This is a genomic window from Nonomuraea sp. NPDC050310, assembly GCF_040655795.1.
In the GTDB taxonomy this organism is placed as follows: Bacteria; Actinomycetota; Actinomycetes; order Streptosporangiales; family Streptosporangiaceae; genus Nonomuraea.
In genome coordinates, this window is the sequence record NZ_JBFAKP010000032.1 from 1 (window position 1) to 56405 (window position 56405).

50 protein-coding genes, 1 tRNA gene and 1 pseudogene (1 of these 52 running past the window's edge) are annotated in these 56405 nt (G+C 72.0%); 20 read left to right on the top strand and 32 right to left on the bottom strand.

Annotated elements, in window-relative coordinates; translation table 11 throughout:
- Positions 1-83: 83 nt before the first annotated feature.
- Genes AB0I67_RS39790 through AB0I67_RS39815 form a run of 6 tightly spaced genes read left to right on the top strand, consistent with a single transcriptional unit; the run spans position 84 to position 6102 of the window.
- The gene (locus AB0I67_RS39790; RefSeq protein WP_357935340.1) at positions 84-737 is read left to right on the top strand and encodes a hypothetical protein; all 654 of its coding nucleotides are present in this window, start codon (positions 84-86) and stop codon (positions 735-737) included.
- The gene (locus tag AB0I67_RS39795) at positions 734-1474 is read left to right on the top strand and encodes an SDR family oxidoreductase (protein ID WP_357935343.1); all 741 of its coding nucleotides are present in this window, start codon (positions 734-736) and stop codon (positions 1472-1474) included. Before AB0I67_RS39790 ends, AB0I67_RS39795 begins: the two co-directional genes overlap by 4 nt.
- Positions 1475-1488: 14 nt before the next feature.
- Positions 1489-2763 (top strand): sugar ABC transporter substrate-binding protein, encoded by a 1275-nt coding sequence (locus AB0I67_RS39800; RefSeq protein ID WP_357935346.1) that lies wholly within the window; start codon positions 1489-1491, stop codon positions 2761-2763.
- 3 nt (positions 2764-2766) lie between these two features.
- Positions 2767-3699, top strand: a complete 933-nt coding sequence (locus AB0I67_RS39805) for a sugar ABC transporter permease (RefSeq protein WP_357935349.1) — start codon at positions 2767-2769, stop codon at positions 3697-3699.
- A complete protein-coding gene (locus tag AB0I67_RS39810; RefSeq protein ID WP_357935352.1) occupies positions 3689-4552 on the top strand; it encodes a carbohydrate ABC transporter permease in 864 nt (287 codons plus the stop codon). The genes AB0I67_RS39805 and AB0I67_RS39810 overlap by 11 nt, the downstream gene beginning before the upstream one ends.
- On the top strand, positions 4552-6102 hold the full coding sequence (locus AB0I67_RS39815) for a trehalase family glycosidase (protein WP_357935355.1): 1551 nt from the start codon (positions 4552-4554) through the stop codon (positions 6100-6102). The genes AB0I67_RS39810 and AB0I67_RS39815 overlap by 1 nt, the downstream gene beginning before the upstream one ends.
- Here the strand turns inward: AB0I67_RS39815 and AB0I67_RS39820 are convergent.
- Both AB0I67_RS39820 and AB0I67_RS39825 read right to left on the bottom strand, forming a co-directional pair.
- Positions 6099-6683 (bottom strand): annotated as a pseudogene (locus AB0I67_RS39820) (dienelactone hydrolase family protein); the annotation flags it as partial. The gene AB0I67_RS39815 and the pseudogene AB0I67_RS39820 sit on opposite strands and share 4 nt — an antisense overlap.
- A gap of 75 nt (positions 6684-6758) precedes the next feature.
- Complete coding sequence (locus tag AB0I67_RS39825; RefSeq protein ID WP_357935358.1) at positions 6759-7604, bottom strand: fused MFS/spermidine synthase; 846 nt, start codon at positions 7602-7604, stop codon at positions 6759-6761.
- 12 nt (positions 7605-7616) lie between these two features.
- On the opposite strand from AB0I67_RS39825, the gene AB0I67_RS39830 reads away from it, so the two are divergent.
- The 4 genes from AB0I67_RS39830 (at position 7617) to lat (ending at position 11407) form a co-directional block, all read left to right on the top strand.
- Positions 7617-9137, top strand: a complete 1521-nt coding sequence (locus AB0I67_RS39830; protein WP_357935361.1) for a penicillin-binding transpeptidase domain-containing protein — start codon at positions 7617-7619, stop codon at positions 9135-9137.
- Positions 9138-9139: 2 nt separating this feature from the next.
- The gene (locus AB0I67_RS39835; protein WP_357935364.1) at positions 9140-9508 is read left to right on the top strand and encodes a PPOX class F420-dependent oxidoreductase; all 369 of its coding nucleotides are present in this window, start codon (positions 9140-9142) and stop codon (positions 9506-9508) included.
- 62 nt (positions 9509-9570) lie between these two features.
- Positions 9571-10071, top strand: coding sequence for an HdeD family acid-resistance protein (locus AB0I67_RS39840; RefSeq protein ID WP_357935367.1), 501 nt, complete (start codon positions 9571-9573; stop codon positions 10069-10071).
- A gap of 58 nt (positions 10072-10129) precedes the next feature.
- Positions 10130-11407, top strand: coding sequence for an L-lysine 6-transaminase (gene lat / locus AB0I67_RS39845; protein WP_357935369.1), 1278 nt, complete (start codon positions 10130-10132; stop codon positions 11405-11407).
- A 68-nt stretch (positions 11408-11475) separates the two neighbouring features.
- Here the strand turns inward: lat and AB0I67_RS39850 are convergent, their stop codons facing one another.
- The 8 genes from AB0I67_RS39850 to AB0I67_RS39885 form a co-directional block, all read right to left on the bottom strand.
- Positions 11476-11715 (bottom strand): response regulator transcription factor, encoded by a 240-nt coding sequence (locus tag AB0I67_RS39850; protein WP_357935372.1) that lies wholly within the window; start codon positions 11713-11715, stop codon positions 11476-11478.
- Between the two features lie 149 nt (positions 11716-11864).
- Positions 11865-11940: transfer RNA gene (locus AB0I67_RS39855), tRNA-His, on the bottom strand.
- Positions 11941-12006: 66 nt separating this feature from the next.
- Positions 12007-12600, bottom strand: coding sequence for an oligoribonuclease (gene orn / locus AB0I67_RS39860; RefSeq protein WP_357935375.1), 594 nt, complete (start codon positions 12598-12600; stop codon positions 12007-12009).
- Between the two features lie 61 nt (positions 12601-12661).
- A complete protein-coding gene (locus AB0I67_RS39865) occupies positions 12662-13915 on the bottom strand; it encodes an APA family fibronectin-binding glycoprotein (RefSeq protein WP_357935378.1) in 1254 nt (417 codons plus the stop codon).
- Between the two features lie 39 nt (positions 13916-13954).
- Positions 13955-15316 (bottom strand): hypothetical protein, encoded by a 1362-nt coding sequence (locus AB0I67_RS39870; protein WP_357935381.1) that lies wholly within the window; start codon positions 15314-15316, stop codon positions 13955-13957.
- Positions 15317-15423: 107 nt separating this feature from the next.
- Positions 15424-16947, bottom strand: a complete 1524-nt coding sequence (locus AB0I67_RS39875; RefSeq protein WP_357935383.1) for a serine/threonine-protein kinase — start codon at positions 16945-16947, stop codon at positions 15424-15426.
- Between the two features lie 97 nt (positions 16948-17044).
- Positions 17045-19381: a protein kinase gene (locus tag AB0I67_RS39880; protein WP_357935385.1), complete on the bottom strand. Its 2337-nt coding sequence runs from the start codon at positions 19379-19381 to the stop codon at positions 17045-17047.
- Between the two features lie 59 nt (positions 19382-19440).
- Complete coding sequence (locus AB0I67_RS39885) at positions 19441-20079, bottom strand: pyridoxamine 5'-phosphate oxidase family protein (protein WP_357935388.1); 639 nt, start codon at positions 20077-20079, stop codon at positions 19441-19443.
- 71 nt (positions 20080-20150) lie between these two features.
- Between AB0I67_RS39885 and AB0I67_RS39890 the strand changes: the two genes are divergently transcribed.
- On the top strand, positions 20151-21536 hold the full coding sequence (locus AB0I67_RS39890) for a PLP-dependent aminotransferase family protein (protein WP_357935391.1): 1386 nt from the start codon (positions 20151-20153) through the stop codon (positions 21534-21536).
- A gap of 21 nt (positions 21537-21557) precedes the next feature.
- On the opposite strand, the gene AB0I67_RS39895 is transcribed toward AB0I67_RS39890, so the two are convergent.
- A complete protein-coding gene (locus AB0I67_RS39895; RefSeq protein ID WP_357935394.1) occupies positions 21558-22715 on the bottom strand; it encodes a DegT/DnrJ/EryC1/StrS family aminotransferase in 1158 nt (385 codons plus the stop codon).
- Positions 22712-23794 carry a GNAT family N-acetyltransferase gene (locus AB0I67_RS39900; RefSeq protein ID WP_357935397.1) on the bottom strand — a complete coding sequence of 361 codons (1083 nt, stop codon included), beginning with the start codon at positions 23792-23794 and terminating at the stop codon, positions 22712-22714. The genes AB0I67_RS39895 and AB0I67_RS39900 overlap by 4 nt, the downstream gene beginning before the upstream one ends.
- A gap of 108 nt (positions 23795-23902) precedes the next feature.
- On the opposite strand from AB0I67_RS39900, the gene AB0I67_RS39905 reads away from it, so the two are divergent.
- The 4 genes from AB0I67_RS39905 (at position 23903) to AB0I67_RS39920 (ending at position 27919) form a co-directional block, all read left to right on the top strand.
- Positions 23903-24937, top strand: a complete 1035-nt coding sequence (locus AB0I67_RS39905; RefSeq protein ID WP_357935398.1) for a phosphotransferase family protein — start codon at positions 23903-23905, stop codon at positions 24935-24937.
- Positions 24934-25704 carry an SDR family oxidoreductase gene (locus AB0I67_RS39910; RefSeq protein WP_357935401.1) on the top strand — a complete coding sequence of 257 codons (771 nt, stop codon included), beginning with the start codon at positions 24934-24936 and terminating at the stop codon, positions 25702-25704. Before AB0I67_RS39905 ends, AB0I67_RS39910 begins: the two co-directional genes overlap by 4 nt.
- 77 nt (positions 25705-25781) lie before the next feature.
- On the top strand, positions 25782-27152 hold the full coding sequence (locus AB0I67_RS39915) for a xylan 1,4-beta-xylosidase (RefSeq protein WP_357935403.1): 1371 nt from the start codon (positions 25782-25784) through the stop codon (positions 27150-27152).
- A 53-nt stretch (positions 27153-27205) separates the two neighbouring features.
- Positions 27206-27919 (top strand): pentapeptide repeat-containing protein, encoded by a 714-nt coding sequence (locus AB0I67_RS39920; protein ID WP_357935406.1) that lies wholly within the window; start codon positions 27206-27208, stop codon positions 27917-27919.
- Here AB0I67_RS39920 and AB0I67_RS39925 read toward each other — a convergent pair.
- From AB0I67_RS39925 to AB0I67_RS39975, 11 genes are all read right to left on the bottom strand, one after another.
- The gene (locus tag AB0I67_RS39925; RefSeq protein ID WP_357935409.1) at positions 27894-29093 is read right to left on the bottom strand and encodes a DUF418 domain-containing protein; all 1200 of its coding nucleotides are present in this window, start codon (positions 29091-29093) and stop codon (positions 27894-27896) included. The genes AB0I67_RS39920 and AB0I67_RS39925 overlap by 26 nt on opposite strands.
- Before the next feature lie 35 nt (positions 29094-29128).
- Entirely contained in the window at positions 29129-32257 is a 3129-nt protein-coding gene (locus AB0I67_RS39930) for a hypothetical protein (protein ID WP_357935412.1), read from the bottom strand.
- A 33-nt stretch (positions 32258-32290) separates the two neighbouring features.
- Complete coding sequence (locus tag AB0I67_RS39935) at positions 32291-33607, bottom strand: hypothetical protein (RefSeq protein ID WP_357935415.1); 1317 nt, start codon at positions 33605-33607, stop codon at positions 32291-32293.
- Positions 33600-34394 carry a polysaccharide deacetylase family protein gene (locus AB0I67_RS39940; protein WP_357935417.1) on the bottom strand — a complete coding sequence of 265 codons (795 nt, stop codon included), beginning with the start codon at positions 34392-34394 and terminating at the stop codon, positions 33600-33602. Before AB0I67_RS39940 ends, AB0I67_RS39935 begins: the two co-directional genes overlap by 8 nt.
- Positions 34391-35323 (bottom strand): glycosyltransferase family 2 protein, encoded by a 933-nt coding sequence (locus tag AB0I67_RS39945; protein WP_357935420.1) that lies wholly within the window; start codon positions 35321-35323, stop codon positions 34391-34393. The genes AB0I67_RS39940 and AB0I67_RS39945 overlap by 4 nt, the downstream gene beginning before the upstream one ends.
- A 33-nt stretch (positions 35324-35356) precedes the next feature.
- Entirely contained in the window at positions 35357-36244 is an 888-nt protein-coding gene (locus AB0I67_RS39950; RefSeq protein ID WP_357935423.1) for a glycosyltransferase family 2 protein, read from the bottom strand.
- Positions 36245-36310: 66 nt separating this feature from the next.
- Entirely contained in the window at positions 36311-37429 is a 1119-nt protein-coding gene (locus AB0I67_RS39955; protein ID WP_357935426.1) for a GNAT family N-acetyltransferase, read from the bottom strand.
- Entirely contained in the window at positions 37429-37773 is a 345-nt protein-coding gene (locus tag AB0I67_RS39960) for a hypothetical protein (RefSeq protein WP_357935429.1), read from the bottom strand. The genes AB0I67_RS39955 and AB0I67_RS39960 overlap by 1 nt, the downstream gene beginning before the upstream one ends.
- A 538-nt stretch (positions 37774-38311) precedes the next feature.
- Complete coding sequence (locus AB0I67_RS39965; RefSeq protein ID WP_357935431.1) at positions 38312-39886, bottom strand: RNA polymerase sigma factor; 1575 nt, start codon at positions 39884-39886, stop codon at positions 38312-38314.
- A 217-nt stretch (positions 39887-40103) separates the two neighbouring features.
- Positions 40104-41789: a substrate-binding domain-containing protein gene (locus AB0I67_RS39970; protein WP_357935433.1), complete on the bottom strand. Its 1686-nt coding sequence runs from the start codon at positions 41787-41789 to the stop codon at positions 40104-40106.
- A 262-nt stretch (positions 41790-42051) separates the two neighbouring features.
- Positions 42052-42672 (bottom strand): cation transporter, encoded by a 621-nt coding sequence (locus AB0I67_RS39975; RefSeq protein ID WP_357935435.1) that lies wholly within the window; start codon positions 42670-42672, stop codon positions 42052-42054.
- 69 nt (positions 42673-42741) lie between these two features.
- On the opposite strand from AB0I67_RS39975, the gene AB0I67_RS39980 reads away from it, so the two are divergent.
- On the top strand, positions 42742-43512 hold the full coding sequence (locus tag AB0I67_RS39980; RefSeq protein ID WP_357935436.1) for a DUF4184 family protein: 771 nt from the start codon (positions 42742-42744) through the stop codon (positions 43510-43512).
- Positions 43460-44299 (top strand): RNA methyltransferase, encoded by an 840-nt coding sequence (locus AB0I67_RS39985; protein ID WP_357935439.1) that lies wholly within the window; start codon positions 43460-43462, stop codon positions 44297-44299. The genes AB0I67_RS39980 and AB0I67_RS39985 overlap by 53 nt, the downstream gene beginning before the upstream one ends.
- A 59-nt stretch (positions 44300-44358) precedes the next feature.
- On the opposite strand, the gene AB0I67_RS39990 is transcribed toward AB0I67_RS39985, so the two are convergent.
- Complete coding sequence (locus AB0I67_RS39990; RefSeq protein ID WP_357935442.1) at positions 44359-44655, bottom strand: hypothetical protein; 297 nt, start codon at positions 44653-44655, stop codon at positions 44359-44361.
- Positions 44656-44758: 103 nt separating this feature from the next.
- Complete coding sequence (locus tag AB0I67_RS39995; protein ID WP_357935504.1) at positions 44759-45610, bottom strand: serine hydrolase; 852 nt, start codon at positions 45608-45610, stop codon at positions 44759-44761.
- Positions 45611-45716: 106 nt separating this feature from the next.
- On the opposite strand from AB0I67_RS39995, the gene AB0I67_RS40000 reads away from it, so the two are divergent.
- Positions 45717-45920, top strand: a complete 204-nt coding sequence (locus AB0I67_RS40000; RefSeq protein ID WP_357935445.1) for a DUF1508 domain-containing protein — start codon at positions 45717-45719, stop codon at positions 45918-45920.
- A gap of 6 nt (positions 45921-45926) precedes the next feature.
- Here the strand turns inward: AB0I67_RS40000 and AB0I67_RS40005 are convergent, their stop codons facing one another.
- Positions 45927-46451: a VTT domain-containing protein gene (locus AB0I67_RS40005; RefSeq protein ID WP_357935448.1), complete on the bottom strand. Its 525-nt coding sequence runs from the start codon at positions 46449-46451 to the stop codon at positions 45927-45929.
- 149 nt (positions 46452-46600) lie between these two features.
- Here AB0I67_RS40005 and AB0I67_RS40010 point away from each other — a divergent pair, with 149 nt between their 5' ends.
- Complete coding sequence (locus tag AB0I67_RS40010) at positions 46601-47095, top strand: hypothetical protein (RefSeq protein ID WP_357935451.1); 495 nt, start codon at positions 46601-46603, stop codon at positions 47093-47095.
- A gap of 10 nt (positions 47096-47105) precedes the next feature.
- Here the strand turns inward: AB0I67_RS40010 and AB0I67_RS40015 are convergent, their stop codons facing one another.
- The 4 genes from AB0I67_RS40015 to AB0I67_RS40030 form a co-directional block, all read right to left on the bottom strand.
- Positions 47106-50459, bottom strand: a complete 3354-nt coding sequence (locus tag AB0I67_RS40015) for a BTAD domain-containing putative transcriptional regulator (RefSeq protein ID WP_357935454.1) — start codon at positions 50457-50459, stop codon at positions 47106-47108.
- A gap of 66 nt (positions 50460-50525) precedes the next feature.
- Positions 50526-51572 carry a lysylphosphatidylglycerol synthase domain-containing protein gene (locus AB0I67_RS40020; RefSeq protein ID WP_357935457.1) on the bottom strand — a complete coding sequence of 349 codons (1047 nt, stop codon included), beginning with the start codon at positions 51570-51572 and terminating at the stop codon, positions 50526-50528.
- A 73-nt stretch (positions 51573-51645) separates the two neighbouring features.
- Positions 51646-52371 (bottom strand): TetR/AcrR family transcriptional regulator C-terminal domain-containing protein, encoded by a 726-nt coding sequence (locus AB0I67_RS40025; RefSeq protein ID WP_357935459.1) that lies wholly within the window; start codon positions 52369-52371, stop codon positions 51646-51648.
- Between the two features lie 39 nt (positions 52372-52410).
- On the bottom strand, positions 52411-53223 hold the full coding sequence (locus AB0I67_RS40030) for a PIG-L family deacetylase (RefSeq protein WP_357935462.1): 813 nt from the start codon (positions 53221-53223) through the stop codon (positions 52411-52413).
- Positions 53224-53247: 24 nt separating this feature from the next.
- On the opposite strand from AB0I67_RS40030, the gene AB0I67_RS40035 reads away from it, so the two are divergent.
- Entirely contained in the window at positions 53248-54339 is a 1092-nt protein-coding gene (locus AB0I67_RS40035; protein WP_357935464.1) for a glycosyltransferase family 4 protein, read from the top strand.
- A gap of 78 nt (positions 54340-54417) precedes the next feature.
- Here the strand turns inward: AB0I67_RS40035 and AB0I67_RS40040 are convergent, their stop codons facing one another.
- Complete coding sequence (locus AB0I67_RS40040; RefSeq protein ID WP_357935466.1) at positions 54418-55872, bottom strand: DUF2079 domain-containing protein; 1455 nt, start codon at positions 55870-55872, stop codon at positions 54418-54420.
- 238 nt (positions 55873-56110) lie between these two features.
- Positions 56111-56405, bottom strand: the 3' portion of a protein-coding gene (locus AB0I67_RS40045; protein WP_357935469.1) for a hypothetical protein. The gene runs 89 nt beyond the window's last position; 295 of the gene's 384 nt are visible here — the last part of the coding sequence; its start codon lies off the right edge, out of view; the stop codon is at positions 56111-56113.

The window sequence follows — 56405 nt, forward strand, 5'->3', positions numbered from 1 at the left end:
GCGATGGGCGCGCTGGCCATGTTCGGCGAGAAGTACGGCGAGGAAGTCCGCGTCGTCGAGATCGGCGACTACTCCCGCGAACTGTGCGGCGGCACGCCGCCGCCGGCCTGCTGGCCGCCGAGTGGACCGGGGACACCACCGAGGCCGAGGTGGTCGACCTCGACGAGGAGCAGTACCGCAGGGGCGCCGTCACCCCCAAGCTGTACGGCACGCTCCGCGTCCCCGCGGCCGGGCGCAAGCTGTCCGGCCGCAAGGCGGGCTCCTCGGGCACCGCGCCGGGCTCGGCCGAGTCGATCGCCCGCGAGGTGGTCGCCCGGATGGCGCCCGGCGTGACCTACATCCTCGGGCCGGGCGCGACCACCGCCGCGGTGGGCCGCCGGCTCGGCCTGGCCACCACGCTCCTCGGCGTGGACGTGGTCCGCGACGGCGAACTCGTCGCCGCCGACGTAGCGGAGGAAGGGCTCCTGCCCCTGGCGGAGGGCGCCGTGGTGGTGCTGTCGGCGATCGGCGGCCAGGGCTTCGTGCTCGGCCGCGGCAACCAGCAGATCTCGCCCCGGGTGCTCCGCCGTACCCAAGACCTCCTGGTCCTGGCCACCCAGCAGAAACTCGCCGCCCTGCACGGCCGGCCGCTGCTGCTGGACACCGGCGACCAGGACACGGACCAGCGACTCAGCGGACACGTCCGGGTGATCACCGGATACCGCGAAAGCACGATCTATCGGATGGAAAACGCATGAACACACTCGCAGGCAAGGTCGCCGTCGTCACCGGCGGAGCCTCCGGCATCGGGCGCGCCACCGCCCGCCTCTTCGCCGCGGAAGGCGCGAAGGTGGTCGTGGCCGACCTCGACGGCGAGGGCGCCGAGCGCGTCGCCGCCGAGATCGGCGGCCTGGCCGTGGCGGCCGACGTCTCCCAGCCGGGGGACTGCGAGCGCGTCGTCCGCGCCGCCGTGGACACCTACGGCGGGCTGCACGTGCTGTTCAACAACGCCGGCATCATCCGCCGCTTCACCGCGGTGGACCTGGAGATCGAGGAATGGGACCGCGTCATGGCGGTCAACGTGCGCTCGGTCTTCCTGATGTGCAAGTACGCGATCCCGCTCATGACCCAGGGCGGCGCGATCGTGAACACCGGCTCGGGCTGGGGTCTCAAGGGCGGCGGGAACGCGATCTCGTACTGCGCCTCCAAGGCCGCGGTGGTCAACATGACGCGGGCGCTCGCGATCGACCACGCCAAGGACGGGATCCGGGTGAACTCCGTCAATCCCGGCGACACCGACACCCCGATGCTGCGGGAGGAAGCCCGCCAGCTCAACGAGGACTGGGCGGCCTTCGAGAAGGACGCCGCCGACCGGCCCATGGGCCGCTCCGGCACGCCTGACGAGATCGCTCAGGCCGTGCTCTTCCTGGCGAGCGACGCCGCCAGCTACATCACCGGATCCGCCCTCGTCGTCGACGGCGGCGGACTCGCTTAGGAAGGTAACCCCCCATGAAGAAGATCGCAGCCCTGGCCGCGCTGGCCCTCGCGGTCACCGCGTGCAGCGGGAGCAACAGCGCGTCCGGCGTCAAGCAGGCCGACGGCAAGGTCACCATCCGCTGGGCCACCTGGGGCTCGGCCGAGGACGTCGCCTTCTACAAGGAGTTCAACGACTCCTTCATGAAGAAGCACCCGAACATCGTGCTGAAGATGGAGTCGGTGCCGAAGTACGAGGACTACCACCCCAAGCTGCTCACCCAGCTCACCAGCAAGACCGCGCCCGACGTCTTCTTCGTGGGTGACGACAACATCGGCAAGTTCGTCTCGGCCGGCGTGCTCGCCCCGCTGAACGAGCGGCTGGCCGGCCCCGACTCCAAGAGCAAGCCCGAGGACTTCTTCGAGGGCGTGTACGGCGGGGCCAAGAAGGACGGCCAGATCTACGGCATGCCCAACGACGTCAACCCGGAAGTGCTCTGGTACGACAAGAAGGCGCTCGCCGAGGCCGGCGTCACCGAGGACCCGGCCACCCTGCACGCCGCCGGCCAGTGGACGATGGCCAAGTACCTCGACATGAACGCCAAGCTCAAGGCGGCCGGCAAGGGCGGCTCGATCTTCTGGAACTGGTACGGCTCCACGTACAGCATGATCAACGGCTTCGGCGGCAAGGTCTGGGACGGCGGCAAGTTCGTCGCCACCACCGACCCCAAGTCCCGCAAGGCCCTGGAGACGCTGGCCAAGGGCTACGCCGACAAGACCTTCCTCTCCGCCGACGTGCTGCCCAGCGGCAACGGCCCGAGCACCCAGTTCATCAAGCACAAGGTCGGCTTCTACGCCGGCGGCCGCTGGGTGATCGACTCGGTCAAGAAGGGCGGCGACCCCAACAGCTACGACATCGTGCCCTTCCCGTCGGAGACCGGCCAGCCGATGCCCGGCGCCGTGGCCGCGTCCTACCTGTCGATCAACAAGGACAGCAAGGCCCCCAAGGAGGCCTTCACCTTCCTCACCGAGTTCGTCAGCAAGGAAGGCCAGCTCATCCGGCTCAAGGGCGGCGGCGCGGTGCCGTCGGTCAAGGGCGCCGAGTCGATCGTGCTCGACGGCTACCCCGCGCACGCGCAGACCTTCCTCGACGTGCGTGACACCGGCTTCGCCAACTACGCCGAAGAGGTCTCCGTCCCGGGCCTGACCAAGGACATCAACGACCACCTCCTGAAGGTCTGGACCGGCAAGATCCCGTTCGAGCAGGGCATGACCGACCTGCAGGCCCTCGTCGACGGCAAGCTGGGCTGACCCGTGGCCGTGCTCACCAAGGCACGGCCCAAAGCCGCCCTCCCGGTGCCGCCTACCAAGATCAGGCACCGGGACGGCTGGTGGGCCGCCTTCTTCCTCGCCCCGCAGGTGATCGGGCTCTTCGCCTTCCTGCTCTTCCCGCTCGGCTTCGCCTTCGTCCTGGCCTTCATGAAGTGGGACGGGCTGGGCGAGAAGAGCTGGGTGGGCTTCGACAACTTCACCGCCATCCTCGGCGAGCCCGACTTCCACACCGCGCTGTGGAACACCCTCAAGCTGGCGGTCCTGACCATCCCGGTCGGCCTCGGCCTGGCGCTGCTCATCGCGGTGGCGCTCAACACCATCAAGGGCAAGGGCTTCTACCGGGTCCTGTACTTCCTGCCGGTGATCACCAGCTCGGTCGCGGTCGCGCTGATGTGGCAGGTCATCCTCGCCAGCGGCGACTACGGCGTGCTCAACAACACCGTCCGCGACTGGTTCGGCATCACCCTGCCCGACTGGCTCGACGACAAGAACTGGGTGCTCCTCGCCATCGCGGTGGTCACCATCTGGTCCTCGCTCGGGCTCAACGTGGTCATCTTCCTGGCCGGGCTGCAGACCATCCCGCCGCAGCTCGTCGAGGCCGCGCGGATCGACGGCGCCGGACCGGTCCGGATCTTCCGCAGCGTCACGCTCCCGCTGGTGTCACCCACGATCTTCTTCACCATGATCGTCTCGGTGATCAGCTCGTTGCAGGCCTTCGACCAGATCTACGTCCTGGTCGACCCCGAGCACAACGACGGCGCCCGCACCATCGTCTTCCAGGTCTACGAGCTCGGCTTCCTCAAGTTCGAGTTCGGGCTCAGCTCCGCCGCCGCGCTCATCCTCCTGGTGCTCACCCTGCTGGTCACCCTCGTGCAGTTCGGCGCGCAGAAACGGTTCGTCCACTATGACTCTTAGCCACGTGGCCGTCGCCGGGCCCGGCCGGGGCGCCCGGGCCCGGCAGGTCCTGCTGCACACCGCCCTCATCCTGGGCGGCCTGGTCATGCTCTTCCCGTTCGCCTGGATGATCCTGACCTCCTTCAAGGGCGAGCAGCAGATGTTGCACTCGCCCCTCGACTGGCTGCCGGCCCCCTGGCGCCCGGAGAACTACACCGACGCGCTCTCCGCGCTGCCGTTCGGCCAGGCGTACTGGAACAGCTTCTACATCGCCTTCCTCAACGTGGTGCTCACCCTCACCACCTCGGCGATGGCGGCCTACGCCTTCGCCCGGATCCGCTTCCGCGGCTCCGGCGCGCTGTTCGTGCTCTTCCTCGCCACCCAGATGGTGCCCTCCCAGGTCACCATCGTGCCGCTCTACCTCATGCTCTCCGAGCTGGGCTGGGTGGACTCGCACCTGTCGCTGATCGTGCCGAGCATCGTCAACCCGTTCGCGGTCTTCCTGCTGCGGCAGTTCATCCGCGCGGTGCCGATCGAGCTCGAAGAGGCGGCCAGACTCGACGGCGCCAACCGCTGGACGATCTTCTGGCGCATCGTCGTGCCGAACATCAAGCCCGGCCTCGGCGCCTACGCGATCATCGCCTTCCTGGGGTCGTGGAACGGGTACTTCTTCCCGCTCATCTTCCTCAACTCGCCCGAACTGGCCACCGTCCCGCTCCTGGTCGCCCGCTTCGCCGGGGACCACGGCGCGATCAACTACGGCCTGACCCTCGCCGCCACCGCCATCTCGATCATCCCCATGATGATCGCCTTCCTGGTCGGGCAGCGGCGCATCCTCAACAGCATGGCCATGTCCGGACTCGGAGGACGCTGATGGTGCTCGATCTCGACGAGCGGCCCTACACCGAGCGGGGTTCGCGCCTGCTCGTCATGGGGGCCGAGGACGGGACGCTGTGGATCGCGCGGGCGCTCTACGAGACGCGGCTGTCGGCCACGACCGTCCTGACCGGGCTGCGGGTGCGTGCGGGGTCGCGGGAGCTGGCGGTACGGCAGGCGCTGCCGTACCGGGTGGAGTTCGAGGACGGCGTGGTCCTGACCTTCGCCGACCGCGACACCCTGGTCCTCCTCGCGCCCGAGGCGGGGGAGGGGTTCAACGCGTCCTGGGAGGGCGGGGAGGCGGAGATCGCCCCGTGCCTGACCCTGGTCGGCACGGCCCCGGCCGGTGATCGTGAGGCGATCGTCGCGGCGGCGGAGAGCCGGTGGCGAGGGTGGCTGGAGCGGATGCCTGCCGTACCGGACGACCTGCGGGAGCGGGCCGAGATGGCGTGGTGGACCCTGGGTGTCAACCTGATCGACATCCAGGGCCGCGAGTCGCTGATCCCCTCCAAGTACGGCTACGTCGGCCTCTGGAACTGGGACTCCTACTTCCACGCCATCGGCCTGCGCCACGGCGACCCCGAGCTGGCCCGCGAGCAGATCCGCATCCTGCTCGACAACCAGCGCCCCGACGGCCTCATCCCGGACGTCGTGCACGACCACGGCGTGCTGGCCGAGACCACCGACCTGCCCCGCTCCGACCTGGCCCGGATGGACCAGCACGTCGGCGGCGGAGCGCCGCGCGAGCTGGTGCCGATCACCAAGCCCCCGCTGACCGCGTGGGCGGTGTGGAAGATCCACGAGGTGGCCCCCGACCCGGGCTTCCTCGCCGAGGTCTACGAGCGCCTGGTGCGTTCGCAGGAGTGGTGGTTCACCGCCTCCGACCCCGACGGGGACGGCCTGGCGGAGTACCTGCACCCCTACTCCTCCGGCCTGGACGACTCGCCGATCTGGGACCTCGGTCCCCGCGCCGAGCCGCCCGACCTCAACGCCTACCTGGCCTTCCAGTACGACCGGCTGGCCGACATCGCCGACGCCCTCGGGCACGCCGGCGACGCGGCGCGCTGGCGAGGGCGGGCCCAGGAACTGGTGGACCTGCTGGTGGCCCGGCGCTGGGACGGCGCCCGTTTCACCACGCTGGTCGGCGACCAGGTCGCCCGTACCAGGACGGCGCTCGACCTCATGCCGCTGTTCACCGGGCGGCTGCCACGGGAGATCGCGGACACGCTGGTCGCACAGCTCACCTCCGCCTCGTTCTGGGCGCCGGTGCCGTCGGTGGCCTACGACGACCCCGACTTCGACCCCGAGGCCATGTGGCGGGGGCCGGTCTGGCTCAACGTGAACTACCTGATCATCGACGGGCTGCGCCGCTCGGGCTACCCGCAGGTCGCCGACGATCTCACCGCCCGGGTGCTGGAGCTCGTGCGGGACGGCGGCGGGCTCTACGAGTATTGGAACCCGCTGACCGGGACCAAGGCCAAGCGCGCCACCACCGGCTTCGGCTGGTCGTCGGCGCTCTTCCTCGACCTGGCCGCCACGTCCCGCTAAAGGCGGGCCAGGAAGGCGAGGACGCGGGTGGTGAGGAGCTCGGCCGCGGCCGGGTCGTAGGAGGGCAGGGTGGGGTCGGCGAACAGGTGCGACGAACCGGGATAGAGGAACAGCTCGGCGTCGGCCCCCGACTCCACCAGGGCACGCGCGGCGTCCAGGTCGCCCTCCCCGGCGAACACCTCGTCCCCCTCCATCCCGTGCACCTGCACCGGCACCCCCGCCGGCCACGAGGGGCCGAACTCGGTGACCGGCACGCACGACTCCACCAGCAGCGCCCCACGCGCCCCAGGACGCGTCTGAGCGAGCGACTGGGCCGGGAGCACCCCGAGGGAGAACCCGGCGTAGACCAGCGCGTCAGGAAGCCCTGAGACGGCGTCATGGCCGCGATCCAGGACGGTCTGGAAGCCGGTCTCCCGCACGTAGGCCAGGCCGTCCTTCAGGTCGGTGAAGACCCGGCCCTCGAAGAGGTCGGGCAGGTGGACGGTGTGCCCCTCCCGGCGGAGCCGGTCGGCGAACTCGCGCACGCCGGCGGTCAGCCCGCAGGCGTGGTGGAACAGCAGGACCTCGGCCATGGTCGGCTCCTTCGCCGGTCGGGGAAGTGACGCCGCCCAGCATGCCCTGCGGGTCCGACAGTTCCCCGCAGGACTCCCGGAAGATCAGCCGAAGACGGCGGGCGGGGGGACCGGCGCCAGGACCGCCTCGCCGTCGTGGATGGGCGCGGCGCCGCCCAGGAAGCGGGTGAGCGCGTCCCCCTCGACCAGCCTGGCCTGGGTGAGCCCACCGGCCGCACGGCGGCCGAGCAGCTCGATCGGCAGCGGCTGGGCCGAGGCGGCCAGGATGAGGTTGCCGAACCGGCGCCCGCGCAGGATCCCCGGCTCGGCCATGAGCGCCACGTGCCGGAACCGCTCCCGCACGGTCGCGGTGAGCCGGCGCGCGAAGGCCAGCCCCTTGCCGTCGGCCATGTTCACCAGCAGCGTCCCCCCGGGCCGCAGGACCCGCCCGATGTCGGCCATGTACTCCAGGGTCGCCAGCTCCACCGGCATGGTCGCGGCGGTGAAGGCGTCGAGCACGAACAGGTCGGCCGACTCGTCCCAGAGCCCGGCCGTGCCCTCACGCCCGCCCGCCACGCGGACCTTGAGCTTGGGCACGGACTTGAGGTCGAGCTGCTCGCGCACCAGATCGACCAGCCGCGCGTCGGGTTCGACGACGATGTGCCGCGAGCCGGGCCGGGTCGCGGCGATGTAACGCGGGATGGTGCACGCCCCGCCGCCGACGTGGACGCATCCCAGCGGGCCCTCCGGCAGGAGGTCGATCACGTCCGCCATGAGCCGGACATACTCGAAATCCAGATATGTGGGGTCTTGAAGGTCGACGTACGACTGAGGTACGCCTTCCTTGGACAGCACCCAGCCGTCCTGCCGGTCCAGGTCACGCAGCAGCTCGACGTCCCCGAAGGTCGTCTGGTACGTACCGGGCATCGGGTCCCGTCCGCCCCTTCTCATGGAGAAAACCGTATGCGACGCCGCAGGTTGATCGCGCTCGGGATAGGCATCCTGTGCGTGGTCGCCGCCGCGGCCTTCGCGGTGGGGATGGGCAGCGGCGGCGTGCGGGGCAGCGCCGAGCAGACCGCCAGGGCCTACTTCCGCGCGTGGACCGGCCGCGACGTGGACGCCATGCGCAGCCTCGTGGACCGGCCGCCGGCCGACTTCACCCGCCGCCACCTGGGCCTGTCCGAGGCGCTCCAGCTCGAAGGGGTGGACCTGCGCCCCCGCCCGGTACGGCAGGCCGGCGCGGACGCCGCCGAGGTGCCCTTCACCGGCACGATGCGGCTGAAGCGGTTCGGCCCGTGGGAGTTCGAGAGCACGCTGCGCCTGGCCGTACGGGAGCGGCGGTGGAAGGTGGTCTGGACGCCCGAGACGCTGCACCCGCTGCTCAAGGGCGGCGCGACCATCGAGGTCGAGCCGGTCGAGGGCCCCGCGGTCACGCTGGTGACCGCCGAGGGCGCCCAGCTCCCGCGCCGCGGCTACAACGACGCCTACCTCGACGCGCTCCGTACCGAGTTCGAGGGGACGAGCGTCGGCTGGGCGCTGGTGGCGGCCGGCGAGCGGGTCAAGGAGATCCCGCCCAAGACCACCGAGGTCCGGCTGACGCTGTCGAGGCCGGTGCAGGCGGCGGCGGCCCGGGCGCTGGACGAGGTCGAGGACGCGGCGATCGTCGCGCTGCGGGCGAGCACGGGCGAGGTGCTCGCGGTGGCCGACCGGCTGGTGCGCGCCAGCGCGTTCACCGACTACTTCCCGCCCGGCTCGACCTTCAAGGTGGTGAGCGCCGCGGCCCTGCTGGAGACCGGCCTGCAGCCGGACACGCCGGTGGACTGCCCGGCCTCGTACCAGATCCCCTTCCACAGCCCGGTCGGCAACGCCGCCGGCTTCGAGGTGGGCCTGACCACCTTCGAGGGCGCCTTCGCCTGGTCGTGCAACACCAGCTTCGTCCAGCAGGCCTACGAGCGGGAGCTCGGGCCGCGCCTGGCCGGGGTGGCGGCCGACTGGGGGTTCACCGACCGCCCGCTGGCCACCGGGATGGGCGGGCGCTGCGGCCGGCTGACCGAGCCCGGCGATCCCGAGGAGCTCAAGCTGGCGGTGATCGGCCAGGGCACGGTGGAGGCGACGCCGCTGTGCATGGCCGCGGTCGCGGCGGCGGTCCGGAGCGGCACGTGGCAGCCCCCGAGGCTGCTCGGCGACGCCGAGGCCACCCGCATCGACGGGGCCCGGCAGCCTGCCGTACGCCTGGATCCAGTGGTGATCGAGCAGCTCAGGCGGATGATGGGCACGGTGGTCAGCGGCGGTACGGCCAGCGAGGGCGGCCTGCCCGAGGACGTGTACGGCAAGACGGGCACGGCCGAGACGCCCGGCGGCGGCGACCACGCGTGGTTCATCGGCTACCAGGACGACCTGGCCTTCTGCGTCTTCGTCCGGCACGGCGGCTCGGGCGCGAAGGTCGCGGTGCCCGTCGCGGCCAGATTCCTGAGAGGCTTGTGATCGTGAATCTTGGTACGGAGCAGTACGTGTCGGTCACCACCTTCCGCAAGGACGGCACGCCGATGGCGACCCCGGTCTGGGTCGTGCCCTACGGCGAGGGCGCGCTGGCCTTCTGGACCGTGACCGCGTCAGGCAAGATCAAGCGCATCCGACGCGACCCGAACGTCACCGTCGCCCCCTGCGACGTGCGCGGGAACCTGCGCGGCGAGCCGGTGCCCGGCAAGGCGGAACTGCTCGACCCGGCCGAGACCGCGCGGGTGCGGACGCTGCTGGGCCGCAAGTACGGCGTGCTCGGCCGGCTGATCGTGTGGAGCAGCCGGATCCGCCGTGGCGCGGCCGGCACGGTGGGGGTAAAGATCACCGGGCTGTGACCCTGCTTTGACGGTCGTACGGGCATAGCCGGTGCATGGAACTACTGTCGCGTAATTGGTGGTTGCTGCTGATACGCGGCATCATCGCGATCATCTTCGGCATCATGGCGATGATCTGGCCCGGGATCACGCTCTGGGTCCTGGTGCTCTTCTTCGGCGCCTACGCCCTCGTCGACGGCGTCTTCGCGTTGTTCGCCGGCTTCCAGCAGCCCAAGGGCTCCAAGGCCTGGCTGATCACGATGGGCGTCCTGGGCATCCTGGCGGGCATCGTGGCCTTCGTCTGGCCGGGCATGACCACGCTGGTGCTGCTCTACGTCATCGCCTTCTGGGCGATCTTCACCGGTATCACGCAGATCGTCGCGGGCGTACGGCTCCGCAAGACCATCACCAACGAGTGGCTGCTCATCCTGAGCGGCGTGCTCGGGGTGATCTTCGGCATCCTGCTGGTGATCTGGCCGGGCGCCGGGGCACTCGCGATGATCTGGCTGATCGCCGTGTTCGCCATCCTCTACGGGATCACCTTGTGCGTCCTGGCCTTCAAGGTGAAAAGCCTCGCGAAATAGCTCGTCATGGGCGCAAAAATTCCGTATAACGCCGCCAAAAGCGGGGAACGATGCGCTCATGGACGTTCTGGACAGGCTCTCCCGCCATCTGCTCGTCGACGGCTACCGGCTGGTTCTCGATCTCGAACGCAGCAGGGGCTCCTGGTTGGTCGATGCACGGACCGGCCGCCGATACCTCGACTTCTACACCTTCTTCGCCTCGGCCCCGCTGGGCGTGAACCCGCCGCTCGACCCCGCCCGCCTGGCCGGGGTCGCGCTGAACAAGCCCGCCAACCCGGACATGTACACCGAGGAGCTGGCGGGCTTCGTGGACACCTTCTCGCGCGTCCTGGCCGATCCCGACCTGCCGCACCTGTTCTTCGTCGAGGGCGGCGCCCTGGCCGTCGAGAACGCCCTGAAGACCGCCTTCGACTGGAAGAGCCGGCGCAACGAGGCCGCCGGCCGCTCCCCGGACCTCGGCACCCAGGTCATGCACCTGACCAGGGCCTTCCACGGGCGCAGCGGCTACACCCTGTCGCTGACCAACACCGACCCGAACAAGACCGACCGCTTCCCCAAGTTCGGCTGGCCGCGCATCCCCGTCCCGGCCACGCATTTCCCGGACACCGAGGCGATCGAGGCCGAGGCGCTGGCCCAGGCAAGGGCCGCCTTCGAGCGCCACCCGCACGACATCGCCTGCTTCCTCGCCGAGCCGATCCAGGGCGAGGGCGGCGACAACCACATGCGCCCGGAGTTCCTGCAGGCCATGCAGGCGCTGTGCCACGAGCACGACGCCCTGTTCATCCTGGACGAGGTGCAGACCGGCGGCGGAACCACCGGCACCCCGTGGGCCTACCAGCAGCTCGGCCTCGCTCCCGACGTGGTGGCGTTCGCCAAGAAGGTCCAGGTCGGCGGGATCATGGCCGGCCGCCGCGTGGACCTCGTGCCGGACAACGTCTTCCGGGTGAGCGGCCGGATCAACTCCACCTGGGGCGGCGGCCTGGTCGACATGGTCCGCTCCCAGGCCATCCTGGAGATCGTCGAGCGCGACGGCCTCATCAAGCGCGCGGGCACCCTCGGCACGTGGATCGTGGAACGGCTCGGCAAGCTCCAGGCGGAGTTCCCCGGCCTGGTCTCGGGCGCGCGCGGGCGCGGGCTGATGTGCGCGATCGACCTGCCCACGCCGGGCCAGCGGGACGCGCTGGTCGCGGGGCTGCGCGAGGAGGAGGGCGTGCTCGTGCTGCCCTCCGGACCTCGCTCGATCCGGCTCCGCCCGGCACTCAACGTCACCGAGGAGGAGCTGGACCTCGGACTGACGGCCTGCGCACGCGTCCTGTCCCGCCTCGCCCCGGCCTAGGACACGCGGGCGCCGGCCGCCCGCCGTACGAGCCGCACGGGCGCGGTGAACCACCGCGCCCGCGCGGATCAGGTCTTGAGATCTGGATGGGTACGGCTCAGCCAGACGCCGATCGCCGTGCCGCGGGAGTCCACTCCCAACTTGGAATAGATGCGGTTCACGTGGTTCTTCACGGTTTTCTCGCTGAGGAAGAGCCGTTGGGCGATCTCGCCGTTGGACTCGCCGCGGGCGATGAGGTCCATGACCTCCGCCTCGCGCTTGCTCAGCGACATGGCCACGTGCTCGTAGGCTGCGTCGTCGACTCTCATCCGGCCTCCGGGGCGGCGAAGACGTTTCGGTCGCCGATACCCCCGTGCTTCCGGCGTACGCGCTAGACAGCGAGCATAACTCGCATTGTCCCGATTTGTGGATAATCCGCGAAAAGGCCCGGCCACCTGGGTGACCGGGCCTTCCGACCTGGGGTGAGCGAGGGGACTTGAACCCCCGGCATCCAGGACCACAACCTGGCGCTCTGCCAACTGAGCTACGCCCACCATGCGTGCCGCGCTTGGCGGCACAGAGAAAAGTGTAGCGGGGTTCGGGAGTCTTTACGCCATCGATTAGCGCGTGACACCCTCGGCCAGTGCCCGGGCCGTCGCCGAGTCGGGGCCGGGCTGGGCGACGAACACCGCCGCACGGTAGTACCGCATCTCCCGGACGCTCTCGGTGATGTCGGCCAGGGCGCGGTGACCGCCCTGCTTCTCCGGCGCGGCGAAGTAGACCCGCGGGTACCAGCGCCGGACCAGCTCCTTCACGGAGGACACGTCGATCATCCGGTAGTGCAGGAAGGCGTCGACCGCGGGCATGTCGCGGGCCAGGAAGGCCCGGTCGGTGCCGATCGAGTTGCCGCACAGCGGCGCCTTCTTCGGCTCGCCCACGTGGCCGCGGATGTAGTCGAGCACGAGCGACTCCGCCTCCGCCAGCGTCACGCCCTCGCCGAGCTCGGGCAGCAGGCCGGAGGCGGTGTGCATCTCGCGCACCACGTCCGACATCTGCTCCAGCGCCTCCGGCGGGGGCTTGATGACGACGTCCACGCCCTCGTCCAGCCGGTTCAGCTCGCTGTCGGTGACCACGCAGGCCACCTCGATGAGCGCGTCACGCCCAAGGTCGAGCCCGGTCATCTCGCAGTCGATCCAGACCAGGAAGTCACTCATGAAGTCTCCTTGCTTCCAGCACAAGCGTAGGGGCTCGGCGGCGCCGCGCCCTCCACCCGGCTCAGGAGAGGCGGACCGAGTTCACCAGCTTGGTCGCCAGGTCCGCGCCCAGGTTGTCCGGGACGGAGATGTAGACCAGCGCGGGCGGCTGGTCGCCGCGGTCGATCAGCAGGACCGCGCCGTTCTCCTTCTGCCACTTGTAGCCCTTGGCCTTGGACTCGGCGGAGAAGTCGAACTGGAACTCCACGATCCACGCGCTCCGCTCGCCGACCTTCGTCGCCTCGCTGGCGAGGATCTTGGGCGCGGGGTGCGGCACGGACTCGTAGAAGCGGGCGAAATCGGTGAAGACCGTCTCGGCCGCGCTCTGCAGGCTCTCGACGCCGGTGTAGGGGTAGATCGGGTTGAGCGGTCCGGTGTAGACGTTGCCGACCCAGTCCTCCTCGCTGTCGTACTTGGCGTGCGAGACGGCCTGCAGGGCGCTGGTCCAGCGCTGCATGCGCGGGTCGTTGCCGTTGACGGTCTCGGCCGGGGGCACGGTCCAGCCCTCGGGCACCTCGTAGGACAGGCCGGTCTGCGGGTCGGTGATCCGGCCGTCGGCGGGCTCGGGCAGCTCGACCGCGCCCTGCTGCGGCTGGCTCGGGTCGGGCGTGGGCGAGGTCTCCGGGGAGGCCTCGGGGGAGTTCTCGGGCGAGTTCTCGGGGGTGGGGTCGGGCTGCTGCTCGGTCTGGGCCGGGCCGGGGGTGGGCTGGGCGATCGGGGTCGACTCGCGGTTGACGAAGATGATCGCGACCGTGGCGATCAGGCCGATCACGACCAGGGCCGCCACGCCGGCCAGGATCCAGGGGAGCGCGCCCCCCTTCTTGGGCGGGGTCTGGCCGGGGGCGCCGCCCCACGGCTGGCCGCCCGGCTGGCCGGGCCACTGCTGGCCGCCCCAGGGCTGCTGGCCCGGCTGCTGGTGGCCCGGAGCCTGATGGCCGACGGGCTGCTGGTGGGGAGCCTGCTGGTGGGGGTCGTACGGATGGGGCGGCTGCTGCGGGCCGCTCCACGGCTGTTCGTGCTGCTGCGGGCCGCTCGGGGCCGGGCCGCCGTACGCGCCGTACTGGCCCTGGCCGTACATGGGCTGGCCGTACTGCTGCGTCGGATTGGCGGGCGTCTCCTGCGGCCCCGCCGGGGCCTGCTGCTGGGACGCGGCCGGACCCGTCGCCTGCTGCTCCGTCGGATGCGTGGCGTCGGTCCATTGGTTGCCGTCCCACCAGCGGAGAACGGGTGACCCGTACGGGTCCGGGTACCAGCCTGCGGGGGTCTGCGGAGTCATGGACGTCAGAGTAATAAGAACCGGTTTGTTGTGCATTGCTCAGCAGGAGAAGCTGAACGTCGCCTTGTCCTCGATCTTCTTGCCCTCCGGCTTCGGCGACAGCACCCGGAAGGTCGCGGTCAGCTTGCCCTTGCCGTCGCCTTCGAGCGTCCACAGCAGCGAGACCGTCCACGAGGTCTGCCCCGCGGGGATGTCCTGCTGCTTCTTGTGCCGCTGCTTGGAGTCGCCCTGCTCCCACTCGTAGACGACCGTCCCGGCCTTGCCGTTGGTGGCGATCCGGGCCTGAACCTTGATCGGCTCGGCGCACTTCTGCGTCTTCTTGGGCACGATCACCTCGACCCCGGTCACCGCGATCGGCTCGCTCCTGAACCAGCCGAGCACGGTGTCGCCCATGGTCCAGGCCAGGATCGCGCCCGCGACGATCACCGCGAAGACGATCGCCGCGATGATCGTCCTGATCCGGCGGCCACGCTCGCGCCGCCGGCGGCGGGGCTGGTCGGCGGCGGCGCCGGAGTTCCGGCCGTCGCGCCAGATCCGCTCGACCGTGCCGCCCTGCCCGGCGTGCTCGGTGGGCACCCCCGGGCCGAAGTGCTGGGCGGCCGAGCCGGGCACGTGCAGCAGGGTGACGATCTCGCCCTCGTCCTGGGGCGGCGCCGCCGTACCAGGACTGAGGGGTGGCGCGGACCAGGTGCGGGCCACCTCGGCCAGCCGGTCGCGGGTGATCTGGCCGAGCGCGTCGCGCCCGGCCAGCAGGACGTCGCGGGCGGCGGCCAGGCCGTGCGTGCCGGCGGTGGCGGCGGCCCGCTCGAACAGCTCGGTCGCGCGGGGCGCGGCGGTCACCCACATGGCCGCCATGCCGCGCGCCAGCGCCGCCCAGGCCGTCACGTCCCGCTGCGGTGAGCCGGCCTGCCCGCGTACGGCGTCGGCCAGCCCGCGCTCGGACAGCAACGTCGCGCCGTCGGAGGCGATGACGACGGTCCCGGGGTGCACCGAGCCGTGCGCCAGCCCCGCCGCGTGCAGGGTGAGCAGGGTCTGGGCGGTCTCGATCAGCACCGCGGCGGCCGAGGCGGGGTCGAGGGCGTGCCGCGACATCAGGTCGGCCAGCGACGGGCTGGTGGCCTGCCGGGTCAGCAGCCACACGTCCTCCCCGGCGGCGACCACGTCGTCCACCGGGATCAGCCCGCCGAGCCCCGCCTGGACGAGCTGCCGGTCGGCCAGCACGGTCGCGACGATGCGGTCACGGACGCCGGGCAGCCCCATGACCGCCGGGTCGAAGCGCAGGGCCCCGCCGCGGTCGCCGCTCGGACCGACCGCGTCGATCCAGGTGCCGAGCTCGGTCACCCTGGTCCGCTCGGTGAGCTGAAAGCCGGCGATCCCGCTCCGGGCTCGATGGTCGGCCATCGCCGTTTCCCCCAAGACGCTCTGGATGCCGCCCACGGGAGCGGCTTCTCCCCGCCAGTGTGCCGGGTCCGGCACACCGGTCACCAGCCCTCCTCCTCGTCAGGAGCTCACTCCAGGTGGTTCGTGGGGGTGTCGTCCGGGGTCTCGCCGCCTCCAGGCTCCTCGCCGCCGCCCGGCTCCTCGGTGGACTGGGTTCGCGTCGGGGTCGGCCTGGGGGGCTCCTGCGTGGCGGGCGGGGGAGTCGGGGTCGGCTTGGGGGTCTCGGGGGCCTTGGTCGCGCCCGGCTCGCCCGCCTTGCCCGGCCCCTGATCGTCCTCCTCGGTAGGCGAGGCCGTCGGCGAGGGCTTGACCGGCTTGGGCTTCGGCTTGACCGGAGGCGTGGTGGGCGGCTTGGTGGCGGAGGGCTTGACCGCCGGCGGCTGCTGCTGCTCCTGCGTGGGCTCCGGAGTGGGCGTGACCGTCGGGTCCGGCTCCTCGGTCGGGGTGCTCTCCTCGGTCGGCTCCGGGTCCTCTGTCTCCAGGGTCGGCATGGGGGACGGCGGAGCCGTCGTGGCCGGGCCGGTCTGCGCCACGATCCGGGGCGGGTCCTCGTCGTCGCCGCCGGTCAGCACGATCGCGATCGCGCCGACGACCACGGCGGTGCCCACGAGGCCGGCCAGGGCCTTCATGCCGACCTTGCCCAGGACGCCCTTGCCGCCGAGTTTGGTGCGCACGAGCGTCGTGCTCGTCTCCGGCGGCGCGGCCTCGGGCGCGTTGGGCCACATGACGAGCAGGATCCCGGCCAGCGCGGCCAGGCGGCGCTGCCCGCGCTGCTCCCACTCGGGGCCGTAGGCCGCCTCGGCGACCGCCTCCAGCTCGGTCAGGAAGGCCTGCGCGGACGGCGGCCGGTCGGCGGGCGCTTTTGCCAGCCCCCGCTCCACCAGGCCCTGCAGCGGCGGCGGCACCTCCTCGACCGGCGGCGGCGCGCTGTGGTGCTGGTGCGCCAGCGCCGCCACGTTGGGCGCGCGGTAAGGCCGGGTGCCGGTCAGGCACTCGAAGAACACCGCGGTCGCCGCGTAGACGTCGGTCGCGGGCGAGGCCGCCGCGCCCGACCACTGCTCGGGGGCCATGTACGCGGGCGTCCCGGCCGAGTTGGCCCCCGACCCGGCCCGTACGGCGATGCCGAAGTCGATCAGCTTGCTGGTGCCGTCCCCCTGGACGACCACGTTCTCCGGCTTGTAGTCGCGGTGCACCACGCCGATCGCGTGCGCCGCGGCGAGCCCGCGCAGCGAGCCCTTGAGCACGACGAGCGCCGCCTCGGGCCCGGTCGGCCCCTCGGAGGCCAGGATCTCCCGCAGCGCGACGCCGTTGACCAGCTCCATGACGATCGCCGCGCCGGCGCCGCTCTCGACGTAGTCGATGAAGCGGGCGTTGTGCTCGCTGCGCACCGTGGTGAGCAGCTTGGCCTCGTGCCGGAAGCGCGCGACGAAACCCACGTCGCCGCGGAGCTCGTCGGAGAGGTACTTGATCGCCACTTCCTGGCCGTCGTGATCCCTCCGGGCCAGCACCACCCGACCGGAGGCCCCGGAACCGAGCTCGCGCACGGCGGAGTAACCCGGAACCTCCCACTGCCCCTCAGGTATCCCGTGCATCACGGTCTCCTCAAAGTCATCTGGGCCCCCACCCACATCAGACGGACCGTACCGTAACCCATCCCGATGTGAAATGTCCGCTATTAGCGGGAGAGGGTCACTCGACGCAGCCGCCGGTCTTCCCGTCCACCCGGGCCGCGCCCCCGGCCGCCGCGGGATCGGTGGTGGCGACGATCGCCCAGGTGGAACCGCACGGCACCGAACGCCGCTGGTGGGAGATCTGCCGGCTGTAGGCGGTCTCGCCGGCCAGCTCGAACGCCTCGGTGTGGACCGTCTCCCCGCCGATCTGGTAGGCGACGATCAGCCGGACCGGCTGGACCGTCGTGGCCGAGACGGTCACCACGCCGCTGAAGCCGCCCTCGGCGTCGAGCCCGGCCCGCAGGATCGTGACGCTGCGCACCTCGGCCGGGCAGGTCACCTGGGCGCGGGCCGAGGCGCTCTCGCCGCCCGCCCGCGCGACCAGCGACACCACGCGCCCGCACGGCCGCTGCCGCAGCACCCGGGAGAGCTCGACCCGGTAGGCCGTCTCGCCGCGCAGGGCCTCGGCCCGCTCGGCGATGGCCTCGCCGTCCAGGCGCAGCTCGGCGGCCAGGTCCACGGCGTCGGTCCCGCTGGTCCGTACCGTGACCGTGCCGCCGAGCGCGCCGCCCTCGCCGATCGTGACGACCGCGCGCAGTCCGGTCACCCTGGTCGGGCACCTCGGCAGGATCAGCCGGGCGGTGGCCGACCAGCCAGGGGAGGTGGCGGTCACCGTCACCCGGCGGCCGCAGGGGTGATCGCCCAGGTCGCGGGACAGGGCGCGGGTGTAGGCGGTGGCGCCGCGCAGGCGCAGGTTCTGGGTGGCCACGACCCGGCCGGCGACCGCGTACCGGAGGCGGACCGCGATCGGGGCGGTGCCGGTGGCGCGGGCGGACAGGGTGAGGGTGGCGCGGCCGGACTCGTCCACGGCCAGCCCGGCCAGCGACAGCGCGGCCAGCTCGGTCCTCGGGATCGGCGTGGGCGTCGGGGTGACCGGGGGAGTGGTCGGCGGTTTGGTGGGCGGTTTGGTGGGGGGCTTCGTCGGGGGCTTGATCGGGGGCTTGGTCGGGGGCTTGGTCGGGGGCTTGGTCGGGGGCTTGGTGGGCGGCTTCGTCGGAGGTTTCACGGTCGGCTTGACCGAAGGCCGCACCGAGGGCCGCACCGAGGGCCGGGTCGAGGGCCGCACCGAGGGTCGCGTGGAAGGGCGGGCCGAAGGGCGGTTCTGCGGGGTGAGGGTCACCGTGGGGTCCACGATCGCGGGCGAGACCTCCGGTTCGACCACCTCGGGAGAGGTTTCCACCGGGGCCGGTGTGGGTTCCAGGGAGGGTGCGGGTGTGCCCGGCGTGGGTTGCGGCGTGCTGGGCGCCGCGGCCAGGGCCTCGACCGGTCTGATCGGCGGCGACTCCTGCCCCGCCAGAGCCACCCAGGCCACCCCGCCGGCCACCGCCACCGTGGCCACCCCGGCGGTCAGCCGCTTGGCGTTGCGCCGGGCCCCGTCGAGCACGGTGCGGAACAGGGTGGTGCCGGTCTGCGGCACCGCGGGCGCCTCGGCCCGCTGCGGCAGCAGGAGCGGAAGTAACGCCACCAGCGCCGCCAGCCGCCGCCGCCCCCGCTCCTCCCAGTCCTCGCCGTAGGCCGCCAGCGCCGCGGCCTCCAGCTCGCGCACGAAGGTCAGCGCTCCCGGCGGCCGGTCGGACGGGCTCTTGGCCAGCCCCCGCCGCAGCAGCCCGTGCAGCCCCTCGGGCGCGTCCTGGACCGGGATGGGCGCGTGCAGGTGCTGGTAGCCGAGCACGCTCGGCTCGGTCGAGCGGTAGGGCCGGTGCCCGGTCAGGCACTCGAAGAAGGTCACGGTCGCCGCGTAGACGTCGGTCGCGGGCGAGGCGAGCTCGCCCGACCACATCTCCGGCGCCATGTACGGCGGCGTGCCCTCGGCGCGCAAGGCGGCGCCCTGCCGTACCGCGATGCCGAAGTCGACCAGCTTGCTCTCGCCGTCCTCGCGGACGATCACGTTCTCCGGCTTGTAGTCGCGGTGCACCACGCCCGCCTGGTGGGCGCGCGACAGGCCCAGCAGGGAGCCCTTCAGCACGACCAGCGCCGCCTCCGGCCCGGTGGCGCCGTGCTCGCGCATGACCGCCCGCAGCGAGACGCCGTTGACCAGCTCCATCACGATCGCCGCGCCGCCGGAGTCCTGGACGTACTCCCACAGCCGGGCGATGTGCGTGTCCTGGAGGGTGGTGAGGATGCGGGCCTCGGTCTGGAAGCGCGCCAGCGCCACCGGGTCGCGCCGCAGGTCCTCGGCGAGGTACTTGATCGCGACCTTCACGCCAGTGTCGTCGTGCACCGCCAGCACGACCCGGCCGCTTCCGCCCGTGCCGAGTTGCCTGATCTCCGTGTAGCCGGGGGCGCTCCAGTCCATGGCGCTCTCCTCATCGGGATGGCCCACCCGGTGAGACGCGCGATCCCGGCCTCAGGTTTTCACTTTCGCGTGGCGATGTGAACCGGCAGCTCCACGCCGTCCAGGACCAGGGGGTCGGCCTCGGGCTCGCCCCAGGTCGTGACCAGCGGCAACACCCCCGCCCATACCGGAAGGGCATAGTCCTCCGGTTCGTCCTTCGGCGGGCCGGTGCGGATCTTGACCGAGGCCTCGGCGAGCGACAGCGCCAGCACCGAGGTGGCCGCGAGCTCCTTGCGGCTGGGGCGGCGGGCGTAGTCCCAGGAGCCGGGGGCGGCCTGCTCCGAGAGCGCCCGCAGGGCGTCCTCGCGCTCCTGCTCGTCGGTGACCAGGCGGGCCTCGCCGTAGACCATCGCGGAGCGGTAGTTGACCGAGTGGTCGAAGATCGACCGGGAGTAGACGATGCCGTCGACGTGCGTGACGGTGACGCAGACCTGCGTGCCCTCGCCCAGGCGCAGCGAGCGGGCGCCGGTGGAGCCGTGCAGGTAGAGCGTGTCGCCGATGCGGCCGTAGCAGGTGGGCACGACCATCGGGTAGCCGTCGCGGACCACACCCAGGTGGCAGATCAGGCCGCTGTCGAGCACCTCGTGGAGCTCGGAGTGGTCGGTCGCGGCCCGCTCCTTGGCGCGGCCGAGCTGGGTGCGGGGTGTGGTGGAGAGCATGCGGTCACGCTAATGGGATAGTGGACACCCCGACATGTCCACCGATCTCGGAAACCGAAGGACCACTTGCCGTGCGCGCCGTCGTTGACCTGCCCGTCCTGCTCTCGCGGGAGTCGGAGGTCCCGCTCACCACGCAACTCAGCGACTGGTTGCGCCGGGCCATGCTGGACGGCACCCTGGCCGCCGGCGAGCGGCTGCCCTCCTCGCGCGGGCTGGCCGGCCAGCTCGGCGTCAGCCGTACCGTGGTCACCGAGGCCTACCAGCAGCTCTACGCCGAGGGCTGGCTCGACGGCCGGCACGGGTCCGGCACCTTCGTGGCCGACCTGCAGGCCGCCGCGCCCGAGCCGGTGCCCGCGCCGCCGCCCGCCGACCCGGGCCGCCGGCGGCGCGGCGACCTGATCAACCTCACGCCGGGCGAGCCGTGGGTGCACGACTACGACAACGCCGCCTGGAAGCGGGCCTGGCGCAAGGCCGCCGACCTGCCGCCGGGCAACGACCCCGACCCGCTCGGCCTGCCGTACCTGCGCGAGTTGCTGGCCGCGCACCTGCGGCGGGCCCGGAGCGTGCCGGCCGTGCCGGAGAACGTGCTGGTCACCCGCGGCACCGGCAACGGGCTCGACCTCATCGCCCTGGCCCTGCTCGGGTACGGCAGGCGGGCCGGCGTGGAGGAGCCCGGCTACCGGGTGGCCCGCAACGTGTTCCGGGCGCGCGGCGCGGAGATCGTGCCGTGCCCGGTGGACGAGGACGGCGTGATCGTCGAGGTGCTCCCCGACGACCTCGACGTGCTCTACACCACCCCCGCGCACCAGTACCCGCTCGGCGGCCGGCTGCCGATCACGCGCCGCGAACGGCTGCTGGCCTGGGCCCGCCGGACCGGCGCGATGATCGTCGAGGACGACTACGACGCGGAGTTCCGCTACGACGTCGCCCCGCTGCCCGCCCTGTACGGTCTCGACCCCTCGCGGGTGATCCTGCTCGGCACCCTGTCCAAGACGCTCGCGCCCGACGTCGGCGTGGGCTGGCTGGTCGGCTCGCCGGAGCTGGTGCAGGAGATCGCCCGCCGCCGCGAGGAGGTCTCCGACCGCACCAGCGGCCCGGTCCAGCAGGCCGTGGTCAACCTGCTGGAACGCGGCGACCTGGAGCGGCACCTGCGGCGGATGCGCCTGGAGTACGCGCGCCGCCGGGCCGCCGTCGTGGAGATCCTCGGGCCGGTCTGCGCCCTGCGCGGCGACACCGCCGGGCTGCACGTGCTGGCCGAGCTCCCCGCGCGGGTGGTGCCCCGGATCCTGCGCGGCGCGCTGGAGCGCGGGGTGCGCCTGGAGTCGGTGGACATGGAGCGCTACCACCTCGGGCCCGCGCGGGTGCACGGCCTGGTCATCGGGTACGGCTCGGCCTCCCTGGCGGACGTGCGCCGCGGCTGCCGGGTGGTGGCGGAACTGATCACCGACCTGGGCTGAGCCCACCTGGGCCGGGGCCGGTCAGCGGGCCGGGGTGAGCCGGCGCAGCACTGGAAGCGCCCGATCGGCCTGGAGCGGATCGACCGGCAGCACGTGCCGGGCCCACCACCGCGCGTCCTCGGGATCGGGCGACGGCTCGGTGAACCCGGGCGCGTAGTCGTCGTAGGGCGGGTCGTACAGGTAGCCGGTGGACACCCCGTGCCGCTCCAGCGCCGCGATGGCCTCGTCCCGCCGCTCGACCAAGAGCGGCACCCGGAACAACGCCTGCCGCGGGTCCTCCCGCACGGCCGCCGCGGCGCTCGGCAGCTCGGCCAGCCGCGCGACCCCGGCCAGCCGCCGCTCCCGCTGCCGGGGCACGGCCGCGGTGCACCGCGTCTGGTACCACCGCGCCAGCGCCCCGCGCCGCGAGCGGTAGTCGTGCAGGTCCGCCCGCACCCACGGGTCGAAGGCGGGCAACGGCTCGGCCGGAGGCGCCGTCCGGCCCGCCGCGAGCGGCACGTGCGCCACGGCCAGCGCGGCCCGCAGCTCCCGGGCCTGCACCGGGATGCGGTAGCCCTCGCGGGGCTCCTCCATCCCGAGCCGCCGCATCAGCCACAACGCCGGCCGCACCAGGTCGAGCCGGACCGCCGCGCGCCGCGCGACGGAGCTGGCCACGCTGATCAGCTCGGCGCGGAAGGCGCCCGGCCGCAGCAGCCGGTCCCGCGCGGCCCGCAGCGTCTTCAGGTCGTCGGCCTCGGAGACCGCCAGCACCCCGCCCGAGCCGGCGCCGGGGTGCTTGGACAGGCTGAACACCCCGGCCGCCCCGAGGCTGCCCAGCGGCCGGCCGCCGAAGTCGCTCTCCATGGCGTGGGCGACGTCCTCGATCACCAGCTTGCCCGCCAGCGCGGCGTAGTCGTCCGGCAGGCCGTACAGGTTGGTGGTCAGGACCGCGTCCACCGAGCCGAGGTCGATCCGCGAGCTGTCGAGGTTGCCGTCGCGGCGCGACAGCGGCGCGATCACCGGGCGCAGCCCGGCGGCCAGCACGAGGAAGAGGATCTCGTCGGCGGAGATCGGGGACATCAGCAGCCGCTGCCCGGGCGTGCACCAGTGCCGCAGCGCCAGGTAGAGGCCGAGCCGGTTGGAGGGCAGCAGCAGGCACCGGCGGCCGGTGCGGTCGGCGATCAGCCGCTCGGGAGTCATGGCTGAACGGTAGTCCGTACCCGTCCGAAGGCCTTGAGCGCCCGGTCGGCCACGCGCAGCAGCCGCGGGTGGGCCAGGACGGCGGCGCGCAGCCGGCGTGGCGGCACCCGCATCATCCAGTGCGCCGCCGCGCCCGGCCCGGCGGTGGCCACCCGGCCCTCGGCCACGGTGAACTCGCCGGTCTTGAGCTTGTCCTTGTACTCCTTGGCGCCGCGGCCGAGGTCGATCAGCTCGATGCCGTGCTTGGCGGCCTGCTCGGCCATGGACAGGTGGTGGATGAGGCCGGGGGAGTACTTGCCGAAGGCCGGGTCGTAGGCGGGGAACCAGCCGACGAGCGTGGTCGCCGTGCGCAGCCCGAAGTGGCCGGCCATCGGCACGCCGTCCACGTAGACCATGTCCAGGACGCCGGCGAAGCTGTCGGTGCGGACCGCCATGAGCCGCTCGACCAGCTCGACGATCCAGGGGTGGGCGAAGCGGTCGGCCCGCCCGGTGCGCCGGTACTGGTCGGTCTTCCAGCGCAGCAGCGTGCCCAGGGCCGCGTCGTCGGCGACCCCGTAGTCGTGGCGCAGCGGCCCGAGGTCCCGTTCCAGCTTGCGGGCCTTGGCCAGGGTGGACTTGTAGGTCTTGCCCGACTCCCGCACCAGGTGCGCGGTGTAGGCGTCCCAGCCGTCGCGCAGGTCGATGACGGGGGAGGGGTGGCGTTCGTGCCGCGCGGTCAGCAGCGGCTGCCCGGCCACCAGGTGGTCGAACTCGTAGACGGCCAGCCCGGCGTCCTTGATCAGCCGGACCGGGTCGAGCTCGACGTCCTTGGCCACGACCAGGCCCTGCGCGTCGGTCAGCCCGGCGGCCACCGGCTTGCCGATGCCCAGCGCGTGCCGCTCGAAGGGGAAGAAGCCCACGACTCGCGGCCCCTCCTCCAGGACCGCGACCCGGACCTGCGGTCGCACTTCCCCGGTGACCTGCGTGAACTCGGGGGACAGAAAGGGGTTGTCAAGCGCCGGGTCGGCCCGCTGCAGCTCGCGCCACCGGCCGACCTCGGAGTCGCCCAGCTCGCGCGGGTGCACAACGGTGAGTCGCATGGTGTTATCACGTTAGAAGTCGATTTAGCGTGCTTGATGGTACCCCGAGAGATCGTTACCCAACACCACGCTGGTTTTTAGGACCGAGCGGCGTTCTAATGTGATGCCATGACCGTACCCGGGATTGACCAGCCCGCGCTGGTGGCGTGGATGGGCAGGCACCTGCCCGAGGTCGGCGAGCCGCTGTCGGTCTCGCTGATCTCCGGCGGCAGGTCGAACCTGACCTACCGCATCCAGGCCCGCGAGCGCGACGTGGTCCTCCGCCGCCCGCCGCTCGGCCACGTGCTGCCCACCGCGCACGACATGCGCCGGGAGTGGCGGGTCATCTCCGCGCTGGCCCCCACCGCCGTCCCCGTGCCGGAACCCCTCGCCTTCTGCGCCGACGAGGACGTCATCGGCGCCCCCTTCTACCTGATGGGCCACGTGGACGGCGTCGCGGTCCGCAGCCGCGACGAGCTCCACGCCGGGCCCGAGCAGGCCAGGAAGCTGGCCGAGCGGCTCGCGGAGATCCTCGCCGCGATCCACGCGCTCGACTACCGCGAGATCGGCCTCGCCGACTTCGGCCGGCCGGAGGGCTACCTGCCGCGCCAGCTCGACCGCTGGTGCCAGCAGTGGGAACGCTCCTCCGACGGCGAGACGCCCGAGTTCACCCGGCTGGTCGCGCGGCTGCGCGAGCGCATGCCCGCCGTCTCCGCCGCGACGCTGGTCCACGGCGACTACCGGCTGGACAACACGCTGGTACGGCTCGCGCCGGACACCGAGATCCGCGCGGTGGTCGACTGGGAGATGTCCACGCTCGGCGACCCGCTGGCCGACCTCGGACTGACCCTCACCTACTGGCACGACCCCGGCGACGACGAGCGGGCCGGCATCCCGGTGGCCGGCGACGTCACCCTGGCCCCCGGCTTCCTCAACACCGCCGAGTTCGCCGCGCACTACGCCAAGATCTCCGGCCGCGACGTCACCGACCTGCCCTTCTACATCGCCTTCGGCAACTTCAAGCTGGCCGTCATCGTCGAGGGTATCCACGCCCGCTTCCGCCAGGGTAAGACCGTGGGGGAAGGCTTCGAGCGCATCGGCGCGGCCGTCCCCACCCTGATCTCCCGTGCCCACCGCATGCTCGACCAGGAGGCCTCCGCATGAGCACTGTCGCACTGATCACCGGCGCGGCCAGCGGGATCGGGGCCTCCGTGGCCCGCCGGCTGGCCCAGGGCGGGGCCCGCTGCGTCCTGGTCGACCTCGACGAGACCGGCGCCGAGCGGCTGGCCAAGGAGGTCGGCGGCGTCGCGCTGGCCGGCGACGTGGCCGACCCCGAGACCTCCCGGCGCGCGGTCGCCCTGGCCGAGGAGCGCTACGGCCGGCTCGACCTGGTGCACCTCAACGCGGGCATCTCCAGCGGCGTCGACTTCGCCGCCTTCGACCTGGCGCGCTACCGCACCACGATGGGCGTCAACGTGGACGGGGTGGTGTTCGGCCTGGAGGCCGCCGTCCCGCTGCTGCTGCGCTCGGGCGGGGGCGCGATCGTGGTCACCGCCTCGCTGGCCGGCCTGGTCGGCTACGACGGCGACCCGATCTACACGATGACCAAGCACGCCGTCGTGGGGCTGGTCCGGGCGATGGCCCCGCCGCTGGCGCGGATGAAGGTGCGCATCAGCGCGGTCTGCCCCGGTTTCACCGACACGCCGCTGGTGGCCGACGTCAAGCAGGTCTTCGTGGACGCGGGATTCCCGCTGCTCACCGCGGACGACGTGGCCGCCGCGGTCGAGACCGCGTTCTACGCCGTGGAGCCCGGATCCCTGCTGATCGTCCAGCCGGGACGGGCGCCGGTGCCCTACCGGTACTCGGGGGTGCCGGGCCCGGCGAGCGGCGAACGGCCCCCGGAGGGCAAGCCGGAGTCAAGCGACCGCTAAGAAAGCGCGGCTAACCTGGGGCACGGCACCGGGTCGACCGCTCGGTGCCGCGGTACGCACAGAGTGGAGGCCCCGCCGTGATCCCGTCTCGCGGGCAGCACGCTCGCCGCCCCGGGTGGGGAGTCGCCATCGGCGCCGGCGTGCTCGCCCTGCTGCTGATCCTCGCCGTCCTGGTCTACGCCGGCAGCCGCCGCTCGCCCCGCGGCGAGGTGGCCCGGGTGCCCGGCGTCCAGGAGCCGGCGCCGACCCTGGCCTCGCCGCCCGCGCTGGAGAACTGGCCCCGCTGGGGCGTCACGCACACCCAGTACAGCGCCGACAACGAGCCGGCCGAGGTCGAGGACCAGGCCAGAGGGCTGCTCAGGCGCGAGCCGATGCTGCAGAACCAGCACATCATGGGCTGGGGCGCCGACAACCCCGAACCGGCGCCGGGCCGCTACAACCTTCGCGACCTCAACAGCCGGCTCACCTTCATCTCCTCGGCCGGCGGCATCCCGGTCATCACGCTGTGCTGCGCGCCCGACTGGATGAAGGGCGGTACGGCAGGCCGTACCGACTGGGAGAAGAACGCCACCGTCGCCCCGCTGCGCGAGCACTTCGACGACTTCGCCAAGCTCTCCGTGCGCATCGCCAAGCAGTACCCGACGGTCAAGCACTTCCTGGTCTGGAACGAGTTCAAGGGCTTCTGGGACCCCTCGGCCGACAAGTGGGACGCCGCGGGCTACACCGAGATGTACAACAAGGTCTACACCGCGTTGAAGAAGCACGACCCGGCCATCCAGGTAGGCGGGCCGTACATCTCGCTGGGCAGCACCGGAAAGCAGGTGCCGGGCGCGGTGCTGAGCGGCCCGTGGGGCAGCGTCGAGCCGCGCGGGATGGAGGCCCTGGAGCACTGGCTGGCTAGGAAGAAGGGCGCCGACTTCGTCGTGGTCGACGGCTGGTCGACGGCGATCGAGGGCGGCGCGGTGCCCGACGAGTTCACCGCGGTGACCAAGTTCGGCGCGATCACCACCTGGCTGCGCCAGCGCAGCGGCGGGCTGCCGGTCTGGTGGGCCGAGTGGTACGTCGAGCCGGAGAACTCCGGCTGGGACGAGACCAGGCGCACCGCCGTGCAGGCCGCCGCGATGATGGAGTTCGCCTCCAGCGGCGCGGCAACCGCGCTCTACTGGAACCCGCAGCGCAAGCAGGGCCAGGAGTGCCCCGGCTGCCTGTGGGAGCCGGGGACGGGCGCCGAGCTGCCGATGGCCGGGCTGCTCAGCGGCTTCACCAAGTGGTTCCCCGCCGGGATCGAGCTGGAGCGGGTCGAGGCCTCCGACCCGCAGGTGAAGGTCCTGGCCCAGCAACGCATGCTGGTCATGGTCAATACCACCGCGCGCGAGCTGTCGGCTACTGTCGACGGCGAGCAGGTCACCCTGAAGCCCTACGAGATCCGGTGGAGTCCCCGAGTTTGAGCACGCCCGTCCTCAAAGCCGACTGTTCCCGTTGTTTCGGGTTGTGCTGCGTCGTGCCCGCCTTCACCCGCTCGGCGGACTTCGCGCTCGACAAGCCCGCCGGGCAGCCCTGCCCGAACCTCCAGCCCGACTTCCGCTGTGGCATCCACACCCGGCTCCGCGACAGCGGCTTCACCGGCTGCACGGTCTACGACTGCTTCGGCGCGGGCCAGCAGCTCTCGCAGGTGACCTTCGAGGGCAAGCGCTCGCCGCGCATCGACGCCGTCTTCCCGATCATGCGCAACCTGCACGAGCTGCTCTACTACGTGAACGAGGCCGCCGAGCGGGCGCCCTCGGCCGAGCTGAGCGCGGCCCGCGAGCGGCTGGCGGCGCTGACCGGCGCGACGCCCGACGAGCTGGAGCGGCTCGACGTCGACGCCCTGCGCGTCGAGCTCAACCCGCTGCTGGTCAAGGCGGGCGAGACGGTGGCCGCCGGGGCGCCGGGCAAGCGCAAGGACCACCGGGGCGGCATGCTGATCGGCGCCAAGCTCAAGGGGGCCGACCTGCGCGGGGCCAGCCTGCGCGGCGCCTACCTGCTGGGCGCCGACCTGCGCGGAGCGGACCTGCGGCTGGCCGACCTCATCGGCGCCGACCTGCGCGGGGCCGATCTGCGGGGCGCCGACCTGACCGGGGCGATCTTCCTCACCCAGTCGCAGCTCGACGCCGCCAAGGGCGACCGGACGACCCGGCTGCCCGGCACGCTCAGCCGTCCGTCCCACTGGCGCTGACCCGGCTCGGGCCGGGCCGGCGCCAGTAGGTGAGCCAGCGCAGCACGAACTCGACCGGCCCGTAGCGGTGCGCGCGCAGGTACCAGTGGCTGCAGGCGGCCTGCGCGATGAAGATCAGGACCGCGATGCCCACCTCGGTGGGCGGGCTCACCCGCTCGATGAGGGCGAAGCCGTACCCGGTGAAGATCAGCGAGCAGATGAGCGACTGCGCCAGGTAGTTGCTCAGCGCCATCCGCCCCGGCGCGGCCAGCACCCGGGTCAGGAGCGGGAAACGCGGCAGCAGGCGCAGCAGCGTGGCGGCGTAGGCGGCGGCCAGAAGCGGCGCTGTGACCAGATCGACCGCCTGCCCTAGGAACTTGTGCCCGACGCCGTTCCAAGTCGCCAGCGTGTACACCAGGGCTCCCAGGAGCCCCACGGTGAAGCCCAGCCACTGCAGCCGGCGCAGCAGCGCGGTCGCGCCGGACACGTCGCGCAGCGCGGTCATCTTGCCCAGCGCCAGGCCCACCAGGCAGGCGGCCAGCACGGCCGGGCCCTGGAAGAGCACCCGCGCCACCGCGATGAAGGAGAGCTTGCGCACGTGGTCGGAGATCACCTGCGCCGGCGTGCCCTGCTGGAGCTGGTCGGCGAGGTTCGCCTCGGCCACCCCGCCGGCGATCGAGCCGGTGACCGGGTAACCCATCTTGGCCAGCGCGGCCAGCACCAGGAACCCGAGCGCCAGCACCATCGTCAGCGCCGCCGCCAGCCACAGCGCGCGGCGCGGGCTCAGGTTGCGCAGGGCCAGCAGCGCCAGGCCGACCACGGCGTACGTGGTCAGGATGTCGCCGGGGAACAGCAGCACCGAGTGCGCGACCCCCAGCACGAACAGCCCGCCCAGCCGGCGCAGGAACATCGGCGTGAACCCGGCACCGCGCCGGGCCGCCGACGCCATCTGCAACGTGAAGCTGTAGCCGAACAGGAACGAGAACAACAGATAGAACTTGTTCTCCACCAGCAGGGTGACGCCCCAGCGCACACCCCAGTCGGCCGGCGAGGAGAAGCCGGGCTCGGGCAGCCCGGCCATCCGGTACCCCGACGCCAGGTAGGCGATGTTCACGAGCAGGATGCCGAGCAGCGCGAACCCGCGCAGCGCGTCCACCGAGTCGAGGCGGGTCGACTCCAGTCTCAATTTGCTCATTGGGCGCAATACTCCCGCAGAACGGGGGACCGCGCCTACCCGTTCTGCGCCGCGATGGAGATGAACCGCTCGACGATCACCGCGATCGACACCACGAAGGCCGGGATGCCGATCCACAACAACCGCCGCCGCGCCCGGGGCGCCCGGTCGGGCCCGCCGAGCCGGATCACCTCGTAGCCGAACAACGCCATCCAGGTGACCGCCATCGCCCCCAGACCCAGCGGGGTCCACGGCGAGGTCGGGTCGCCCCGGCCCGCGTACGGCTGGGGCGGCGGGATCTCCGTGCCCTTGGCGAACTTGCCCCACACGTAGACGGCCGCGTCCTTGCTGGTGAAGACCTTCTTCACGTCCTTGGAGGCGTCGAGCGCCGCCACGAACCGCTGACCCCAGTCGGGCGCGAAGCCCTCGTTGAGCTGCAGGTAGTTGTACTGGCCCGTGGTCGCCACCAGGAAGGTGTTGCGCGGGCTCTCCTTGAGCTTGGCCACCACGTCGGCGATCTGCGTCGGATCCTTGTGCACCAGGCCCTGCAGGGTCCAGTTGATGTACTCCAGGTCCTTCTCCGCCCACGGCAGGATCGGCGTGCTCTCCGGCCCCACCTTGGGCACCAGGTAGATCACCCGGGCGCTCGGCTTGTCGTGGGCGTAGATGTAGCGCATCGCCTCGACCTCGCCCGTCGTCACCCGCTCGAACTTCTCGTTGCCGTACCGCGCGACGAGGAAGGCCATGGAGAACACCATCGCCAGCACCAGCGCGAGGCCGAGCGAGATCATCCGGGTGATCTTCGGGTTGAAGCGCGGCGCGCGCTTGCGGATCGGGATCGTCTCGTCCCGCGCGTCCTCGCTGTCGGCCGGCAGGTTCGGGAAGAACGCGTAGGCGGCCAGCAGGCAGGCGCCCGGCAGCGCGAACATGTAGATGCGCAGGCCGATCTCGCCGCCGTAGCTCTGCAGGCCCAGCGCCAGCACCGGCACGCACAGCAGGATCAGCGCCGCCCGGTCGAACACCCCGCGGCGCAGCCGCCGCAGCAGGCCGACCGCGGCCAGGCCCAGGATCGCGGCGCAGATGCCGAGCCGTACCTGCAGGACCAGGGCGTGCTCGGGATCGCTGCCGGCGATCCGGTCGCCGGTGTTGCGCTGCAGGTTCGTCAGGATCCTGCCCAGGCCGCCGAAGATCGAGTCGATGTTGCCCGCCCAGAACCCGACCGTCTGGTAGCTGATCCAGCCCAGCACCATCAGGCCGAAGAAGAACGGCAGGCCCCAGGTCAGCTTGGTCCGCTTGACCAGCAGGAACGCGGTCAGCACGCCGAGCATCATGAACGGGGTGATCTGGTGCGAGGCGGTCGCGGCGACGAACAGCAACACCAGCAGCAGCAACATCAGCAGCCGGTCGGCGCGGTACGTGCCGGTCTCGGCGATCTCGCCCGGCGTCATCGTGTCCAGCTTGGCCAGCAGCCGGCGCAGCCGGCCCTTCTCCGGCAGCGGCTTGACCCGCGGCTCCACCCGGCCGAACCAGCGCAGCAGGATCGCCACGAACACCAGGTAGATGGCGAAGGTGAAGCCCTGCGGGGAGAAGTAGTCCTGGCCGATCCACTGCACGATCACGAACAGCAGCGCCGCGTACCAGCGGGCCCGCGTCGTCGCCACCACCTGGCGCAGGATCAGCACGAACGGCAGCAGGTACAGCAGGTTCATCACCAGCGGTGTCCACTGCAGGATCGTCGTCAGGTCGGTGATCCCGGCGGTCCTGGTCACGAACGCGAACAGCGTGAAGAAGCCCGGCCACCCCATCCGCGCGTCGATGTTGATCGACGCCTCGCCGGTGCGGTTGATGAAGTCCACGAAACCGGCGTGCACGTAGGCCGTCGGGAAGCGCGGCTCGTCACCCACCAGCGCACCCGCGCCGTGCAGGGCGAAGGTGATCGCGGCGATCTGGAACAGCAGCAGGAACTTGCGGTCGACGGACTGGTTCACCGTGATGAAGAACGACACGATCATGATCAGGATCGCGGCGAACGCGCTCAGCGGGAGGGCCGAGATCAGCCCCAGCCCGTCGATGTCCTCCGGCCGGACGCCGCGCAGGGGGCCCGGGGGGAGCTTCAGGGCCAGGACGTACATCACTACGCCCTCGATCATCAGCAGCGCCGGCAACCAGTGCGGCGCCGCCGCCATGATCTTGGCCATGCGGCCGGCCTTGGGCTGCCCCGTCTCCCTGGGCGCCACCCTGGTCCCCAGGCTCGCCTGCGCGGGCCTCCTGGGCACCACCTGCGTGTCTTCAGGCCCACTCGGTACGGCAGGCGTGCCTTGAGGTACGGCAGGCGTGCTGTGCGGTACGGCGGGCGCGCCCCCCGGCGTGGTGGCCGCGCCTCCGGGGATGGCGTGCGGCGCCTGAGGCCCCGACCCCACCCGCACCTGCGCGGCCGGCCGAATCCTGTGCGTCACCGTGGAGTCCGTGTCCCCCGCGGAAGCAGCCAAGCCGGCCGCACTGGCAGGGGACGCCGGGGAGCCGGTGACCGCCGAACTGGCGGCGGTGCTTGGGTTGGCGGCGGTGGCTGGGTTGGCGGTGGTGGCCGGGTTGGCGGGGGAAGCGGCGGTGGAGCGGGCAGGGCGGATGACCACGGCTGCGGTGGCGTCCGGGTCGCCGCCAGCCTCCACCTCTGCGCCACCGTCGCCCTCACCGCCGTCACCCTCGTCACCGGCTGCGGCATCGGCGGCCGAGTCGTCGGTGGCCGGGCGGCCGGCGGCCGGGGCATCGGCGGCCGGGGCATCGGGGGCCGGGGTGTCCGAGGTGGGGCCGTCGGTCGGGGGCTTGGTGCTCAGGGGGCGGGCGGGCAACCGGCCCTCCTGGGTGCTGGACCCCTCGTCCTCCTCGGCCTCGATGACGGCGCGCGGGATGGTCCCCGCGGCCTCGTCCTCAGCCTCGGCGACGTCCCCGTCACCGGAATCCTCGGCAGCGGAATCCGCGCCACCAGCAGAGTCCCCACCCTCGGCGGAGGCGCCACCGTCGGCGGTCTCCCCACCGTCGGCGGGGTCCACATCGGCGGCCGCATCCACGGAAGAGGTGGTGTCCCGAGCAGGAGCGTCCGCGTCGGTGATCCGAGGGATCACCCCCGTGGCGTCGGGGTCGAACTCCACCTCGGAAGAGGAGGAGCCGGTGGTTCCCGCTGTCATCTCATCGCCTGCCCGTTGCCTCACGATTACCAATCATGCGGTCTCCGAAGACCGCTCCACGACGCTGCGCTGTCCAGTTTTGGCAAAATTGAGCGTCTTGCGAAGATCCCGATAAATCAGTCCCGCAACGAGCAACTCGCTGAGCAGGATCCCCCACCCGACCGCGTTGACATGCGCGAACGGAAAGAGCGCGAAGATCGACACCAGGATCAGCCCAGCCAGCCCGATCTGCACGAACGCCAGCCGCCGAGCCTCTCCCCGGGCCCGCAGCGAGCTCAGGTAGACCTCGATCAACACCCGGGGCACCACCGCGACGGCCATCAGCCGCAACAGGGTCGTGCCCTCCTCGGCGAACTCCGTCCCGAAGATCAGCAGGATGAACGGCGCCCCCACCAGCGTGACCGCGATGATGGGCACGATGATCATGAAAGCCCGCCGCAACGCCCGCCGGCAGTTTGCCGCGAGCTGGGCCGGGTCGAAGGAGCCCTCGACGGTCAGCGAGACCGCCATGTTCATCGCCAGCAGCTCGATCAGGCACCCCAGCGTGTGCGCCATGGAGAAGCGCCCGAAGGTGGCCGGTCCGACCTGGGTGGAGACGATGGTCGGCACCAGGTAGATGATCGCCAGGATCGAGAGCGTGCCGGGGTAGTCGCCGGCCAGGAAGCGGCCGATCTCCTTGAGCCGCGGCGGCCGGCCCTCGATCGGGTTGGCCTTCTGGTGCTTCGGCACGACGTAGCCGAAGATGAACCAGTTGATCGGGATCAGCGCCAGCGCGGTCGGCACGACCCACGACACGAAGATGCCGCCGTGCGGCAGCGCCCCGGCCAGCGCGATGAGCAGTCCCATCTTGACCAGCCCGAAGATCAGGCTGTTGACCGGGACCCACACCGCCTGCCGTAGCCCGGTGAGCACGACGTCCTGCAGCGTGAAGACCGCCCAGACCAGCACCGCGCCCAGGAAGAACAGGTCGGGCCCGAGCCCGCCGAGCCAGGAGTAGGTCTCGCCCCACAGCGGCACGGTGAGCAGGAAGCCCACCGCCGCCGCGCCGCCGGTCGCCGCGGCCAGGCTGTACCCGCGCAGGATCAGTTCCGGCGTGCGGCGGCCCGCGATCGGGATGAACTTGGCCAGGGCCCCGGCCAGGCCGAGCGCGGTGAGCGAGGCGAACAGCCGCATCACCGTGATCATCGCCTGGCCGCGGCCGAACTCCTCGGCCGTGTAGAACTCCTCGGCCAGCAGCCAGTACCCCATGCCGAGCACGGCGGTGATCCCGGTGTTGACCATGAGGGCGTAGCCGTTGCGGAGCAACGGGTTGCGGAGATCGCGGACGATCTTCCGCCACAGGTTAGACATTGCGCATGACCCGCTGCATGCCGTACCTCGTCCGCCGCACGACCGCGTAGCCCTTGGTCAGGACGCGTTCGCGCAGGTAGATGAGAGGTACGGCGTTGCCCTCCACGGCTCGCTTGAACATGCTCAGGGTGGTGTGCCGGGCGACGGTCAGCCGGGGGATGGCCAGCATGTCGTGCTTGTCGGCGGCGATGGCGTTGTTGACCGCGTATCCGGCGAAGTAGCCGGCCTTGTACACCTCGCGGCGCACGCGGGCGCTGCTGTAGCCGTACGGGTAGGCCATGGTCGCCACCGGCGCGCCGATCTTCTCCTCCAGCAGCGCCTTGTTCTTGCGCAGCTCCGCCCGGAGCTCGACGTCGGGAAGCTGGTCGAGCTGCGGGTGGCTGTGGCTGTGGCCGCCGATCTCGATGCCGGTCTGGGCGCACTCGCGCGCCTGGGTCCAGCTCAGCATCTCGTCCAGCGGCCGGCCGGCCGCGTCCTTGCCGGCGTCGGCCACCCAGCCGCTGGTCAGGAAGACCGTGGCCGGGAAGCCGAGCCGCTCCAGGACGGGCAGCGCGTTGCTGTGGAAGTCGGCGTAGCCGTCGTCGAAGGTGACCACGACCGGCTTGGCCGGGATCTGGTTCTTGTTGAAGGCCGCGACCAGGTCGGAGGCGGTCATCGGGGTGAAGCCGGACTCGCTCAGGTAGGCGAGCTGCTCGGCGAAGTCTCCGGTCCGTACGGCCAGCGGAGCGGTCTCCGCCGCCGGCCGGTCGGAGATCGAGTGGTACATCAGGATCGGTACCCGGATCACGAGCGAACCCTCCATCTCCCGAGCACGTAGCCCCACGTCGTCCAGGCCAGCCCGATCACGATCGCGAACGCGCGGCCGAGTCCGCCGGCGTCGCCCTTGGCCACCTCGCCGAGGTTGCGCAGGACGCCGAGCGGCAGGGTCTTCATCGCGTGCGCCCGCTCGCTGGACAGCCCGTCCTCGGTGCCCACGAACTGCGTCACCGTGGCCTTGGACAGGCCTTCGGCGAAGCAGCGCGAGCGGAAGTAGGCGAAGCGCTCACGCACCCGCGAGACCTTGTGCCCGATCATCGCGGCGGGCTGGTAGATCATGATCGCGCCGGGCTTGCGCTGCGCCAGCCGGATGCAGAACTCGGTCTCCTCGCAGCCCAGCGGCCGGCTCTTGCGCCCCTGGACGCTGCGCCCGATGCCCGTGCGGAAGCCGCCCACCTCCAGCACCGCGGTGCGGAGGAAGGCGGCGTTGCCGCCCATGACGTTGCGGATCGGCGCCTTGACCGGCGGGATGCCGCGGTAGGTGCAGCCGACCGTCCAGTCGAACTCGTGCGGGAACCACTTCGGCCGCCGGCCCGACGCCCACAGGGGGTCGGTCCGGCCGCCGACGCCGACGACCGCCGGGTCCTGGAAGCCCTCCTCCAGCGCTTCCAGCCAGCCCGGATCGGCGACGGCGTCGTCGTCGAGGTAGGCGACGATGTCACCGGTGGCGAGTTCGGCCCCGGTGTTCTTGCCGCCCGACAGGCCCTGCTCGTGGCGGTTCTCCACCACGATGGCCTGCGGGTAGGCGCGCTTGAGCTTGACGTGCAGGTCGGGGTTGTGGTCGACGACCAGCAGCAGCTCGTACGGCTGGCGCCGCTGCTCGCCGATCGACTCGACTGCCTGCCTGATGTCCTCCCAGCGCTCCTCGGTGTAGACGCAGATGACGACTGACGTACGCACGGACAAACCTTCGTTCTAACCCGGCTCGGAGGGTTATGCGACCCCTCGGTCGGCGGCTCGGGTGGTGGCGGGCTCGGGCAGCGGTGCGGCCGGCTGGCGGCGCTTCTCCCGCAGGATGGTGCGCAGCACGCGCATCCCGTCGCGGATCGCGCGCAGGTTGCTCTCGCCGTGGATGCGGCACCGCTCGTGGCTCGGCACCTCGACCACCTTGAGCCCGGCCTTGGCGGCGCGGACGTTCATCAACGTCTCGACTTCGAAACCGTCGCAGTCGAGGTCGAGAACGCTCAGGTGGCGGGACCAGAAGGCGTTGTAGCCATAGCACAGGTCGGTGTACTGCGTCCCGTAGAAGAGGTTGACGAGCTTTGTCAGAATCAAGTTGCCAAAACGACGGCTGAACGTCAGGTCGTCGCTGTTTCCGCCGGAGGCGTAGCGCGAGCCCTTCACGAAGTCGGCGCCGGTGACCAGCGCGCCGACGAAGGTGATGATCTCGTGCCCGTCGGTCGAGCCGTCGGCGTCGATCATCACGATGATGTCGCCGGTCGCGGCGTTGAAACCGGCGGCCAGGGCGTCGCCCTTGCCGCGTCCGGTCTGCGTTACGATCTTCACGTTCGGGCGCAGCCGCCGGGCGACCTCCACCGTGTCGTCGACGGAGTTGCCGTCGACCAGCACGATCTCGTCGATCCACTGGGGCAGGGTCGCGAAGACGTGCGGGAGGTTCTGCGCCTCGTTCATCGCCGGGACGACCACGCTGACCGTGGGCGCGATCGCCAGGTGCGGCGTGATCGGCGTGAAACGCTCAAGGGGCGGCATGGATCGCAGGGGCGCGACCTGGATCTTGCCATTGATCTTGGTGTGCTCGGGACTCATGGTGCGGACGTTCCTTCCGGTTCCGCGGCGTCGCCTGGGCCGGAGGCGGGCCATTGACGGAGCCTGTGGGACTGAGGGTGTGCTTGGTGCTCTGGGTGCCGGGGTGAGTGGGGGAATCGCTCAGCGCGCCCCCGAGGGTTCTTGCGGTTCGGGTCGCAGATGGGTACGCACCCGGCCGAAACCCTTGAGCACTCGATCGGCTGCTCTATAGAGAGACGGTCGATCGAGGACGATTGTTCGTGCTTTGTTGAAAGGAGTTCGTCCCGCCCAGTGCACGGCGGCGGTCGCGGAGGGCCGGGAGATCCGTCCCTCGCTGACGTAGAGGGTCCCGCTCTTGAGCCAGTCCTTGTACTCCTTGCCGCCCTTGCCCATGTCCACCTGCTGGATTCCGGCACGCGCGGCGTGCTCGGCCATCTGCATGTGGTGCACGATGCCGGGGGAGTAGCGGGCGTACTCGGTGTCGTAGGCGGGGAACCAGCCGACCAGGGTGGTGGCGGTGCGCAGGCCGAAGTGGCCGGCCACCGGCACGTCACCCGCGTAGAGCATGGTGAGGACGCCGCCGAAGTCGGGCGTGCCCAGCGCGTGCATGCGCTCGGTCAGCTCGACGATCCACGGCTGCGCGAAGCGGTCCACCCGGCCGGTGCGGCGGTACTGGTCCGACTTCCACTGCAGCAGCGTGCGCAGGACCTCGGGGTCCTTGGAGTCCCACTCCAGGCGCAGTTCGCCCTGCTCGCGGCCGAACTTGCGCTCCTTGTAGCGGACGGTCTTGAGGTTCTTGGGGGAGTTCTCCTTCACCTGCTCCAGCCAGGCGTCGAAGCCCGAGGTGAAGTCCATCACCGGCGCCGGGCGCACGTCGTTCTCGAACGGCGCGAAGCTCGGCTGGCCGGCGACCATGTGGTCGAACTCGAACACGTTGAGCCGGCAGGCGCGCAGCAGCGCCTTGGCGTCGAGCTTGAAGCCGGGCGTGGAGATCAGGCCGTGGCAGGTGGTGAGGAAGCCGCCGAGCGGCTTGCCGATGCCGAAGGCGTGCCGCTCGTAGGGGAAGAAGGCCTCGCCATCGTTGATCACCGCGACGCGGACGTAGTCGCGCAGCGCGTCCATGGCCAGCGCGAACTCCACCGACAGGAAGGGGTTGTCCAGGCTCGGGTCGGCTTTCTGCAGCTCGCGCCAGCGCGCGACCTCGCTCTCGCCGAGCAGACCGGGCCGGGTGACCCGGATCGCCGTCCTCGCCCCTCCCATTACTGGGCCCCCTCTTCGGTCAAAGAGCTCTTCCCCCGGTAAAGCACGCGCAGGACCCACAGGAACCCGCCGAGGATCGCCACGGTCAGCACCCCGGCTCGCGGAGACCACGCGTCGAAGAGAAGCATCGCCTCGGCAAGGAGAACGTTAAGGACGAGACTTGCCGCGGCGCCTACTGATAGTGCGGCGAGCGGGTCACGATCGCGCAACAGTCCGACTACGGCGGCCCCGGGAACGACCAGAAGGAACATGGAGATCAATAGCGGGCGCAGGGGCGTCTGTATGTCGGCGAGTGAGATCGCCGCGCCGGCCAGGCAGGCCGCGGCGACGATCCAGGTCAGCACTCTCCGATGGTTACGCATCTGCTCGCTTTCTCCTGAGTCATGGCGGGGTAGATCCATTGTCATGGGACCAATCCGGACTTGGGCACGTCAATGCCGACGCTTGGCGAGCGCCGAAGGTTTACGTGGAAAGCGAGAAATCTCTGTGGCCTTCGCCACAGAGTCGTGATCCGCCGTGCCCCCGAGTCGGTCTCAGCACACCAGGATGCCCTATCCCACCCCGACACTTCGACCCAAGGTCCGGTTTGTGGTCATTTGTCACATTTATGTGATGCTTAGGGGAAATCTAGCGACGATCTGCTGAAGCGGGGCTGAGGAGACCTGAAGATCAGCAGGTCATCCGGAGTCCACCGACCCACCGGCAACCCCGGCCCCGCAACCTTCGGGCAACCCCGGCCCCGCGGCCTCGGGCAACCCTGGCCCCGCAACCTGGGCAACCCTGGCCCCGCAACCTGGGCAACCCCGGCCCTCCCGGCAACCCCGGCCCCGCAACTCCCGGCAGCCCCCGCCCCCGACCTTCCCGGCGGTCCGGCCGGGGCGGTCAGCCGGTGGTGTCGAAGCCCTCGGGTTCGGCCGGCGGGTCGGTCTGCGTGCTCTGCGGCGACTCGCTCGGCCCGGGCCCGGGAGAAGGCCGGTCGGTGCCGGGCCCCCCGCTGGGCGGAGGCTCGTCGCCCCGCCAGGAGATCGAGCACGTCCCCCCGCCCCCGGTGGAGCTGACCGTCACCGTGCCGAGGCCGGACGAGGTCGGGTCCTCCACGATCACGGTGACCGACGCGCTCTGCCCCATGCCGAGCCGCCCGCCGCTCTGCCCCAGGCTGAGCCCGCCGGTGACCTTGGCGCTCCAGGTGACCGCCCCGTTGCGGGCGCTAAGCCGTACCGAACCGGAACCGTCGATCGCGCCCGGGCAGCCGACCGTGAGGCGCGCGGCGGGCGGGTTGGGACGGCGGGTGCGCGGCCCGGCCGCCGGCCGGGTCGTGGCCGGCGGATCGGCCTGCGGGCGGCGCGGCGTCGGGGTGACCGGCCGGGAGGTGCCGGGCTCGGGGGTGGGCTCGGGCTCCTCGGTCTCGGCGGGCGCCTCGTCCTCCTCGGTCGGGAACTCGTCCGGGGCGGGCAGCGAGGGGTCGCCGGTGGCGGCCCCGGTCGGGGAGAGGCTCATGGCGGTCCGCTGCGGCCCGCCGTCCTGCCCGAGGTAGGCCACCGCGCCCGTGCCGAGCAGCACGCAGGCGGCGGCGACGATCACCGGGGCGAGCCGGCGCGGCCGGCGGCGCGAGCGGCGCGGCTCGGCGGCGACCGGGAAGCCGGTCTTGTCGAAGCTCTCGGTCCGCTCGGTGATCAGCGTGCGGGTCTGGTCGTACTCCGGCCCGGCCGAGGTGTCGATCACGCGGCGGCGCAACGAGATCGGCGGGAAGGCGATCGGCATCAGCTCCAGGAGCCGTCCCGCGGCGACCTGGCGGTGCTTGCCCTCGGTGCAGACCTCGCACCCGGCGATGTGCCCGGACAGCCGCCGGCGCAGCAGCGGGGTGAGCGGCCCCTCCCAGGAGTCGAGCATCGCCGACAGGTCGGGGCAGTGCGCGCGGCCGTTGCGGGCCAGGACCACGGCCGCGGCGGCGTTCTCCATGTGGTCGCGGGCGCGGGTGAGCCGGCCGGTGGCCTGCCGGGAGGTCAGGCCGAGCACCGAGCCCACCTCCGCCGGGGTCAGCCCGTGCCGCAGCGACAGCTCCAGCACCTCGCGCTCGTTGCGGCTCAGCTCGCCGAGCGCCTCGTGCACCAGTTCGGCCAGTTCGGGGTCCTCCGGGTCGTCCAGCACCGGGGGCGGGGTGAGCTCGGCCGGCCGGGTCTTGACCCGGGCCACCGCCTGGAAGCGGGTCAGCGCGTACAGCCACGCCCGCAGCTTGGCGACCTCCTTGAGCTGCTCGGCGCAGCCCTGCGCGGTGATCAGCGCGTCGTGCACCGCGTCGGCCGCGCTGTCACGGTCGCCCAGCAGCGAGCAGGCGTAGTCGTGCAGGCGCTCGGCATAGGCGTCGTACAGGGTGGCGGAGGCCTGGCCGTCGGCACGCCGGAGCGCCTCCATGAGCTGGTGGTCGTCGGCGCGATCGACAGTCGGCCATCCGGGCACGGAAGCTCCTCCCCGCGGAAACGTGCGCTACACGCAGGGAGGACGTGGGTCCGTGCCATCCGGATGGCCGCTCATAACCAGCGGGCATCGCCCGCCCCGGCTCTGCCCGCCGTACGGCAAGCGGAGCGCGTGCGCTCTGCCCGCCGTACCGCGAGCGGAGCGCGTGCGGGTCTGCCCGCCGTACGGCAGGCGACCAAGGCGCGGTGGGCGGGGCCGGTCAGCCGTCGCACTGCGGCGCGCACAGGCGCCGCGCCATGCCCTTGAGGAAGACCTCGCGCACCCCGAGCGGGTCCTTCACGATGAAGGCCTCGCCGCCGGTCGCCTCGGCCAGCGCGTCCATCCGGGCCTTGCCCTTGGGCGCGTCCGGCCCGAACGCGATCAGCAGGAGGTTGACCGGCTTGTCCGGGTCGTAGGTCTCCTTGAGGTAGCTCAGGATCTCCTCGTCGCTCACGCCGCCCTGCGGGTCGTCGTTGCCGGCGCCGTCGGTGAGCACCAGGAGCACGTTGATCTTGTCGTCCTGGTACCCCTCGCTCATCTGCCCGTAGGCGGCCTTGAGGGTGTCGTTGAGCCCGGTGTCGCCGGGGGTGGCCTGGGCGGCGCTGACCGTCTGGGCGAGCAGGTCCTTGCGGAGCACGCCGTTGATCGGCTCGCCGAGCGGGCCGACCGGGACCAGTTCCTTGTAGTCCTTGCCCTGGCCGTCGAGGTGGGTGGAGAAGGCCCAGGCGCCGATCTCGTCCTTGGCGTCGTAGATGCCCAGGCCGCCGAGCGCGGTCTTGGAGATGACCTGCATGCGGGTCATCGGCGGGTTGGTGCCGGGCACGGGGTAGGCCATGGTGCCGGAGACGTCGAGCAGCGCCAGCAGGCGGGTGCCGAGGTTGAGCCGGCTCCACGACTGGGCCATGCTCCCGACGGTCTTGGGGTCGGGCGCGGCCAGGGCCTGCGGCGCCTTGGCGGTGAAGCCCTTGTCGGCGGCGAGCACCGCCCCGGCCTTGCCGTCGGGGGTGCGGAAGCCGTTGTCGCGCAGCGCCTTGCGGGCCGCCTCGCCGCCGAGTTCCTTGGCGAAGCTCTCGGCGGCCTTGCGCGAGGTGGCGTCCGGCGTGATCGGGATGAACGGGTAGTCGAGGCTGAGCGTGCCCTCGGCGGGGTAGAGCGGGACGACCGGGGCGTCGGGCTTCTTGGTGTTGTGCGCCCAGATGCCCTGCTCGGAGGCGACGCCGATGGGCATCTTCTTGCCGGAGCGCACGGTCAGGCTGGCCAGCAGCGGCGCCTGCTCGCCGACGACGCCGCGGGAGAGCTCCTTCAGCGCGCCGACGACCGCCTTCTGGTCGGTGCCCGCGGCCTCGGCGGCGCCGGAGGCGGCCAGCAGCGCGCCGAGCCCGGCGGAGTTCTTCTTGGGGTCGAGCGCGAGCACCCGGATCTTGCCGGCCAGGCCCTCCTGGCTGACCACGTTGGCCGCGCTGATCATGCCGGCCCAGCTCGGTTCGAGCTGGCCCTTGAGCTTCTCGGCGGAGGCGGCGGAGGTGGCCAGGACGATGGGGGAGCTCGCGATGCGGGCGGCGGCCTCGGGCGGGCTGACGCCGTCCCCGGTGCGGAGCTGGCCGAGCCACAGGCTGGAGTCGGCGATCCACACCTCGCCGGGGAACTTGCCGGCCGAGACGGCGGCGGCGGTCTTGGCCGGGCTCTCCTTGGCGACGGTGACCGCCACGCACCGGCCGTCCACGTCGTGGGCGGCCTTGTTGTACGTCTGGGCGATCTTGTCGACGACCGGGTGGATGTCGGGGGCGGCGACCACGCGCAGCGCGATCTTCTCGCCGGAGCAGCCCTGCTCCTTGTTGAAGATCACGAAGGCGGCGACGCCCAGCAGCACGGCGAGGGCCACGGCGCCGGCCAGCGGCACCAGCACCCGTCCCCGCCCGCTCCGGCTGCGCCGTCGGCTCGGAGCCGGCTGGTGGCCCGGTTGGTACCCGCGGTACCCGTCGTCGTGATCGTCTGTACGGTGTCGCCCCACGGTGTCCTCTTCGCCTGTCCTGCCGGGACCGGAGACCCTGGCGGGAGATGCTCCTCCGACGTGCTCCGAAACTTTGAGGAACGATACTCGCTGGGCTTTATGCGGCAAAACCACCGTTTTGCTGGGACGATAACGATCAGTCGCCGCCGGCTCGCCGTCAGTGGCAACATCCGTGGCCCTGCCACGCCCGCCTCCCCTCGCGCACGGCCACCACCGCCAGCGCCAGGGCGACCGCCGGGTCCACCCACCACCAGCCGGCCGCCCCGGCGGCCTGACCGGCCAGGACGCCCGCGGCCGCGGCGGCGCAGATCAGGTTCTGGGTGCCCTCGCCCGAGGTGGCCGGCGAGCCGAGCCGCCGGCCCAGCCGCCGCTTGGCCAGGCCGAGCCCCGGCATGCTGACGAGGCTGACCACGGTCACCGCGATGCCGAGCACGGACGTCGCCGCCCGGTGGCCGGCCTCCAGGTCGTGCCAGACGTGCAGCACCAGATAGGGCGCCAGCAGCCAGAAGCTCACCGCGACCGCGCGCTGCGCCCGGTGCTCGGCCTGCTCGCTGAGCAGCCGCCCGCCGGAGAAGCGCCAGACGACGATGAGGCTGGCCAGCGCCTCCACGAGGGCCGACAGGCCCCAGCCGATGAGCGCCACCGAGTGCGCCGACAGCCCGGCGGCCAGGCCGAGCACGCTCTCCACGCCGAGCCAGGCGAGGGTGAGCACAGACAGGGTGCGGGCGCGGCGCGCGTCGCGGAGCCACGCCTGATGCGATTCTCGCTGTTCAAGCACTCTACGTACGCTAGCGGGCGCGTAGCGTGACAATCGCCCGGGATGGGGAAAAGCGGCCAAGATTGATCTGTGCCCTTCACTCCCGCCCACGTCGCAGCCGTCCTCCCGTTCGCCTCCTCGGCGCGGTTACGCCGGGTCCTCGACCCGTGGGCGCTCGCGGCCGGAGCCATGGTGCCGGACCTGCCGCTCTTCATCCCGTTCCTGCCGGAGTACATCAGCTGGCACGACGCGCGCGGCGTGCTCACCTACGGCGTGGTCTCGGTCGTGATCCTGCTCGGGCTGCTCCAGCAGGTGTTCTGGGAGCCGCTGGTCTCGCTCCTGCCGCCCGCCTTCGCCGCCCGCGCCGCCGGGCTCCGGCCGTCCTTCCGCCCGCTGCCCGTGGTGGCCGGGGCGATCGTCGGCGGGCTGACGCACGTCTTCTGGGACTCCTTCACGCACGAGCGCAGCCTGTCCATCTGGGGCTGGTCGTGGCTCGGCGAGCCCGTCTACGGCTCGGTCCGGATGTACGGGCTGCTGCAGTACCTCAGCTCGGTGGCCGGGCTCGCGCTCATCCTGTGGTGGAGCCGCCGCGGCCTGCTCCGGCTGGCCCCCGAGACCCTCCCCGCGCGGCTCGCGGCCGGCGCCCGCACCCGGCTGACCGTCTTCGCCGCCTGCGCCGCCGGGATCGTCGCCGGCGCCCTCGTCTGGCCGCTGATCAAGGTGCCCGACCCGGCGCTGGGCCTGCGCGCCTGGGTCACCAAGGCCGGCGCGGGCACCGTCATCGGCCTCGCCGCGGTGCTGGCCGTCCATGCCGCGGTGTGGCACTGGCAGTATTCAAGACGTGCTGGAGTACGTGACTGACCTCGACGATCCCCGCCTGCTCGACTACACCGGGCTGCGGGACGTCGAACTGCGCAAGAGCCTGGAGGCCGAACTCGGCCTGTTCCTCGCCGAGGGCGAGAAGGTGATCAGGCGGGCCGTCGCCGCGGGCCACCCGATCCGCTCGGTTCTGACCACCGAACGCTGGCTGCGCACCCTCGACCTGCCCGCCGAGGCCACCGTCTACGTGGTGAGCGACGACGTCATGTCCGGCATCGCCGGCTTCCAGGTGCACCGCGGGGCACTGGCCTCGCTGGAGCGGCTGCCGCTGCCGTCGGTGGCCGAGATCATCGAGGGCGCGTCGCGGATCGTGGTGCTGGAGGACATCGTCGACCACACCAACGTCGGCGCGATCTTCCGCAGTGCGGCGGCGCTCGGGGTGGAGGCGGTCGTGCTCTCGCCGCGGTGTGCCGACCCGCTCTACCGGCGGGCGGTCAAGGTGTCGATGGGAGCGGTGTTCGCCGTGCCGTACGCGCGGCTGGAGGACTGGTTCGACGGGCTGGCGGCGCTGAAGGGGTTCCAGACGCTGGCGCTCACGCCCGACCAGGCGGTGACGCCGCTGGACGAGGTCGCGCTGGGGGAGCGGGTGGCGCTGCTGCTCGGCTCGGAGGGGCACGGGCTGAGCGAGCGGTGGCTGCGTGCGGCCGACGAGCGGGTGTGCATCCGGATGAGCCCGGCGGCGATGGCCGCGGGTGTCGACTCGCTCAACGTGGTGGCCGCGGCGGCCATCGCCTGCCACGGCCTGATGCGGAGCGGCCCGCCCGGCTGAGTCGCGGGGGAGCGGCGGTGGGCCCGGGTGGCCTCGACGTGGTCACCCGGGCGGAGGACTCAGAGGCCGGCCGGCATCCGGGTCCTGTCCGAGACCTGCGAGGTGGTCGACAGCTTCTCGTCGTGGGCGGCGCTCCCGTCCTCGTGGGTCTCCTCCATCCGCAGCGCGACGCCGAGCGCGAAGAAGGTGGGCGCCCACTGGCCGACGAAGATCCCCCAGCGGTCGGCGCGGTCGATGCCGGCCGGTTCGGCGTTCTTCGACGCCACCCAGGAGGCGATCGAAAGGCCGATGGAGGCGAAGCCTGCGGTGTACATGAGCGTCGACTTGACGCCCATCTTGTGCAGCGTGCGGATCATGTTCTCTCCCCGATCTGTGACGAGGGGTCCATTACCCGCTGGCTCGACGCCGGATTCGGGTTTTCGCGGGTTTTGCCAGTCTTTGCCGCGCCAAGGGCCCGGGTCAGCCGTTGAGGCGGTCCTCGGCGTAGTCGAGCAGCGCGGCGGCCGTCCTGAAGCGGCGCTCGTCCTGGTCGCCCAGCAGCACGCCGACCAGGCGGCGGCCGGCCCGGTCGGCGGCGAAGGCGAGGCAGAAGCCGGCCGCGTTGGTGAAGCCGGTCTTGACCCCGATCACCCCGTCCGTCCTGGCGAACAGCCGGTTGGTGGTACGCCAGGTGTGCTTGCCGGTCCGGTGCACCCGCTTGGCCGCGATGGCGCGGAAGGCCGCGTCGCCGAGCGCGGCCTGGGTGAGCCTGGCCTGGTCGGCCGCGGTCGAATACCCGCTGTACGGCAGGCCGTCGGCGTTGGTGTAGCGCGTGTCGGCCAGGCCGAGCGTGCGGGCGGCGGCGTTCATCTTGGCGACGAAGGCGCTCTGCCCGGGGCCGTACCTGCGGGCCAGCGCGTGCGAGGCGTCCGCCCCGGAGGGCAGCATGACGCCGTGGAGCAGGTCGAGTACGCTCAGCCGCTCGCCCTTGCGCAGGGCCGCGCTGGTCGCGCCGTTGGCGGCGGCGTGCCGTACGTCGGACTTGGTGACGGTGATCAGGTCGGTCAGTTCGGCCTCGGTCCGCGCGGTCTCGCGCAGGACCACGTAGGTGGTCATGATCTTGACCAGGCTGGCCACCGCCGCGCGCCGGGCCGGGCGCTTGGCGTAATGGACCGTTCCCGCCGAGTCGATCAGGTAGGCCGACCGGGCGGCGACCGCCGGGGCCTGGGGCCCTGGCGTCCGGGTCGCGGCCCCGGCCGGGCGGGTGGTGATCTCCGATGGCGCGGCGGCCACACCGGACATCACCAGGACAACTGTGCTCAACACCCCCATGATGCGCATGCGCGCCAGCATGGCAGGAACTTGACTTCGTTTCCGGGAGATCGCCGGATGACCTGGGTAAATGATCGCTATCGCCAGTAAACCGGGGGAGATCACCATGGCAGGGAAGTTCGTCATCACCAAGGACAAGCGCGGCGAGTTCCGCTTCAAGCTGCTGGCCGCCAACGGCCAGACCATCGCGGTGAGCGAGGGCTACGCGAGCAAGACCGCCTGCGTCAACGGCGTGGAGTCGGTGCGCAGGAGCGCGGCGGAGGCGACCGTCGTCGACGAGAGCGCCGGCGAGACGCTCACGGCCGTCTGAACCCGGTCAGGGGCCCTCGTCGACCGTGGCGAGGGCCTGCTTCCTGGCGCGGCGGCGATGCCACCACCACGCTCCGGCGGCGGCCACGGCGACCAGCACGAGCCCGGCGGTCAGCGGCGAGGTCGCGGCGAGGCTGAGCCAGCCCCACACCAGCGCGGTCAGCCCGAACCACCACATCGGCGCCCAGGTCAGGCAGCCCAGCGCGCTGGCGACGACGTACCAGGGGTAGGAGACCCGCAGCGCGCCCGCGACCCAGGGCAGGGTGTGCCGCAACATCGGCACCCAGAAGCACCCGTAGACCGCCAGGGCGCCCCACTTCTCCACGATCCGCTCGATCTTCCCGATCCGTTCGCGGCCGAGCCGGACGCCGATCTTCGAGTCGTAGAGCTTCTCGCCGAGCCGGCGCCCGATCCAGTAGTACGCCTGGAACGCACCGAAGAGGGCCAGGATGAGGATCGCCCCCACCAGCCAGTACGGCAGGCCGAGCCAGAACGGCCGCGAAGGATCAGGGATGACCACAAAGCTCGGCATTCCGTACATCACCTGCCCAAAGCGAACATTAGGTCAGCCTTACCTTAGGTGATCCCGGTCCAGGGTGTCACACCAGGTTGCAAGTCTCGCGGACCCGCTTGCAAGCGCCGGGAAAGCCCCGGGCAACCGGGGCGGTTTACACCTTATGCATGACCTCGAGAACCGCCACCGTCCTCGCCACCGGCACCGCGCACACCGCCAAGCTGTTCGTGGCCGCGCTCGCCTTCACTGGCGCGTACGTGGGCTTCTCGGCCTACGACACCGCCAACTCGGCCCCCAAGCCGCAGCCGGTCGCCCTGGTCGCCCAGGCGGTCCAGGTCACCACCGCCGCGACGGCCGAGCCCGGCACCATCACCGTCGCCACCCGGTCCGCCGGCGCCTGCGCCAAGGCCCTGCGCGCCGAGACCGTCGTGATCAGCCCCGACCCCAGTGACACCGTCCTGTACGGCTGGCGGCTGCAGCGCTGGAGCGCCACCGCCAAGCAGTGGCGCACCCACCTGGTCGAGCACGGCGGCTTCTACGCCGCCCGCAAGACGCTCCAGTGGGAGACCCGCGTGGCCGACAACCCCGGCTGGTACCGCTTCGAGCTGGCCGTCGAGGGCGGCGAGACGGTCAGGAGCGAGCGCTTCCAGGTGAGCTGCTGAACCACCCGCGCTAGGCGCCCGGGGAGCTGCTGAGCGCTCGCTGGGCCGCCTCGACCCAGCGGGTCACGCCGACCCGCTCGGCCACCTCCAGAGCCTTCTCGTAGTGCCGCAACGCCTCGTCCGGCTGGCCGAGCCGTACCGCCAGGTCGCCGAGGGTCAGCGCGACCGGCCACAGGGCCACCACCCCGGTGCCCGCGCCGGCGATGCGGTCGGCGAACGGCACGAGCTTGTCGTAGCAGTCGACCATCCGCTCGCGGTCCTCCAGCAGCATGCCGGCCAGCGCCCGCCAGGTCATCGCCAGCTCGTAGAGGTAGTCGGGTCGCACCGGCGGTCGGGTGGCGGCCACCGCGCGCGCGTCCTTCAGGTGCCCGGAGCTGGCCAGCGCCAGCGCGTAGGCGTCGAGCGTCCACTTCGCGCCGCGCTGGTGCGCCTCGGCCAGCAGGTCGACCGTCTCGGCGGCCCGGCCCTCGACCAGGTTGAGGCAGAACGTGGTGACCAGCGGCAGGTCCTGGCGGCCCTCCAGCATGCCCGCGCGGGCGGTCATCTGGGCCGCCTCGCGGTAGGCGCGCTCGGCGGCCGCGTAGTCTCCGGCGATCATCAGCTTCTGCCCGGCGTACCAGGCCACCACGGCGGCGGGCGCGTGCAGGTCGTACTGCTTGGCCAGCCGGTCGGCGGCGGCGGCGTGCTCGTCGGACTCGGCGAACTGCCCGCGCGCCGCGGCGCACTCCAGCAGCACCAGGTGCGCCAGCGCCTGCACGGCCATCTGCCCGGAGCTGCGCGCCACCTCCAGCATCTCGCGGCCGATGCTCTCGCGCATGTCCACCGCGGGGATGTCGTAGGACTGGCGCAGCCGCCCGCTGAGCGCCGCGGCCAGCACGGCCGGGTCGCCGCTCTCCCGGGCCAGCTCCAGCGCCTCCAGCGACGCCTGGCGGCCGCGCTCGGGCGAGGAGGAGCCCTCCAGCTCCAGCGCCAGCGTGGTCAGCAGGCTCGCGCGCAGCGTCTGCTCGCCGGCCGGCAGCTCCATGAGCGCCTTCTCGGTGACGTCGACGATCTCCCACGCGGTGCGGGTGAAGTCGCGGGCCACGCCCTTGTGCGGGACGGCGAGCGAGGCCGCCACCCGCGCGGTGATCTCCAGGTCCTGGAGCGGCAGCGCGAGGTCCATCGCCGCCCGGCGCAGCAGCCGCGCCGCGCTCATGTCGCCGCACAGCGCCAGCGCCCGGATCTGGCGCAGCATGAGCAGCAGCCGCTCGCGGGTGTCGCCGCTGGAGCGGTCGAAGGCGGCCAGCGCCTGCTCCCAGAGCTGGGCCGCCTCGCGGTGCGCGAAGCGCCGCTCGGCCTGCTCGGCGGCGAGCTTGGCGTAGTGCACCGCCTTCTCGGTGGCGTCGGCGGCGAAGTAGTGGTGGGCCAGCGCCGCCACGTCGCCGGGGTTTCGCTGCTCGATCTCGCGCGCCACCATCATGTGCAGCCTGGTACGGCGCAGCCGCGAGGCGTCGGAGTACATGGTGTCGCGCACCAGGTCGTGGTCGAAGCGCAGCAGCCCCGGCCCCGGCTCGGTGACCAGCCCGGCCAGCAGCGCCGCCTCGACCGCGTCGACCACCGCGTCCTCGTTGCCGCCGGAGATGCCGACCAGGATGTCGACGTCCACGTCGCGGCCGATCACCGCGGCCTGGAGCAGGATCTGCTGGGCGTCCTGCGGCAGCCGCGAGATGCGCCGGCGCAGCACGTCACGCACGCCGGAGGGCACCTGCGAGAGCACCTCGGCCGGGTCGGCCGGCTCGGAGTCGAGCAGCCGCACGGTCTCGCGGACGAAGAACGGGTTGCCGCCGGTGCGCTCCACGATCGACTCGATCGCCTGGCTGTCGATCTCGCGCAGGCAGGTCGCCCGGACCAGTTCGGCGGCGGCCTTCGGGTCGAGCCCGCTCAGCCCCACCCGGACCGGCCCGAGCCGGGCCAGCGCCGCCAGCACGTCGGCCTGGCGGTCGTCGAGCTCGCTGTCGCGGCAGGTCACCACGAGGAAGACGCGGCTGGTGGCCAGCAGGCTGGGCAGCGCGCGCAGCAGGGCGAGCGTCTGGTCGTCGGCCCAGTGGAGATCCTCCAGGATCAGCAGCACCGGGACGTTCTTGGCGACGCCGGCCAGGTAGCCGCCGACCGCGCGGTGCAGCCGGAAGCCGCCGGAGACCTCGTCGTCCTCCGGGTCGGGGTCGGCGTCGTCGAGCAGCGGGGCCAGCAGCGGGCCGTACTCGCCGGGGCCGGTGACCTCGATCAGGTTGCGCAGGATCTGTACCCACGCCCAGCCGGGCGGGGTCGCGCTGGAGTCGGGGCAGGCCCCGGAGGCGACCCGCCAGCCGTCGCCGGTCAGCTTGCTCTCGAGCTGGCGCAGCAGCGTGGTCTTGCCCGCGCCCGCGTCGCCGGAGACGATCGCCACCTGGAAGCGCCCGGTGCGGGCGGCGGCGGTGGTCAGCCGGGTCAGCTCGGCGTCGCGGCCGACGAAGGGCTCGGGCTCCAGCGGCGGCGGCTCGACCGGCGCGGTGGGCCGGGGCGGCCAGGTGTCGGAGACCTGCGGGCGGACCGGCACGCGCTGCGGCATCACCAGGTCGAGCTCCGGCGACTGCGCCAGGATGTCGGACTCCAGCTTGCGCAGCGCGGGCCCGGGGTCGATGCCGAGCTCGTCGGCCAGGATCGTGCGCGCGCGGCGCAGCGCCGCCAGCGCGTCGCCCTGCCGGCCGCAGCGGTAGAGGCCCAGCCCCAGCAGGCGCCAGCCCTCCTCGCGCAGCGGGTGCTCGGTGGTCATCGCCTCCAGGTCGGGCACGGTCTCGGCGTGCATGCCCAGGCGCAGCCCGGTGTCGGCGTGCCGCTCGCGGGCCACCAGGCGCAGCTCGGTGAGCCGGTTGACCTCGGCCTCGGCCCAGGGCTGGTCGGCGAAGTCGGAGTAGGGGGTGCCGCGCCACAGGCCCAGCGCCTTGCCCAGCCGGGCACGGGCCGACTGCGGGTCGTCGCCGTCGAGGTGCTCGCCCGCGGCGCGCACGAGCTGCTCGAACCGCAGCGCGTCGACCTGGTCGAGGGCGTTGCGCAACGCGTACCCGCTGGCGACCGTCACCAGCAGCCGGTTGGGCCCGCCACGCGGCCGGCCCGGCTCCAGGACGCGGCGCAGCCGCGAGATGTACACCTGCAGGCCCGACTGCGCGCCCTTGGCGGTGTCGTCCGCCCACAGGTCGTACAGCAGGGTGTCGACCGGGACGACCTGACCTCTGGCCACGAGCAAGCGGGCGAGGACGGCCCGTTGCCGCAACCCGCCTAGGTCGAGCTCGTCGCCACTCTCGCTGTCGTACGCCTCGACCGGCCCCAGAACCCGGAAAGCCACCATGTCGCCCGCCACGCTATGCGCGCTTCCGAATCACGCACAAGGTCTTTGTTCTGTTCGGGTTCGCGTTCACGATTCGGCCTTCACCGCTTCACTGGCTTCGGTACGGCTGCCGCGTCCGTCACGCCTGCGCAGGAATGCCCAGGCGCCCAGCGCCAGCCCACCGAATGGGATCTCGATAGTGTAGGTCCAGAAGCCGAACAGCAGCGCGGTCGCCGCCGCGGAGGCGTCCGCGACGCCGAAGGAGACCAGGAAGGCGGCGGTCCCGGCCTCCATGATCCCGGCCCCGCTGGGCGTGATGACCGCGCTGGTGAGCACCCTGGACAGCGCGAAGACCGCGATCGACTGCGCCAGGCCCGGGTAGGAGCCGGTCGCGTGCATGCACTCGACCATGATCACCCACTGCAGCCCGAGGAACGCGACCATGCCGATCGAGAGGCCGAGCGAGCGGGTCTTCACGATGCCGGCGGTGTCGCGCCGCAGGTTGTGGAAGGCCTCGCCGGCGTGCAGCCGCTTCGGGGTCACCTTGTCCAGGAACCGGCCGACGACCCGGGCCGCGCGGTCCCAGTAGAGCGCGACGGCCAGCACGGCCACGATCGCCAGGATGGACAGCGCGCCCACCCAGCCGGCGTTGGCCACCCGCTGGTCGGGCACCTTGCCGGCCATCAGCAGCGCGATGATTCCGACGGCGGGCAGGATGAACCGGAACAAGGTGTTCCAGATCCCGCTGACCAGCGTCATCACCACGATCGGCCGGTTGGCGAAGCCCCAGCCCCTGGTCATCGCGAAGGTCAGCGCCACGCCCGCGGCCCCGCCGAAGGGCAGCACGTTGCTCACCGCCGAGCCGGCCGCGTTGAGCGTCAGCGCCTGGGTGTGCGTCAGTCCGGGCAGCGAGTTGGTCAGCACGAAGGTGTAGGCCAGCAGGCTCGCCAGCCACGTCGCCGCCATGAGCCCGATCGTCGCCGGGCCCAGCCCGGCGAACTCGTGGCCGATCTCCGCCCACGACACGGTCTTGCCGGTGAGCGTCCCCACGATCTGCGGCAGGAACAGCACCAGCGTCACCGCCAGGGCGAGCGACAGCACGGAGAGGGCGACTCTGGCCCAGGGCTTCTTCATCGCGCACTAGTCTGCCCCCTCCGGCCACCGATCCGGTGCGCGCCGCCGGACTTCGCCCGGTCAGGGCAGCCGGTCAGGCCAGGCGGGACTCCAGGCCGTCGAGCAGGCGCTCCAGGCCGTAGGTGAACTGCTCCTCGCGGAGCCGCCGCGGGTCGTCGAGCCCCTCGCGGATGCTTCCGTGCAGCTCCTGGGCCTCCAGCGAGGCCTGGGCGGCGGCCGAGTGGATCGCGCGGGCCAGCGCCTCCTCGCTCATGCCGGAGCGGGCCAGCAGCGACAGGTAGGCCGCCTCGCTGGTCGCGATGCCGATCACGTAGGCCGTGAGGGTGCTGACCGCCTGGTGGTACTCGGTCTCCGGGAAACCCGCGCCCCGCAGGACGTCGAGCATGGCCTTGGACTGGCGCATCAGGTTGGGGCCGAGCTGCACCAGGCCGACCTGGCCCAGGACCGAGGCGACCCAGGGGTGGCGCAGGATGACCGCCCGCAGGCTGCGCGCCGACTCGGCCAGCGCCTCGCGCCAGCCGAGCTCGCCGGGGGCCGGGACGCGCATCTCGCCGTAGATCTCGTCCACGACCAGCTCGATGAGCTCGTCCTTGTTGGTGACGTGCCGGTACAGCGAGGTGGCGCCGGCGCCGAGCCGGGTGCCGAGGCTGCGCATGCTGAGCGCGTCGATGCCGGCCTCGTCGAGCAGCTTGATCGCTTCGGCGACGATGCGGTCCTGGCTGAGCGCGGGCTGCTCACGCTTGCCGCGCGGGCGGGTCCAGACCGAGAGGGACGGGACGGGCTGCTTGTCGGTGGCCATGAGCCCAGCCTAGGGTACAGCGTACGCAGGTGCGTACGGCTAAACCTCGTCGAAGGGGTGGCTGAGCCGGGTGCCGGGCGGCACGTCGCGCCGGACGAACCACTCGGTGCCGAAGACCAGCCGGTAGAGCGGGCCCGGGATCTTGAGCATCACCGCGAGCGTGCGGTCGCTCTCGCCGCCGGAGGCCTGCGAGGCGTGCGCGGCCATCGAGGCGCGTTTCTGCCGGGTGTAGCGGCGCACGTTCACCCGGTGGGTGATCGCCTCGCCCGCGGTGTAGGCGCTCTCGAAAGTGCGCGGGTCGAACTCGGGCGGGAAGCGGTAGACCTTGCCGGCCAGGCGCAGCGCCTTGACCAGGGGATCGCGGTTGACCGTCGCCTCCAGCACGATCGGCGTCCCGGCGAGCTCGGCGGCCCGCCGACCCACCCGGTGCACCTGCACGTGGTCGGGATGGCCGTACCCGCCCGCCGGGTCGTAGATGGCCACGAGATCGGCCTTCTCCTCCTCCAGGATGGCGGCGAGCCTGGCCGCGGCCGCCTCGGAGTCGGCGTCGATGAAGGCGTTGTCCGGCCGGTCCTCGGCCAGGCCGCCCGACGGGCTCAGCCCGGAGTCGCCGTAACCGAGACACTCGACGCGCGCGCAGCCGAGCACCGCGGCCGACTCGTACAACTCCGCCAGGCGCTGCTTGCCCAACTCCTCGCCTGGCGCGAGATCGGCCAGGCCGCGCTCGCCCGCGGTGGCGACCACCAGGACCACGCGGTGGCCTTCGGCGGCCAGCCGGGCCATGGTGCCCGCGGTCAACAGGGCCTCGTCGTCGGGATGAGCATGGAAGAACACGGCGGTACGTGGAGGCACAAGCCCCAGATTAGTGTGGGACGGGTGCGGATCCTTCACGTGAGCGACTGTTACCTGCCCAGGCTCGGCGGCATCGAGGTGCAGGTGGCCGATCTCGTCAGGATGCAGCGCGAGGCCGGGCACGAGGTCGAGGTGGCCACCGCGACCCGCGGCGAGGCGCTGCCCGGGGTGCGGCGGATCGTCGCGCGGATGCCGTTCGACCTGCCGGTCCATCCGTTCGGTGTGGGGCATCTCACCCGGCTCATGACCGCTCGGCGGCCCGACGTGGTGCACGTGCACACCGGGGCCGTCTCGCCGTTCGCCTGGATGGGGGTCCGCGCCGCCGTACGGGCCGGATTGCCGGCCGTGGTGACCGTGCACAGCATGTGGGACCCGGTCACCCGCGCCCTCTACCGGGCGCTGCGGCTGGGCTTCGAGTGGCACCGCTGGGGGCTGGTGGCCACCACGGTCAGCGCCGCCGCCGCCGCGCCGATCCGCTCGGTCGCCGGGCGCGGGGTGCCGGTGCACGTCGTCTCCAACGGGCTCGACCTGTCCGGCTGGCGCACGCTCGACCCGCACGAGGGCCCTGACGTGCACATCGTCGCCGTCGGGCGGCTCGCGCCGCGCAAGCAGCCGGTCCGGCTGCTGCGGCTGCTGCGCGAGGCGCGGGCACGAGTTCCTGCGTCGGTACGGCTGCGCGCCACCGTCATCGGGGACGGCCCGGCCCGCGGCCAGATGGCCCGCTACCTCGCCAAGCACGGCATGAGCGGCTGGGTCGAGCTGCCCGGCCGCTACAGCCGCGAGCAGATCGCCAAGGTGCTGGCCGAGGCGGACATCTTCGTCGCCCCCGCGCCCCGCGAGTCGTTCGGCATCGCCGCGCTGGAGGCCCGGGCGGCCGGGCTGCCGGTCGTCGCGCGCTCGCAGAGCGGGGTGGCCGACTTCGTCCGGCACGGCGAGGAGGGGCTGCTCGGGCGCACGTTCGACGAGCTCGTGGACGGTGTCGTACGGCTGGCCCGCGACCCGGAGCTGCGCCGGACCATCGCCGCGCACAACCGCGCGGTCGATCCGGCGGCCGGCTCGTGGCCGGTCGTGCTGGCCGGCTTCGACCGCTGCTACCACCAGGCGATAGAGGGCTGAGGTCCCAAGGCTCCCGCGGTACGGCGGGGCCGCCGCGCCGCTCGGTGGTCGTGCGGTACGGCGGGGCCGCCGCGCGGGTCAGGGTTTGTGGAGGACGACGATGCCGTCGCGCTCGAAGACCTGCTGGTAGCCGTTGGCGAGCAGGTTGTCCACGGTCTCGCCCTGCTCCTCCAGCGACCCGAACGGGAACTCCCACCGCTGCGTGTCCGCCACGACCCACGGCGCCGGATAGTTGGCCCGGGGCCGCCACAGGATGACGGTCGTCCGGTCGGTGAGCGCAGGCCCGAGGTAGTTGACCGTCTCCACCAAGGCCCCGTCCGGCACCTTGGCCGCCGCCTCGGCCGCCGCGGCCGTCTTGACCGGGTCACCCCGGTAGAACTCGGGCGTGATGAGCTGATCGAACGCGAAGCGCGGCACGAGCGTCACCGCGACCGCCAGCACGGCGGCCGACCAGGCGAGCTTGAGCGCCCGGTCGTCGGAACGCCGGGTCCAGCGCAGCAGCCGCGCCAGCCCGTCCACCCCGGCCAGCAGCAGGATGACCACGGTGAAGGCGTTGTACTGGTAGTCGGTCATCCACCACTGCGACCAGCTCGACAGGAACCGCACGGCCAGGTGCGGCAGAGCCATCAGGGTCAGCGGCGACAACAGGGAGAGCAGCAACGCCGGCCAGAACAGGAAGGCCAGCGTGTCGACCTTCACCGCGGAGTCGAGCGGGGTCAGCAGCGTGGTCACCGGATCGGTGATCATGCTGATCAGCGCGCTGGCCGGATCCGGCCCGAAGTGCCCGTAGGCCCAGAAGTCGCCGAGGTCACCCCCGACCGCGGGCATGATGAAACCGCGCGTCAGCACCGCCGCGACCAGCCCCGCCGCCGCGATGCAGCCGCCGCGCAGCCGGTCCCCGGTGACGAAGGCGAAGGCGCCGAAACCGGCCACCATCAGCCCCATGTCCTCCTTGACCAGGAGCAGGCCGAACAGCGCCAGGTAGGCGGGCAGGTGTCTCCCCGCGGTGTAGCGCTCGATCGCGACGGCGGTCAGCAGCGGCACGAACATCACTTCGTGCACGTCGAAGTTGGCCGCCTGGGCGATGGGCCAGGCCAGCGCGTAGGCGATCGAGACGAGGTAGGCGGGCGTCGTCCCGAGCACGCGGCGGGTGAACAGCCAGACGAACGGGATCGCGGCCGCGAACAGCAGCGCCTGCGCGACGATCAGCGAGGCGGGGCCGTCGTGCACCCAGTAGAAGGGCGCCAGCAGCGCGTAGATCGGGGAGAAGTGGTCGGCGATCTGCGGGTAGTCGAGCCCGCGGCCGTGCCAGGCGCCGATCGAGGGGATGTAGCCGGGCAGGAACTTGGCGTAGTTGCGGACCGCCTGGTCGACGATCACCAGGTCGAAGGTGGTCGCCCGGTAGGTGGCCAGCCGGACCAGGCCGAGCAGGGCGTAGGCGGAGGCGGCCAGCAGGCCGATCGCCGCGACCCAGTAACGGTGCCGGGTGGAGGGGGCGGTCCTGGGCGCTGTCACCATCGTGTCCACTGCCACGGGCAGCAAGGGTATACGGGCCTGGCCTTCACCCGGCGTTTCGACCGGGGCGAGGCGTGGTGGCCGCGTCCTTCATCCCCCGAAGGACGCGGCCACCGCGCCTGGTTCCCCCGCGAGCACGGCTGCCCCGCCGTACAGCCCCCTGTCAGGCAGGGCTTCCGTGCCCGGGTCTTCCCCCGAAGTGCACGGCCGCCGCACCGCACTGCCCCCCGCAGGCGGTACGACGGCCGCAGGCTCATTAAGAGCAGGCGCTCACGATCTTCGTCTGGAAGCTCTGCATCTTGGTCATGCCGTCGGTCATGGCGGTCGGGTTGGCGGCGTCGACCTTCATCGACTCCATCGCGCCGGCCAGGTCGTTGACGGCCGCCGCGAGGTCGCCGTCGTGCTTGGCGGCGAGCGCCTTGAGCTTGCCGGCGGCCTCCTGGCCGCTCTTCTCCATGGTGGCGGCGATCTCCTCCGGCTTGCTCATCGCGCCGGTGAGGGAGTTGGAGTACGTGGTCATGATCTGGGTGACCTCGTTGCCCACCGCGTTG

Bases quoted from the DNA above. Each gene is read 5' to 3' on its own strand.
- AB0I67_RS39795 (WP_357935343.1), top strand. From the start codon at position 734: ATGAACACACTCGCAGGCAAGGTCGCCGTCGTCACCGGCGGAGCCTCC.
- AB0I67_RS39800 (WP_357935346.1), top strand. From the start codon at position 1,489: ATGAAGAAGATCGCAGCCCTGGCCGCGCTGGCCCTCGCGGTCACCGCG.
- AB0I67_RS39810 (WP_357935352.1), top strand. From the start codon at position 3,689: ATGACTCTTAGCCACGTGGCCGTCGCCGGGCCCGGCCGGGGCGCCCGG.
- AB0I67_RS39815 (WP_357935355.1), top strand. From the start codon at position 4,552: ATGGTGCTCGATCTCGACGAGCGGCCCTACACCGAGCGGGGTTCGCGC.
- AB0I67_RS39825 (WP_357935358.1), bottom strand. From the start codon at position 7,604: ATGAGAAGGGGCGGACGGGACCCGATGCCCGGTACGTACCAGACGACC.
- AB0I67_RS39830 (WP_357935361.1), top strand. From the start codon at position 7,617: ATGCGACGCCGCAGGTTGATCGCGCTCGGGATAGGCATCCTGTGCGTG.
- lat (WP_357935369.1), top strand. From the start codon at position 10,130: ATGGACGTTCTGGACAGGCTCTCCCGCCATCTGCTCGTCGACGGCTAC.
- AB0I67_RS39850 (WP_357935372.1), bottom strand. From the start codon at position 11,715: ATGAGAGTCGACGACGCAGCCTACGAGCACGTGGCCATGTCGCTGAGC.
- orn (WP_357935375.1), bottom strand. From the start codon at position 12,600: ATGAGTGACTTCCTGGTCTGGATCGACTGCGAGATGACCGGGCTCGAC.
- AB0I67_RS39865 (WP_357935378.1), bottom strand. From the start codon at position 13,915: ATGACTCCGCAGACCCCCGCAGGCTGGTACCCGGACCCGTACGGGTCA.
- AB0I67_RS39870 (WP_357935381.1), bottom strand. From the start codon at position 15,316: ATGGCCGACCATCGAGCCCGGAGCGGGATCGCCGGCTTTCAGCTCACC.
- AB0I67_RS39875 (WP_357935383.1), bottom strand. From the start codon at position 16,947: ATGCACGGGATACCTGAGGGGCAGTGGGAGGTTCCGGGTTACTCCGCC.
- AB0I67_RS39880 (WP_357935385.1), bottom strand. From the start codon at position 19,381: ATGGACTGGAGCGCCCCCGGCTACACGGAGATCAGGCAACTCGGCACG.
- AB0I67_RS39885 (WP_357935388.1), bottom strand. From the start codon at position 20,079: ATGCTCTCCACCACACCCCGCACCCAGCTCGGCCGCGCCAAGGAGCGG.
- AB0I67_RS39895 (WP_357935394.1), bottom strand. From the start codon at position 22,715: ATGACTCCCGAGCGGCTGATCGCCGACCGCACCGGCCGCCGGTGCCTG.
- AB0I67_RS39900 (WP_357935397.1), bottom strand. From the start codon at position 23,794: ATGCGACTCACCGTTGTGCACCCGCGCGAGCTGGGCGACTCCGAGGTC.
- AB0I67_RS39905 (WP_357935398.1), top strand. From the start codon at position 23,903: ATGACCGTACCCGGGATTGACCAGCCCGCGCTGGTGGCGTGGATGGGC.
- AB0I67_RS39910 (WP_357935401.1), top strand. From the start codon at position 24,934: ATGAGCACTGTCGCACTGATCACCGGCGCGGCCAGCGGGATCGGGGCC.
- AB0I67_RS39925 (WP_357935409.1), bottom strand. From the start codon at position 29,093: ATGAGCAAATTGAGACTGGAGTCGACCCGCCTCGACTCGGTGGACGCG.
- AB0I67_RS39930 (WP_357935412.1), bottom strand. From the start codon at position 32,257: ATGACAGCGGGAACCACCGGCTCCTCCTCTTCCGAGGTGGAGTTCGAC.
- AB0I67_RS39935 (WP_357935415.1), bottom strand. From the start codon at position 33,607: ATGTCTAACCTGTGGCGGAAGATCGTCCGCGATCTCCGCAACCCGTTG.
- AB0I67_RS39950 (WP_357935423.1), bottom strand. From the start codon at position 36,244: ATGGCCCGCCTCCGGCCCAGGCGACGCCGCGGAACCGGAAGGAACGTC.
- AB0I67_RS39955 (WP_357935426.1), bottom strand. From the start codon at position 37,429: ATGGGAGGGGCGAGGACGGCGATCCGGGTCACCCGGCCCGGTCTGCTC.
- AB0I67_RS39985 (WP_357935439.1), top strand. From the start codon at position 43,460: ATGCCGCGGTGTGGCACTGGCAGTATTCAAGACGTGCTGGAGTACGTG.
- AB0I67_RS39990 (WP_357935442.1), bottom strand. From the start codon at position 44,655: ATGATCCGCACGCTGCACAAGATGGGCGTCAAGTCGACGCTCATGTAC.
- AB0I67_RS39995 (WP_357935504.1), bottom strand. From the start codon at position 45,610: ATGGGGGTGTTGAGCACAGTTGTCCTGGTGATGTCCGGTGTGGCCGCC.
- AB0I67_RS40000 (WP_357935445.1), top strand. From the start codon at position 45,717: ATGGCAGGGAAGTTCGTCATCACCAAGGACAAGCGCGGCGAGTTCCGC.
- AB0I67_RS40005 (WP_357935448.1), bottom strand. From the start codon at position 46,451: ATGCCGAGCTTTGTGGTCATCCCTGATCCTTCGCGGCCGTTCTGGCTC.
- AB0I67_RS40010 (WP_357935451.1), top strand. From the start codon at position 46,601: ATGACCTCGAGAACCGCCACCGTCCTCGCCACCGGCACCGCGCACACC.
- AB0I67_RS40015 (WP_357935454.1), bottom strand. From the start codon at position 50,459: ATGGTGGCTTTCCGGGTTCTGGGGCCGGTCGAGGCGTACGACAGCGAG.
- AB0I67_RS40020 (WP_357935457.1), bottom strand. From the start codon at position 51,572: ATGAAGAAGCCCTGGGCCAGAGTCGCCCTCTCCGTGCTGTCGCTCGCC.
- AB0I67_RS40025 (WP_357935459.1), bottom strand. From the start codon at position 52,371: ATGGCCACCGACAAGCAGCCCGTCCCGTCCCTCTCGGTCTGGACCCGC.